Genomic DNA, 47,916 nt, shown 5'->3' on the forward strand with positions numbered 1-47,916 from the left:
AGGCCGTAATCGGAATCGTTGGCCCATTCCAGCGCCTGCTCCTCGGTGTTGAAGCGGGTCACCGACACCACCGGCCCGAACACCTCGTTGCGAACGATCTCGTCATCCTGCAAGGCGTCAGCCAGCACGGTCGGTTCGAAGAAGAAACCATCCCCAGCAATCACCTTGCCGCCCGTCACCAGGCGGATGTGCGGCTGGGCGATGGCGCGCTGGACCAGGCCGGCCACCTTGTCGCGATGCTGGGCGCTGATCAGCGGGCCGAGTTCGGTGTCCTCGGCATCCTGCAGGCCAGCCTTGAGGCTGGAAACGGCCTTGCCCAGGCGCTCGACGAAGCGCTCGTAGATACCCGCCTGCACATACAGGCGACAGGCCGCGGTGCAGTCCTGGCCGGCGTTGTAGAAGCCGAACGTGCGGATGCCGTCGATGGCCGCGTCGATATCGGCGTCGTCGAACACCAGCACCGGCGCCTTGCCGCCCAGTTCCATGTGCATGCGTTTCACACTGCTGGCGGTGGCGCCAATGATGTGTGCGCCAGTGGGAATCGAACCGGTCAGCGAGACCATGCGCACCTTGGGGTGGGTGACCAGCGGGTTGCCGACCGTCTGCCCGCGGCCGAAGAGGATGTTGAGCACGCCGGGCGGCAACAGGTACTTGGCCAGTTCGCCCAGGCGCAGGGCGGTCAGCGGGGTCAGCTCGGAGGGTTTGATGACTACCGTGTTACCCGCCGCCAACGCCGGGGCGACCTTCCACGCCAGCATCATCAACGGGTAGTTCCACGGCGCAATCGAAGCCACCACACCCAGCGGGTCGCGGCGGATCATCGAGGTATGGCCCGGCAGGTATTCACCTGCCGCCGAACCGCCGAGGCAGCGTGCGGCGCCGGCAAAATAGCGGAATACGTCGGCGATGGCCGGGATTTCATCATTCAGGGCCGCGGCAAACGGCTTGCCGCAGTTCTGAGACTCGAGTCGGGCCAGTTCATCGCCATGGGCTTCGAGGGTGTCGGCCAGCGCCAGCAGCACCAGCGAGCGCTCCTTGGGGCTGGTCTGAGACCAGCTGTCGAACGCCTGGTCGGCGGCGCGCACGGCGGTATCGACCTGGGCCTCGGTGGCTTCGTTGATTTGCGCCAGGGCGCTGCCTTCGGCCGGATTGAGTACAGTCCAGGCAGGGCCTTCGCCCGCGACCAGCTTACCGTTGATCAGCATTCGGGTTTGCATTGAGGGACTCCTTGAGGGTCATTTGGCACTGCCCGCGACGCTGTCGCCGCCACGGGTCAGGTAATAGGCGCCGAGGATCGGCAACATGGTCACCAGCATCACCAGCATGGCGACCACGTTGGTCACCGGCACGTCGCGGGGGCGGCTGAGCTGGTTGAGCAGCCAGATCGGCAAGGTCCGCTCGTGGCCGGCGGTGAAGGTGGTGACGATGATCTCGTCGAACGACAGGGCGAACGCCAGCATGCCCCCGGCCAGCAGGGCCGAGCCGAGGTTGGGCAGGATGATGTAGCGGAAGGTCTGCCAGCCGTCGGCACCGAGGTCCATGGACGCCTCGATCAGGCTCTGCGAGGTGCGCCGCAGGCGGGCGATCACGTTGTTGTAGACGATCACCACGCAGAACGTGGCGTGGCCTATCACGATGGTGAACACGCCGGGCTCTATCCCCAGGCTCTTGAATGCCGAGAGCAGGGCGATGCCGGTGATGATGCCGGGCAGGGCGATCGGCAGGATCAGCATCAGCGAGATGCTCTCCTTGCCGAAGAAGTTGCGCCGGTACAGCGCCGCCGAGGCCAGGGTGCCGAGCACCAGCGCGATCAGCGTGGCCAGGCAGGCCACCTGCAATGACAGCTTGATGGCTTCGAGCACGTCGGGGCGGGCGAGGGCCACGCTGAACCAGTTGAGGGTGAAGCCCTTGGGCGGGAAGCTAAACGCCGCATCCTCGGTATTGAAGGCGTACAGGAAGATGATAAAGATCGGGAAGTGCAAGAACAGCAACCCGCCCCAGGCCGCCAGGCGCAAGCCGACAGACGCTTTTTCAGAGTGCATCGAAGGCCCCCAACCGCTTGACGATGGACAGGTACACCGCGATCAGCACGATCGGCACCAGCGTGAACGCCGCCGCCATCGGCATGTTGCCGATCGCCCCTTGTTGGGCATAGACCATACTGCCGATGAAGTAGCCCGGTGGGCCGACCAGTTGCGGCACGATGAAGTCGCCCAGGGTCAGCGAGAAGGTGAAGATCGAGCCGGCGGCAATGCCGGGGATCGACAGCGGCAGGATCACCTGCCAGAAGGTTTGCCCAGGCCTGGCTCCCAGGTCTGCCGAAGCCTGCAGCAGCGACGGCGGCAGGCGCTCCAGTGAGGCCTGGATCGGCAGGATCATGAACGGCAGCCAGATGTACACGAACACCATGAAGCGCCCCAGGTGCGAGGTCGACAACGTGCTGCCGCCTACGCCGGGCACGGCCAGCACGGCCTGCAGCAGGGCATCCAGGTGCAGCTGCTGGACGAACCACTGGGCCACGCCGCCCTTGGCCAGCAGCAGGGTCCAGGCGTAGGTCTTGACGATGTAGCTGGCCCACATCGGCATCATCACCGCGATGTAGAAGAACGCCTTGGTCTTGCCGCTGGTGTAGCGCGCCATGTAGTAGGCGATCGGGAAGGCCAGCACCGCACTGGCCAGCGAGACCGCCACGGCCATGGTCAGGGTGCGCAGGATGATGTCGAAGTTGGACGGGTTGAACAGCGCAGCGAAGTTGCCCAGGGTCAGTTCCGGGGTAACCGCCATGGTGAAGTCGTCGAAAGTGTAGAAGCCTTGCCACAGCAGACTGAGCAGCGAGCCCAGGTAGATGGCGCCGAACCAGGTCAGCGGCGGGATCAGCAAGAGCGCCAGGTAGAGATTGGGGCGCCGGTACAGCAGGTCGGACAGGCGGCGCATGTCAGCGCGCCTCGGCCAGGACGGTTTCCTGCAGCGCGGTCATCGCCTCGCGTGGCCAGCGCACCTGCACCTGCTGGCCGGCCTGCCAGGGCTGCGGTTGTGCCTGCCAGCGGTCATTGGCGTGGCTCACAGCCAGCAGCTGGCCGTTGTCCAGCTCCACCTCATAACGCGTGGCACTGCCCTGGTACTGGATATCGCGCAGCAGGCCACTGAGCTGGACGTCATGCGCCTGGCCGGCCTGCTCCACCAGGCGGATATGCTCCGGACGAATGGAAAACGGCGAGCGACTGCCACTGAGCTGCTCGGCGAGGTCGCCCCGTATGACATTGGAGGTGCCGACGAATTCGGCGACGAAGGTGGTCGCGGGTTTCATGTACAGGTTGCGCGGCGTGTCTACCTGCTCGATGCGCCCGCGGTTGAACACCGCCACCCGGTCCGACATCGACAGTGCTTCGGTCTGGTCGTGGGTGACGAAGATGAAGGTGATGCCCAGCTGACGCTGCAGTTTCTTCAATTCGCCCTGCATCTGTTCGCGCAGCTTCAGGTCGAGCGCGCCCAGCGGCTCGTCGAGCAGCAGCACCCGTGGCCGGTTGACCAGGGCGCGGGCCAGGGCCACGCGCTGGCGCTGGCCGCCGGAGAGTTGCGCCGGCTTGCGTTCGCCGTAGCCGGCCAGGGCGACCATGGCCAGCGCTTCTTCGGCGCGGGCATGGCGTTCGCCCTTGTCCACGCCCTTGACCTTGAGGCCGTAGGCGATGTTGTCGCGCACGTTCATGTGCGGGAACAGGGCGTAGTCCTGGAACACGGTGTTGACGTCGCGCTGGTAGGGTGGCACGCCAGCGGCCTCGACACCATGGATGCGGATCGAGCCGCTGTCGGGTTGCTCGAAGCCGGCGATCAGCCGCAGGCAGGTGGTCTTGCCCGAGCCGGAGGGGCCGAGCATGGAGAAGAATTCGCCGTCATCGATGTCGATGCTGACCTGGTCGACGGCCTTGACCTCGCCGAAGGTGCGGGAAACCTGAGTGAACTGGACGGCTAGGGGCATTGCATTGGCTCCGTTCGATTCCTGTCTCCTGGACTGGCCTCTTCGCGGGCAAGCCCACTCCCACAGGTACGGCACGGTTCCTGTGGGAGCGGGCTTGCCCGCGAAGAGGCCAGAACAGGCTTCAACCGGCTTCAGCGCCCGCCCATGATCGCAATGTAGTCCTGGGTCCAGCGGCTATACGGCACGAACTTGCCGCCCTGGGCCTGAGGGGTTTTCCAGAAGGCGATCTTGTCGAAGTTGTCGAAGCCATTGGTCTTGCACCCTTCTGCCCCCAGCAGTTCACTGCCGGTACAGGCTGCCGGGACGGCCGGCAAGGAGCCGAACCAGGCCGCGACATCGCCCTGCACCTTGGGTTGCAGCGACCAGTCCATCCACTTGTACGCGCAGTTGGGGTGCTTGGCCTCGCTGTGCAGCATGGTGGTGTCGGCCCAGCCGGTGGCGCCTTCCTGCGGAATGGTCGAGGCCACAGGCTGGTTCTCGGCCTTCAGGCCGTTGACCATGTAGCCCCACGAACTGGAGGCGACCACGCCTTCGTTCTTCACGTCGCTCATCTGCACTGTGGCGTCGTGCCAGTAGCGGTGGACCAGCGGTTGCTGTTGGCGCAGCAGTTCGAGCACGGCCTTGTACTGCGCCTCATTGAGCTCGTACGGGTCGTTGATGCCCAGCTCGGGTTTGGCTGATTTCAGGTAAAGCGCCGCGTCGGCGATGTAGATCGGCCCGTCATACGCCTGCACGCGGCCTTTGTTCGGCTTGCCATCGGGCAGGTCTTGCGGCTCGAACACCACGCTCCAGCTGGTGGGTGGCTGCTTGAAGGTGTTGGTGTTGTACAGCAGCACGTTCGGGCCCCATTGATACGGCGTGCCGTACACCTGTTTATCGACCACGTACCAGCCGCCGTTCTGCAGGCGCGGGTCGATGTTCTTCCAGTTGGGGATCAGTGCCGTGTTGATGGGCTGCACGCGCTTGCCGACGATCAGGCGCAGCGAGGCGTCACCGGAAGCCGTGACCAGGTCGTAGCCACCCTTGGTCATCAGGCTGACCATTTCATCGGACGTGGCCGCGGTCTTGACGCTGACCTTGCAGCCGGTTTCCTTTTCGAAACCGGTGACCCAGTCATAGGCCTTGTCGCTTTCGCCGCGCTCGATGTAGCCGGGCCAGGCGACGATATCCAGCCGGCCTTCACCGGCGCCCAGGGCCTTGGGCATCTCGCCGGCCTGCAGGCTGGCGCTGGCCAGCAGCGCGCCGGTCGCGGCGCCGAGCAATGCGGTCTTGTGCACTGACATGGTGTTCCCTCTTTTTGGAGATCTTGGTCGGGGCAGTCGTCAAGAAAGCAGTGAAGCAACGGTTATAAGCGTAGTCGCCTGTGCAAGTGGTTGGCGATGACGAGTCTAGTTGGCTTTTTGCCAGCCAATGCAACATCCGGAAGCAAATCCTTGGGTGGCGTGCCGGGTGGCAAGCCTTACTCTGGGCGCTCCTTCTCATACCGTGGAGACGCGCGCATGAACACCCGGGGCCTGCTCGACCAACTGCTCAAATCCGGTCAGGAACTGCTCAACAAGCCTTCTGCTGCGGGTGAGCCCTCGGCTGGCACGGGTGGGCTGGGCAGCCTGCTCTCCGGTGCTGGAGGCGGTGCCCTGGGGGCAGGGGCGCTGGGCCTGCTGCTGGGCAGCAAGAAGGCCCGCAAGTATGGCGGCAAGGTGCTCACCTATGGCGGCCTGGCCGCACTTGGCGTGCTGGCCTACAAGGCCTATGGCAACTGGCAGGCGCGCCAGGGCGCAGGCCAGGGCGCCGAGCCGCAGACCCTCGACCGCCTGCCGCCGGCCCAGGCCGAGCAGCACAGCCAGGCGGTGCTGCGTGCCCTGGTGGCGGCGGCCAAGTCCGATGGCCATATCGACGAGCGCGAGCGGGCCTTGATCGAAGGCGAGTTCAGCCGCCTGGACAGCGACCGCGACCTGCAGCACTGGCTGCACGATGAGCTGAACAAGCCGCTGGACCCGGCCGAAGTTGCCCGCGCGGCGCAGACACCGGAGATGGCGGCAGAGATGTACCTGGCCAGTGTGATGATGGTCGATCAGGAAAACTTCATGGAGCGCGCCTACCTCGACGAACTGGCCCGCCAGCTGCGCCTCGACCCGGCCCTGCGCCTGGAACTTGAGAGCCAGATACGGCTGGCCGCAGGCCAATGAACGGGCAAATGGCCTTGCCGCCAGGGATAGAGGCCCGGATACCTCGCATTTCAGCCGCAATAGGGTAGGAAGCCTGGGCTATACTTCGGCGATTTTTCCCGCTCGTTGTGAATTCCTGAGGGCTGAATGTGAAGAACTGGACCTTGCGCCAACGGATCCTGGCAAGTTTCGCCGTGATCATCGCCATCATGCTGCTGATGATCGTAGCCGCCTACTCGCGGCTGGTGACGATCGAAAGTGCCGAGGAGGCAGTGGGAACAGACAGCATTCCGGGGCTCTACTACAGCTCGATGATCCGCAGCGCCTGGGTCGACAGCTACGTCACCAGCCAGCAGCTGGTGGGGCTGTCCAGCCACCGCGAAATCACCACGGCCGACATGGAGCTGTTCAAGAGCTTTGAAGATCGCCTCAAGCAATCCATGGCGAACTACCAAGGCACCATTCAGGACACCGATGACCAGGAACGCTTCGATACCTTCATCAAACTTGAAGAAAACTACCTCAAGATCGTCGGCCAAGTGTTGGAGGCTTACCGCCAGCAGCACTACGTCGAAGCCGAGCGGCTGATCAGGGATGTACTCACCCCGGCCTGGGTGGAAGGGCGCAAGCACCTCAACACGGTAATCGAGCACAACCGCGAGTCTGCAGATGCAGCGACCCGCGAAATCGTCACGGCCGTGAGCACCGCCAAGGGCAGCATGATGGTCTCGCTGCTGTTGGCGATCGTGGCCGCCGGTATCTGCGGCCTGCTGTTGATGCGTGCCATCACCGCACCGGTACAACGCATTGTCCATGCCCTCGACAAGCTGCGTTCGGGCGACCTCAGCATGCGCCTGAGCCTGGACCGCAAGGATGAGTTCGGCGCCATCGAAAGCGGCTTCAACGAAATGGCCGAAGCCTTGGCCAACCTGGTGGCCCAGGCGCAGCGCTCGTCGGTGCAGGTGACCACGTCGGTCACCGAGATCGCCGCCACCTCCAAGCAACAGCAGGCTACCGCCACCGAAACGGCCGCCACCACCACCGAAATCGGCGCCACCTCGCGTGAAATCGCTGCCACTTCGCGCGACCTGGTGCGCACCATGACCGAGGTCACCTCTGCCGCCGACCAGGCCTCGAGCCTGGCCGGTTCCGGCCAGCAGGGCCTGGCGCGCATGGAAGAAACCATGCACCAGGTGATGGGCGCCGCCGACCTGGTCAACGCCAAGCTGGGCATCCTCAATGAAAAGGCCAGCAACATCACGCAGATGGTGGTGACCATCGTGAAGGTGGCCGACCAGACCAACCTGCTCTCGCTCAATGCCGCCATCGAGGCGGAAAAGGCCGGTGAATATGGCCGCGGTTTTGCCGTGGTCGCCACCGAGGTGCGACGCCTGGCCGACCAGACTGCCGTGGCCACCTACGACATCGAACAGATGGTGCGCGAAATCCAGTCGGCGGTATCGGCCGGGGTGATGGGCATGGACAAGTTCTCCGAAGAAGTGCGCCGTGGCATGTTCGAAGTGCAGCAGGTGGGCGAGCAACTGAGCCAGATCATCCACCAGGTCCAGGCCTTGGCGCCGCGGGTGCTGATGGTCAACGAGGGCATGCAGGCCCAGGCCACTGGCGCCGAGCAGATCAACCAGGCCCTGGCCCAGCTCAGTGATGCCAGCACTCAGACGGTGGAATCGCTGCGCCAGGCGAGCTTTGCCATCGATGAGTTGAGCCAGGTGGCCGCCGGCCTGCGCGGTGGTGTATCGCGCTTCAAAGTCTGACCACCATGACCGGTTTGCATTCCTCCCCGGCAGCGGCGGCCAGCGCCAAGGGCAGCCTGTATCTGCAGTTTTGCCTCAACCAGCAGCGCTTTGCCCTGGATGTGCGCGATGTGATCGAGGTGCTGCCCCGACGGCCGCTCAAGCCGATTGCCCAGGCGCCGGCCTGGGTGGCTGGCATCCTGGCGCATCGCGGTGTCCTGGTGCCGGTGGTCGACCTCGGCGCGCTGAGCTTTGGCCAGCCGGCAGCCGAGCGCACCAGCACGCGCCTGGTGCTGGTGCGCTACCGTGGCGACCAGGTGCTGGGACTGATCCTTGAACAAGCGACCGAAACCCTGCGCTGCATGCCGGACGAGTTCCAGCCCTATGGCCTGGACAACGGCGAAGCGCGCTATTTGGGCCCGGTCCGCCAGGACGCCCAAGGCTTGCTGCAACGGATAGAAGTCGATGACCTGCTGACAGAGCGCGTGCGCGAACTGTTGTTCCCGCAAGCGCCACAACAGGTGACGCCATGAGCGAGCAACGTTTCTTCCGCTTCCTGCAGGAACGTATCGGCCTGGATGTCGAGTCGGTTGGTGTGCCGATGGTGGAGCGGGCCCTGCGCCAGCGTTGCGTCGCCCTGAATGCCGCCGATCTGGACGACTACTGGGTTCGCCTGCAGCAATCGCCGGATGAGCAGCTGGCGCTGATCGAGGCGGTGATCGTCCCGGAAACCTGGTTCTTCCGTTATCCGGACTCGTTCACCGCGCTGGTCGGGCTGGCCCAGAAGCGCCTGGCCGAGTTGGCCGGCGAGCGTCCCTTGCGCCTGCTCAGCCTGCCTTGCTCCACCGGCGAGGAGCCGTATTCGCTGGCCATGGCCTTGCTCGATGCGGGCATGAGCCCGGCCGATTTCCGCATCGACGGTATCGATATCAGCCCTATCTCGGTGGCCAAAGGCATACATGGCGTCTACGGGCGTAACTCGTTCCGCGGCACTGAACTTGGGTTTCGCGAGCGGCATTTCCGTGAGGATGGTGACGGCCACAAGCTGAATGAGCGAGTACTGCAGCAGGTGAATCTGGAAGTTGGCAACGTGCTCGACCCAGCGCTGGCCGGCCGCTATGGTCAGTATGATTTCGTGTTCTGCCGCAACCTGCTGATCTATTTCGATGTCCCGACCCAGCAGCGGGTGTTCGAAGTGCTCAAGCGCCTGGCGCAGCCGCAGGGCGTGCTGTTCATCGGCCCTGCCGAAGGCAGCTTGCTGGCGCGGTTGGGCATGCGCCCGCTGGGCATCGCCCAGTCGTTTGCCTACGTTCGTCAGCCTGCCGATGTGCCGGCTGCACCCGCCCAGCCACCACGGCCGCTGCCAGCTGCGGCAGCACCGAGCCGCCCGCGGCCGATGACGGTGCCACCGGCGCGGCCCCTGCGCGTGGTGCCACCGGCCGCCCAGGCAGCCGAACCGCGCGAGAGCGAAAGCGAGTTGCTGGCCAATATCGCGCGCCAGGCCAATGCCGGCGACAGCGCCCAGGCCCGCGCCAGTTGCCAGCGCTACCTGCGGCTGTTCGCCCCCAAAGCCCAGGTCTACTACTGGTTGGGGCTGCTGAGCGATACCGAAGGTGATGCGCAGCAGGCGTTGAGCCTTTACCGCAAGGCCCTGTACCTGGAGCCGCAGCATCCCGAGGCATTGTTGCACCTGGCCACGCTGCTGGCTGCCCAAGGGGACGAAGCCGGTGCCCGCCGCTTGCAGGAACGTGCCGCACGTGCTGGCCGGGAGTCTGAACGATGAAAGCCGAACACGCGGTCGAGCTGCTGGCCAAGGACGATGAGCGCATCGACGACTGCTGGAACCGTATCGGTGTCCACGGCAGCAAGGATTGCCCGTTGCTGGAACGGCATATCCATTGTCGCAATTGTGAAGTCTATGCGGCGGCGGCCACGCGCCTGCTCGACCGCTACGCGCTGATCGAAACCGACCTGGCGCACGAGCCGGCCCCGGTCGAAACCTCGGCCGGGCGCTCGCTGCTGCTGTTCCGCCTGGGCGAGGAGTGGCTGGCCCTGGCCACCGCCTGCCTGGCCGAGATCGCTCCCCTGCAACCGGTGCATTCGTTGCCCCATCAACGCTCGCGGGTACTGCAAGGGGTCGCCAATGTGCGCGGCGCGTTGGTGCCGTGCCTGTCACTGGCCGACCTGCTGGGTGTGGAGCGCTTGTCCGAGCAGCCGCGCAGCGGTCGGGCGATGCCGCGCATGCTGATCCTGGCAGCGTCGGGCGGGCCGGTGGTGATGGCGGTGGACGAGATCGACGGCATTCATCGCCTCGATGCCGCTTTGCAGGGGGACACCGGGGATGCCGCACCGTTTACCGCTGCGGTGTTGCAGTGGCGGGGGCGCAGTGTGCGGGTGCTGGACGATCACCATTTACTGTCTGCCGTGCAGCGGAGCCTGTCATGACCCCAGAGCAAATGCGCGACGCATCGCTGCTCGAACTGTTCAGCCTGGAGGCCGAGGCACAGACTCAGGTGCTCAGTACCGGGCTGATGGCACTGGAACACAACCCGACCCAGGCCGACCAGCTGGAAGCCTGCATGCGGGCGGCGCATTCGTTGAAGGGCGCCGCGCGTATCGTCGGCATCGATGCCGGGGTCAGCGTCGCCCATGTCATGGAAGACTGCCTGGTGGCGGCGCAGGAAGGCCGGCTGCTGCTGCGCGCCGAACACATCGATGCACTGCTGCGCGGCACCGACTTGCTGATGCACATCGCCACCCCCGGCGATCCGAATGGCGAGGCATTGGTGCCGGCGTTCCTGGTGCAGATGGCCGGCCTGCTCGACCCCGCTGGCTCGGTACCGGCAGCGGCTGCGCTCGAACCGGCGCTTGCCGTGGCCCCGCCGTTCCCGCCTGAGCCTGAGCCGATGGCGCCGGCCGTCGTGGCCGAAGTCGAACCCGCCGTGCCGCGCAAGGCCGGCAAGCGCGCAGGTGAGGGCGGTGAGCGGGTCTTGCGGGTCACCGCCGACCGCCTGAACAGCCTGCTCGACCTGTCCAGCAAGTCATTGGTCGAGACCCAGCGCCTCAAGCCCTACCTGGCCACCTTGCAGCGCCTCAAACGCATGCATGGCCAGGGCATGCGTGCCCTCGACGGTTTGAAGACGCAGCTTGAAGACAGTGGCCAGAGCCCCGAGGTGCTGGATGCCCTGGCGCAGACCCAGCGCCTGTTGCTGGAAACCCAGCAGATCCTGCAGCAGCAGGCCGCCGACCTCGACGAGTTTGGCTGGCAGGCCGGCCAGCGAGCGCAGTTGCTGTACGACACGGCCTTGGCCTGTCGCATGCGCCCGTTCGCCGACGTACTCACCGGCCAGACCCGCATGGTTCGCGACCTCGGGCGTTCGCTTGGCAAGCAGGTGCATCTGCAGATCGAAGGCGAGAAAACCCAGGTCGATCGTGATGTGCTGGAAAAACTCGAAGCGCCGTTGACCCATTTGCTGCGCAATGCCGTCGACCATGGCATAGAACTGCCCGAGCGGCGCCTGCTGGCGGGCAAGCCGGAGGGAGGTACGATCCGCCTGCGCGCCTCGCACCAAGCCGGGCTGCTGATCCTTGAACTGAGCGATGATGGCGCGGGCATCGACCTTGAGCGCCTCAGGCGCAACATCGTCGAGCGCGGCCTGTCGCCGGCCGACACCGTGGCGCAGATGAGCGAGGCCGAGCTGCTGACCTTCCTGTTCCTGCCGGGCTTCAGTCTGCGCGACAAGGTCACCGAAGTGTCTGGCCGTGGTGTCGGCCTGGATGCGGTGCAGCACATGGTCCGCGACCTGCGTGGTTCGATCGAGCTGACGCAGCTGCCCGGCCAGGGCTGTCGTTTCCACCTGGAGGTGCCGCTGACCCTGTCGGTGGTGCGCAGCCTGGTGGTGGAGGTCGGTGGCGAGGCTTATGCGTTCCCGCTGGCGCATATCGAGCGCACCCTTGAAGTGGCAACCGAAGACATCGTGCAGATCGAGGGCCGCCAGCACTTCTGGCACGAAGGCCGGCATATCGGCCTGGTGGCTGCCAGCCAGTTGCTCAACCGGCCGGCAGGGCAGGGCGAGGCCAGCCGCCTGCGGGTGGTGGTAATCCGTGAGCGCGAGCAGCTTTACGGGGTAGCCGTGGAGCGCCTGGTCGGTGAGCGGGTGCTGGTGGTGATGCCGCTCGATGCGCGCCTGGGCAAGGTCCAGGACATCTCGGCCGGGGCCTTGCTGGACGATGGCTCAGTGGTGCTGATCATCGATGTCGAAGACTTGTTGCGCTCGGTCGAGAAGCTGCTCAGCACCGGCCGGCTGGAGCGCATCGAACGCGGCGCGCAAGGGGCGCGAGGCGCCAGCCGCAAGCGCGTCCTGGTGGTCGACGACTCGCTCACCGTGCGCGAGCTGCAGCGCAAGCTGCTGGGCAACCGTGGCTATGACGTCGCGGTGGCGGTGGACGGCATGGACGGCTGGAATGCGCTGCGCAGCGAAGACTTCGACCTGCTGATCACCGATATCGACATGCCGCGCATGGATGGCATCGAACTGGTCACCTTGGTGCGCCGCGACCAACGGTTGCAGTCACTGCCGGTCATGGTGGTGTCGTACAAGGACCGCGAAGAAGATCGCCGGCGTGGCCTTGATGCGGGGGCCGACTACTATTTGGCAAAAGCCAGCTTCCATGACGATGCGTTGCTGGATGCCGTGGTGGAACTGATCGGAGGTGCTCAGGGATGAAGATCGCCATCGTCAACGATATGCCCATGGCGGTAGAGGCGTTGCGCCGGGCCCTGGCCTTCGAACCGGCGCACCAGGTGATCTGGGTGGCCAGCGATGGCGCTGAAGCCGTGCGCAAATGCGCCGAGGACACTCCCGACCTGATTCTCATGGACCTGATCATGCCGGTGATGGATGGCGTCGAGGCGACCCGGCGGATCATGGCCGAATCGCCTTGCGCCATCGTCATTGTCACGGTCGACCGCAAGCAGAACGTGCACCGGGTGTTCGAGGCCATGGGCCATGGCGCCCTGGATGTGGTCGACACCCCCGCACTGGGAGCCGGTGACGCACGTGAGGCTGCGGCGCCGCTGCTGCGCAAGATCCTCAATATCGGCTGGTTGATTGGCCAGCAGCGGCCCGGCGCGAGCAAGTCGGTCGCCGCCCCCCTGCGTGAGGCTTCCCAGCGCAGTGGCCTGGTTGCGATTGGCTCTTCCGCAGGCGGCCCGGCCGCCCTCGAAGTGCTGCTTAAAGGCCTGCCGCGCGGTTTTGGGGCGTCGATCGTACTGGTCCAGCATGTCGACCAGGTGTTCGCTGCCGGCATGGCCGAATGGCTCGCCAGCGCCTGCGGCTTGCCCGTGCGCCTGGCCCGCGAGGGCGAACCGCCCCAGCCCGGGCAGGTGCTGCTGGCCGGCACCAACCACCATATCCGCCTGCTACAGGGCGGCCAGCTGGCTTACACTGCCGAGCCCGTCAACGAAATCTACCGGCCTTCGATCGACGTGTTCTTCGAGAGCGTGGCGCGCTATTGGAACGGCGATGCGGTGGGGGTTCTGCTTACCGGCATGGGGCGTGACGGCGCCCAGGGCCTGAAATTGATGCGCCAGCAGGGCTTTCTGACGATTGCCCAGGACCAGTCCAGCAGTGCGGTGTACGGCATGCCCAAGGCCGCTGCGGCGATCGATGCCGCGGTGGAAATCCGCCCATTGGAACGCATCGCCGGGCGCTTGATGGAACTCTTCGCAAAATGACGACTTGTATAGAATCGCGCCGCGTGAGCGGACGTGGTCAGGTGAATTCGAATGACTGATCTACCGATCGAAGGGTTCACGACCCCCAATGAAAACATGGCGATGGTCCTGCTGGTCGATGACCAGGCGATGATCGGTGAAGCGGTGCGTCGTGGCCTGGCAGTGGAAGAGAACATCGATTTTCACTTCTGCGCCGACCCGCATCAGGCGGTAGCCCAGGCCGTGCGCATCAAGCCCACGGTGATCCTTCAGGACCTGATCATGCCCGGCCTGGACGGCCTGACCCTGGTGCGCGAGTACCGCAACAACCCGGCCACCCGGGACATCCCGATCATCGTCCTGTCGACCAAGGAAGACCCGCTGGTCAAGAGCGCCGCCTTCGCCGCCGGTGCCAACGATTATCTGGTCAAGCTGCCAGACAACATCGAGCTGGTGGCGCGCATCCGCTACCACTCGCGCTCCTACCTGACCCTGCTGCAACGCGACGAGGCCTACCGCGCCTTGCGGGTCAGCCAGCAGCAGCTGCTCGACACCAACCTGATGCTGCAGCGGTTGATGAATTCCGACGGCCTGACCGGGCTGTCCAACCGCCGCCACTTCGACGAATACCTGGAGCTGGAATGGCGCCGGGCCATGCGCGAGCAGCAGCAATTGTCGTTGCTGATGATCGATGTCGATTACTTCAAGGTGTTCAACGACAGCTTCGGTCACCTGGCCGGCGACGAAGCGCTGCGCCAGGTCGCCGAGGCCATTCGCGGCTCCTGCTCGCGGCCAACCGACCTGCCGGCGCGCTACGGCGGCGAGGAGTTCGTCCTGGTGTTGCCCAACACCTCGCCGGGCGGTGCACGCCTGATCGCCGAAAAGCTGCGCCAGACCGTGCTTGGCCTGAACATTGCGCACAGTGTGCCGACGGCAGACTCGCTGCTGACCGTGAGCATCGGCCTGGCGACCCAGACACCGGCCATTGGCAGCCATTGGCGGCAGCTGATTTCGGCGGCGGACAAGGGGCTGTACCAGGCCAAGAACAACGGGCGCAACCAGGTCGGCATTGCCTGACGCCGATGCGGCTGCCCAACGGGCTGCCGCCGCTCTTTGGATGGGTTATACTAGCGGGCTTTTCACCGAATTCGCACGAGAGCCAGCCGCCCATGGAAATCCAACCGATCCTGAACACCATCAAGGACCTCACCGAGCGTTCCCTGTCCATTCGGGGGTATCTTTGACTACGATCACAAGCATGACCGCCTGATCGAAGTCAACCGCGAGCTGGAAGACGCTGCCGTCTGGAACAAGCCCGAGTACGCCCAGGCGCTGGGCCGCGAGCGCGCCATGCTGGCGCAGGTCGTCGAGACCCTGGACAAGTTGGCCAATGGCCTGGCCGACTGCAAGGACCTGCTCGACATGGCTGTCGAGGAAGGCGATGAAGGCGCCGTCAGCGACGTCGAGACCGAGCTGCAGGCCCTGGAAGAGTCCCTCGCCCAGCTTGAGTTCCGTCGCATGTTCAGCGGCGAGATGGACATGAACAACGCCTACCTGGACATCCAGGCCGGCTCCGGCGGCACCGAGGCGCAGGACTGGGCCAACATCCTGCTGCGCATGTACCTGCGCTGGGCCGACAAGCGTGGCTTCGACGCCACCATCATCGAGCTGTCCGAAGGTGAAGTCGCCGGCATCAAGGGCGCCACCGTGCACATCAAGGGCGAGTACGCCTTCGGCTGGCTGCGCACCGAGATCGGCGTGCACCGCCTGGTGCGCAAGAGCCCGTTCGACTCCGGCGCGCGTCGCCATACCTCGTTCTCGGCGGTGTTCGTGTCCCCCGAGATCGACGACAAGGTCGAGATCGAGATCAACCCGTCCGACCTGCGCATCGACACCTACCGCTCCTCCGGTGCTGGTGGTCAGCACGTCAACACCACTGACTCGGCGGTGCGTATCACCCACGTACCGACCAACACCGTGGTGGCTTGCCAGAACGAACGTTCCCAGCACGCCAACAAGGACACCGCCATGAAAATGCTGCGGGCCAAGTTGTACGAGCTGGAAATGCAAAAGCGCAACGCCGCTTCGCAGGCGCTGGAAGACAGCAAGTCGGACATCGGCTGGGGCCACCAGATCCGCTCCTACGTGCTGGATGACTCGCGCATCAAGGACCTGCGTACCGGCGTCGAGCGCAGCGACTGCCAGAAGGTCCTGGATGGCGACCTCGACCAGTATCTGGAAGCGAGCCTCAAGCAGGGGCTGTAAGCCGTACACCACCGCCGCGCTGCCTGGCCACTTGCCGGTAGCGCGTGCCCTGCCCGGAAAGGGCAACGAATACCTGATGGAAAGAATGACGACATGAGCGACCTGAAGACCGAATCGCAAGACCTGCAACAGGAAGAAAACGCCCTGATCGCCCTGCGCAAGGAAAAACTTGCCGCCGAGCGTGCCAAGGGCAATGCCTTCCCCAACGACTTCCGCCGCGACAGCTACTGCAACGACCTGCAGAAGCAGTACGCGGACAAGACCAAGGAAGAGCTGGAAGCAGCCGCGATCCCGGTCAAGGTTGCCGGTCGCATCATGCTCAACCGTGGCTCGTTCATGGTCATCCAGGACATGACCGGCCGCATCCAGGTCTACGTCAACCGCAAGACCCTGCCGGAAGAAACCCTGGCCGCCGTCAAGACCTGGGACCTGGGCGACATCATCAGCGCCGAAGGCACCCTGGCCCGTTCCGGCAAGGGCGACCTGTACGTCGAGATGACCCAGGTGCGCCTGCTGACCAAGTCGCTGCGCCCGCTGCCGGACAAGCACCACGGCCTGACCGACACCGAGCAGCGCTATCGCCAGCGTTACGTCGACCTGATGGTCAACGAAGAAACCCGCCACACCTTCCGGGTGCGTTCGCAGGTGATCTCGCATATCCGCAAGTTCCTCATCGAGCGCGACTTCCTCGAAGTCGAGACGCCGATGCTGCAGACCATCCCGGGTGGTGCAGCGGCCAAGCCGTTCGAAACCCACCACAACGCCCTGGACATGGCCATGTTCCTGCGTATCGCGCCGGAGCTGTACCTCAAGCGCCTGGTGGTTGGCGGCTTCGAGAAAGTGTTCGAGATCAACCGCAACTTCCGTAACGAAGGCGTTTCGACTCGTCACAACCCTGAATTCACCATGCTCGAGTTCTACCAGGCCTACGCCGACTACCGCGACAACATGGACCTCACCGAGGAACTGTTCCGCGAGCTGGCGCAACTGGTGCTGGGCACCACCGACGTGCCATACGGCGACAAGGTGTTCCACTTCGGCGAGCCGTTTGCTCGCCTGTCGGTATTCGACTCGATCCTCAAGTACAACCCCGAGCTGACCGCTGCCGACCTGCAGGATGTCGACCGTGCCCGCGACATCGCCAAGAAGGCCGGCGCCAAGGTGCTGGGCCACGAAGGCCTGGGCAAGCTGCAGGTGATGATTTTCGAAGAGCTGGTCGAGCACAAGCTGGAGCAGCCGCACTTCATCACCGAGTACCCGTTCGAAGTGTCGCCACTGGCCCGCCGCAATGACGACAACCCGGCCGTGACCGACCGCTTCGAGCTGTTCATCGGCGGCCGCGAAATCGCCAACGCCTACTCCGAGCTCAACGATGCCGAAGACCAGGCCGAGCGCTTCCTGGCCCAGGTGGCAGAAAAGGACGCCGGTGACGATGAAGCCATGCACTACGACGCCGACTTCGTTCGCGCCCTGGAGTACGGCATGCCACCGACTGCCGGTGAAGGCATCGGTATCGACCGCCTGGTGATGCTGCTGACCAACTCGCCGTCGATTCGCGACGTGATCCTGTTCCCGCACATGCGCCCACAGGCTTGAGTGAACTGAACAAGCCGCCTTTCGGGGCGGCTTTTTCATGCCTGAAGCTTTATGTTGTCTGTACCGGCCCTATCGCGGCTGAAGCCGCTCCTGCAGGTATCCGCGGTCCTGCAGGAACGGCTTCAGCCGCGATAGGGCCGGTACAGACAGCAGATGACTCGAACCATGAGGTAACCACTGTGACACCCGCAATGGCCCAACAAGGCGCCGCCGGCATCGCCACCGCCGTCGCCGAAAGCGTGCAGTACCAGGGTCGCAAGACCGCCCGTCAAGGCAGCGAACAGCGCCGCCAGCTGATTCTCGACGCCGCCATGCGCATCGTCGTGCGCGATGGCGTGCGAGGCGTGCGCCACCGTGCGGTGGCCGCCGAGGCGGGAGTGCCGCTATCGGCCACCACGTACTACTTCAAGGACATCGAAGACCTGCTCACCGACACCTTTGCCCAGTATGTCGAGCGCAGCGCCGCCTACATGGCCAAGCTCTGGGCCAACACCGAGGTGGTGCTGCGCCAGTTGCTCGCCCAGGGGGATGGCAGTGTGCAGTCGCGGGCCCGGCTGGCTGATGAAATCGCCCGCATGACCGTCGACTATGTGCAGCGTCAACTGCTCAGCCGCCGCGACTTCATGATGGCCGAGCAGGCCTTCCGCCAGGAGGCCTTGCTGTGCCCGCGCCTGGCGGAACTGGTGTGTGCGCACGAGCAGATCCTGCTGCACGGCGCCCGCCAGCTGCTGCAGGTGGTCGGCTCGCAGCAACCGGAACAGGACGCCCAAATGTTGACGGCGATTATCGAGCAGATGGAATATCAGGGCCTGCTCAAGGATGCCGATGCGCAAGCCGATGGGCAGATGCTCGCTATGCTTACCCGTTACCTGCACCTGGTGTTGGCCTCGGCCTGAGCAGTGACCGAACTTTCAAGGAGAACCTGATGAAAGCCTGGCGTGTGGTGTTGTTGACGTTGTCATTCCTCCTGCTGGGCGGTTGCCTTGTGAGCTTTCATGAGCCGCTGCCAAGCAACCAGGCTGCACCCAAGGCCTTGCTCGGCAAGTGGAGCAGCAAGGATGCCTGGGGCGAGCCGCTGAAGCTGACCATCAGCCGCAGCGGCGGTGATGCGTACAAGGCGGTGGCCACGGCCAAAGGCAAGGCGCCGGAGGAATACACCTTCACCGTCTCGCGCCACGGCAACCGCTGGTACTTGTCGGCTGGCGTGCCCAAGCGCCTGGGCGGCAACTTCCTGATTGGCGGTTTCGACATCATCGATGGCACGGAACTGGTGGTCTATAACCTCGACGTCGAGCAAGTGCAGCAGGCGGTCGAGAAAAAGGAACTGAGCGGGCGCAGCACCCAGGTTGCACAAGACAGCGAGCAGGGCGTGCTGATCGACAGCCCGTCGCAACGCGTGCTGGCGTACCTCGACGACCCGGCCAACTCCGACCTGTTCGTCGAAGTGGCGCGGTTCCAGCGCTCCGGCAAATGACCGTGTCGGCTTCTTCGCGGCTGAAGCCGCTCCCACAGGTACAGCGCCAGGCCCCGGGGCCTGTGGTATCCCAGCGGGGCAGCGGCTTTAGCCGCGAAGAGGCCGGTACCGGTATCTTGTTCTAGAAAGGAGTCCCCAGTGGACGAGTACCAGCAGACCATCCGCGCGCTGTCCGACCGCATCGTCGCGGCGCAGACCCCGATCCGGGTCCTGGACGCCGTGAAATGGGACGACAATATCCGCCAGGGCTTCCTCAAGGCCAAGGGCAAGGAGCCGCCCGCCGTTGACCGCGAGTACTACCTGGCGCGCCCGCTGGCATTCGACTCCAGCGCGGTAAAGGCCGAGTTCCAGGCCATCGAGCGCGACATCATCCGCCAGCTGGGCCAGTTCAACCCGGTCGGGCAGATCATGAAGCGCATGTGCCGCGAATACCGCATGGTCGTGCGCATGCTCGAAGCCCGCGGTACCGAAGACTTCGGGCTGATCTCGCAGGAACTGTATGGCGCGGCCTCCGACGCCTTCCACGCCGGTGACCCGACCCTGGCCGACCTGGGGCTGATGCTTTCGGACTACCTGAACAATATCGACGGGCGTGGCGACCTCAAGGACGAGCCGAAGAACCTGACTGCCAAGGAGGCCGTGGACATCCTCCAGCGCCGCCTGAACAAGGTGTTCGGCGAGGCCGAGGAGACCATCCGCGTGTTCGAGTCGGACGGTATCGTCGCCGATGCCGCAGCCGGTGCCGACTACATCAAGGTGCGCGCCGATGCCATGTTCAACAACCGTGACGTGCGTGCGCTGGAGGTGCATGAGGGCCTGGTGCACGTGGGGACCACCCTCAACGGTTTGAACCAGCCGATCTGCACCTTCCTGGCCAAGGGCCCGCCCTCGTCGACGGTGACCCAGGAAGGCCTGGCCATCCTCATGGAGGTGATTGCCTTCGCTTCCTACCCCAGCCGCCTGCGCAAGCTGACCAACCGCACCCGCGCCATCCACATGGTCGAAGAGGGCGCCGACTTCCTGCAAGTGTTCGGGTTCTTCCGCGAGCAGGGCTTCGAGATGGGACAGAGCTACAGCAACGCCAGCCGGGTGTTCCGGGGTTCGGTGCCCAATGGCCTGCCATTCACCAAGGATTTGTCCTACCTCAAGGGCTTCATCATGGTTTACAACTACATTCAGTTGGCCGTGAAGAAGGGCAAGCTCGAGCAGATACCGCTGCTGTTCTGTGGCAAGACCACCCTGGAAGACATGCGCACCCTGCGCCAGCTGGTCGAGGAAGGGCTGGTCGAGCCGCCCAAGTACTTGCCGGAGCAGTTCCGCGACCTCAACGCGCTGTCGGCTTGGATGTGCTTCTCCAACTTCCTCAATCACTTGAGCCTGGATCGTATTGAAGCCGACTACGCGAACATTCTCTGAGCGCTGCCGCCTGCTGGCACTGGGCATGCTCCTGCTGGGGCTGTGCGGCTGCAGCAGCCTGTTGTTCTACCCGGAACCCGGCGAACCGTTCACGCCGCAGCGGGCCAAGCTGGCGTACCGCGACATCAGCCTGACCACCGCCGATGGCCTGCGCCTTCACGGTTGGTGGCTGCCGGCCAAGGCGGGGGTGGCGGTCAAGGGCACGGTTCTGCATCTGCACGGCAACGGCGGTAATCTGCCCGGGCACCTTGGCGGCAGCTACTGGCTACCGGAGCAGGGCTACCAGGTACTGATGATCGATTACCGGGGTTATGGGCTGTCCGAGGGCTCGCCGAGCTTGCCAGCGGTCTACCAGGACATCGATGCGGCTATGGCGTGGCTGGCCCAGGCTCCCGAGGTCGACGGCAAGCCGCTGGTACTGCTCGGCCAGAGCCTCGGCGGGGCGATGGCGATCCACTACCTGGCACAGCACCCGGAGCAGCGTCAGCGTTTCAGTGCCCTGGTGTTCGATGGTGTGCCGGCCAGTTACCGCGAGGTCGGTCGCTATGCCCTGAGTACCTCGTGGCTGACCTGGCCGCTGCAGGTGCCGCTGTCCTGGCTGGTACCGGACGGCGACAGTGCAATCCGTTCGATCGGGCAGCTAAGCAGCCCGCCAAAGCTGTTCTTCCACAGCATCGACGACACCTTGGTGCCGATGGACAACGGCATCCGCCTGTACCAGCACACGCCAGCGCCGCGGGTGCTGCAACTGACCCGTGGCGGCCACGTGCAGACCTTCGCCGACCCGGTATGGCGCCAGGTGATGCTGCGCTTCCTCGATGACCCCAGCCATTTCAATGGCCTGCGGCGGCTTGCCGAAGTACCCAACTATCCTGACGAGAAGAACACCCAATGAGTGAAGAACGCAACGCCATCCCGCTGATCCTGACCGGTGTCGGCAGCATCATCGTGACGGTGGGAGCCCTCTGGTACTACGGCTACCTGCATTTCGCCAAACCTGAGGATGCACTGCTGTTGCAGGACTTCACCATGCTCAAGACAATCCCTGGCGAGGATTACAAGGTCTCGCTGGACCCGGCACCCCAGGTGGCCCAGTGCGTGGATGGCGTGCTGGTGCTGTTCGATACCGAGCAGAAAGGCCTGACCGGTGTGCTGGTGGACAACCGCAAGCGTGCGGTGCGCTGCATGGGGCAGGAAACGCCGCAGCAGGTGCAGTAAGGGATCGACGTGATTTTTGTGGCGCCTGCGAAATCGAGCACCGCCCGCGCGGCGCTCGGTCTCATGGCCACCTCATCTCTAGAGGCATGAGACAAAACGCCCAAAGAAAAAGCCCCGCATTGATCACGGGGCTTTCTCATTTCTGCCGGCCAGCCTTACTGCTGGATCTGGCTCACCGAACGCGGTGCCACCGGCTGGTTGTCGTTGGAAATGGTCACTTCCACGCGACGGTTCTGCGCACGGCCCGAGTTGCTGCCGTTGTCCGCCACCGGGTATTCCTTGCCATAACCCTGGGCGACGATACGCGCAGGGTCGACACCTGCGCGTACCAGTGCCGCGCGCACGCTGGCGGCGCGGCGTTCGGACAGGCCCTGGTTGTAGCTGGCCGAGCCGACGCTGTCGGTGTAGCCCTCGACGATCACCTTGCGCTCCGGGTTTTCCTGAAGGAACTGAGCCAGCTTGGTGATGTTCGGGTAGGCGTTGCTCTTCAGGGTGGCCTTGTTGAAGTCGAACAGCACATCACCAAAGGTCACCAGAGTGCCGCGGTCGGTCTGCTTGGCGTTGAGGCTTTCCTGCAGCTTGGCGATCTGTGCGTCGCGGGCATCGAGCTTGGCCTGGGCGCGCTGGGCCGAGGCGTTCTTCAGCTCGTTCTCGGCGGTGCGCAGGGCGATGGTCTGCTTGGCCACCTCGATCCGCTGGTTGGTCAGGTAGGCGAGCTGGTCGACCTTCTGGCTGTCTTCACGGTCCATGAAGGCCTTGTCGGACTTGTTCAGCCAGTCCTGGGCATCCTTGGTCTCGAGCGCGGCGACCTTGCTTGCCTGCGGGTCACTCTGCAGTGCAGAGAAGTTGGTGCGAGCCGACTCCAGGTTGGGGTTCGGGTCGTGGGAGCAGGCAGCAAGGCCGACGCTCAGTGCCAGCAGGGCGGGAATCATGACGTGGTTGCGCATAGTGTTCATCCTTTGATCAGTGGCGAAGGCTGGGGTTGGCGTGGCGGCGCTCATTCAGCGCTGCGCAGGCCTTCCTGACGTACGTCCTGAACGCCCTGGCGGGCATCCTGCACGGCCTTCTGGGCCTTGGCTGCCTGGGCCTTGCGCTCGGCGACGCGGGCATCCCATTCGGCCTGCTCGGCCAGGCGCTTGGCCTCATCGTACTTTTTGTCGTGCATGGCGATTTCGGCTTGCTTGAACTTGTCCTGGGCCGATTTCATTTCCACGGCGGCGAACTCGGTGCCACCGGCACTGACGGCCGAATTGACCGCGGACTGGGTGACAGCGTACTGCTCGGTAGGCGGGTTGCCAGCACAGCCGGCCAGGACCAGGCTGCTGCCCAGGGCCAGCGCGGCCAGCTTCAATCCGCGCACGTGAGTAGATGAGAGTTTCGGGGTGCGGGTCTTGATGGTGGTCAGTTCCATTGGATCACTCCTGATTACGACGATGTCCGTAGCAGTCCATCGCTCAATCCCTGACAGTGCCTGCGCTTGCGCTCAACGATGCACATGGCAGGAGTGCAGGGTTTTAGCGTGATGGCTATTGGCTGGGACTTGACCGTTTTTTGAATGGTTCCGAAAAAAATGCGCCGTTTTGCCATTTATTTCTGACTGATCGGTCAGTGAAGTTGGCCCGGAACTTTCGCTCGCTGGAGTGGTTTCCGGGCCTGTTGCAGGCCCGGATCGGGGTACTGCACGCTCAGTTCCCGGTGTCTTCGCCGGTATTGCTGAGGTCGTGCAGGTGGCGCCGTGACAGGGCCAGGAAACGCGGGGTCGGGCCGATGTCTTCGAACAGCGGGTCACCCTCTTCGTCAGTGGCGATGACCTTCTGGCCCTGCACGTAGGGGAAGCTGGCTTCCAGCTCTTCCAGCGCGGCGGCGACCAGTTCGCCGAGCAGTTCCTCGGCGGTGCGCTTGGGGTACATGTCGATCAGGGCAGCCAGGCGTGCCTCGGACTCCAGGTCCAAGTGCAAAGCGTGGCCGGTGGGGCTCAGGGTGCCGGCGGCATTCTGTTCCCAGTGCTGGGCGAGTTCGCGGATTTTCATGATGACCTCTGTGAACGCCAGAAAAGGCTGCATTGCATCGGACTGCGCTGGCTTAACTTTAGTTTGCTTTGCGCGATCGCGGCTTGCCATCGCGCCCCGGCAATGGGCACTCTTGGCCCAGTGCTGTTTCCTGAGCAGAGCGTGGCGAGCCGCGCCGAAGAGAGGGCCAATGACTGATATCGATGTGCGCCTGCGTGAAGATGTCCATGTGTTGGGGGAGTTGCTCGGCGAGACCATCCGCCAGCAGCACGGTGATGCGTTCCTGCAGAAGATCGAGGACATCCGCCACAGTGCCAAGGCCGACCGCCGCGGTGCTGGCGAGCAGTTGAGCTCGACCTTGGCCGACCTGGCCGAAGAAGACCTGCTGCCCGTGGCGCGAGCCTTCAACCAGTTCCTCAACCTGGCCAACATGGCCGAGCAGTATCAGTTGATCCGCCGTCGCGATGCCGGTCAGCCAGAGCCGTTCGAGGCGCGGGTCCTGCCCGAACTGCTGGCTCGCCTGAAGCAGGCCGGGCACAAGGATGAGGCTCTGGCCCGGCAGCTCGCCAAGCTCGATATCCAGCTGGTGCTGACCGCACACCCGACCGAAGTGGCGCGGCGCACGTTGATCCAGAAATACGATGCCATCGCCGGCCAGCTGGCCGTTCAGGACCACCGCGACCTGACCCCCGCCGAGCGTGAGCAGGTGCGCGAGCGCCTGCGCCGGCTGATCGCCGAGGCCTGGCACACCGAAGAGATCCGCCGCACCCGGCCCACCCCGGTAGACGAGGCCAAATGGGGCTTCGCGGTGATCGAACATTCGCTGTGGCAGGCCATCCCCAACCACTTGCGCAAGGTCGACAAGGCATTGTTCGACGCCACCGGCCTGCACCTGCCGCTGGAAGCTGCGCCGATTCGCTTCGCCTCGTGGATGGGCGGTGACCGCGACGGCAACCCCAATGTAACGGCGGCCGTGACCCGTGAGGTATTGCTGCTGGCCCGCTGGATGGCCGCCGACCTGTTCCTGCGCGATATCGATGCGCTGGCGGCCGAACTGTCCATGCAACAAGCCAGTGAGGCCTTGCGTGAACGTGTGGGCGACAGTGCCGAGCCGTACCGGGCAGTGCTCAAGCAGTTGCGCGAACGGCTGCGGGCGACCCGCGCCTGGGCCCAACTCGCATTGACCAGCAACCAGCCGGCCAGCGCCGAGGTGCTGGTGGATAACCGCGACCTGATCGCACCGCTGGAGCTGTGCTACCAGTCGCTGCACGAATGCGGCATGGGGGTGATCGCCGATGGCCCGCTGCTCGACAGCCTGCGCCGGGCGGTGACCTTCGGCCTGTTCCTCGGCCGCCTGGATGTGCGCCAGGATGCCGCCCGGCACCGTGATGCGCTGGCCGAGATTACCGATTACCTTGGCCTGGGCAGCTATGCCGACTGGGACGAAGAACAGCGCATCGCATTCCTCCAGGCGGAACTCAAGAATCGCCGGCCGTTGTTACCCGCGCACTTCAAGCCTCAGGCAGAGACCGCCGAGGTGTTGGCCACCTGCCGCGAGATCGCAGCTGCGCCGGGCGCTTCGCTGGGCTCCTACGTGATCTCGATGGCGGGTGCGGCCTCTGATGTGCTGGCCGTACAACTGCTGCTCAAGGAAGCCGGCCTTACCCGGCCGATGCGGGTGGTGCCGCTGTTCGAAACCCTGGCGGACCTGGACAACGCCGGGCCGGTGATGCAGCGCCTGCTTGGCCTGCCGGGCTACCGCGCCAGCCTGCGCGGGCCGCAGGAAGTGATGATCGGCTATTCCGACTCGGCCAAGGACGCGGGCACCACGGCAGCGGCCTGGGCCCAGTACCGTGCCCAGGAGAACCTGGTGCGCATCTGCCGCGAGCATCAGGTCGAACTGCTGCTGTTCCACGGCCGTGGTGGTACGGTGGGCCGTGGGGGTGGCCCGGCCCATGCGGCGATTCTGTCGCAGCCTCCGGGTTCGGTGGCAGGTCGGTTCCGCACCACCGAACAGGGCGAGATGATTCGCTTCAAGTTCGGCTTGCCGGCCATCGCCGAGCAGAATCTCAACCTGTACCTGGCTGCTGTGCTCGAAGCGACCTTGCTACCGCCTCCGCCTCCAGCACCCGCCTGGCGGGCATTGATGGACCAGCTGGCAGCCGATGGCCTCAAGGCCTACCGCGGTGTGGTGCGGGAAAACCCGGACTTCGTCGAATACTTCCGCCAGTCCACCCCCGAGCAGGAACTGGGACGCCTGCCGCTGGGCAGCCGCCCGGCCAAGCGCCGCGCCGGTGGTATCGAGAGCCTGCGGGCCATCCCGTGGATCTTCGGCTGGACCCAGACACGCCTGATGCTGCCGGCCTGGCTGGGGTGGGAGACCGCCCTGAGCAATGCCCTGGCGCGAGGCCAGGGCGAACTGCTGGCGCAGATGCGCGAGCAGTGGCCATTCTTCCGCACCCGCATCGACATGCTGGAAATGGTCCTGGCCAAGGCCGACGCGCAAATCGCCGAGGCCTACGACCAACGTCTAGTGCAACCAGGCCTGCTTCCATTAGGTGCGCACTTGCGCGACCTATTGTCGCAGTCGTGCCAGGTGGTGCTGGGCCTGACCGGCCAGCCGGTGCTACTGGCGCACAGCCCCGAGACCCTGGAATTCATCAGCTTGCGCAATACCTATCTGGACCCGCTGCACCGCCTGCAGGCCGAGTTGCTGGCCCGTTCACGCAGCCGCGAAGCCGCTCTGGACAGCCCGTTGGAGCAGGCCCTGCTGGTGACCGTGGCAGGTATCGCCGCGGGCCTGCGCAACACCGGGTAAGGCCCGCCGTCGCGGCCCTTGCCGGTTGACCGGCAGGCGGCCACGACAGGGCGAGGAGGGTGGTTGCGCAGGGTGCAACCACCCTCCGTTCTGGTTACAGACGACGCAATGCTGCAACTTTGGGACGCTTGTCTGGCTGCCGGGCGCTGTGTATCTTGAGCAGCCTTTTGACCGATTTATGGTCATACCCGATTTTCCGGACTTGGCCTCGATTGCCGAATCCATTGAATTTCATAAAAAAATTTGAGGAGCACGAGATGCGCGTAATTCTGCTGGGAGCTCCCGGGGCCGGTAAAGGTACTCAGGCAAAGTTCATCACCGAGAAGTTCGGTATTCCACAGATCTCCACCGGTGACATGCTGCGTGCCGCCGTCAAGGCCGGCACCCCACTGGGCCTGGAACTGAAGAAAGTCATGGATGCCGGTCAACTGGTGTCCGACGAGCTGATCATCAGCCTGGTCAAGGAGCGCATCGCCCAGCCGGATTGCGCCAATGGCTGCCTGTTCGACGGCTTCCCGCGCACCATTCCGCAGGCTGAAGCGATGGTTGCAGCCGGCGTGGATATCGACGCCGTGGTCGAGATCGCTGTCGACGACGAAGAAATCGTCGGCCGCATGGCTGGCCGCCGTGTGCACCTGGCCTCTGGCCGCACCTACCACATTCAGTACAACCCGCCGAAAGTGGAAGGCAAGGACGATGTCACCGGCGAAGACCTGATCCAGCGCGACGACGACAAGGAAGAAACCGTGCGTCACCGCCTGTCGGTCTACCACAGCCAGACCAAGCCGCTGGTGGACTTCTACCAGAAGCTGTCGGCAGCCAACGCTGGCAAGCCGAAGTACAGCCACATCGAAGGCGTCGGCTCGGTCGAGTCGATCACCGCCAAGGTGCTGGCAGCCCTGAGCTGATCTACACACCTGACGCAGCGGCCGCTTTTTTGTGGGAGCGGCCTTGTCGGATCGCCGCACCGGTCGGATTGGGCTGCAAAGCAGCCCCTCGATTTTTGCCGTGTCGCTGACATCCTGGGGCCGCTTCGCGGCCCTTTCGCGACACAAGGCCGCTCCCACAGGGGCCGCAGCTGCTCTATACTGCCGCTCTTTTCCCTAGCACCTGGATACCCGTTCGATGACCACCCTGCTGGCCCTGGATACCGCCACCGAAGCCTGTTCCGTTGCGCTGCTGCATGACGGCAAGGTAACCAGCCATTACGAGGTGATCCCGCGCATGCATGCGCAGAAGTTGCTGCCGATGATCAAGCAACTGCTGGCAGACTCCGGTGTGGCGTTGAATGCACTGGATGCAATCGCCTTCGGCCGTGGCCCGGGCGCGTTCACCGGGGTGCGCATCGCCATCGGTGTGGTGCAGGGCCTGGCTTTTGCGCTGGAGCGCCCGGTGCTGCCGGTGTCCAACCTGGCCGCGCTGGCTCAGGGCGCGTTGCGCGAGCATGGCGTGCAGCAGGTGGCTGCGGCCATCGACGCGCGCATGGATGAAGTGTATTGGGGTTGCTACAAGGCCGAAGCCGGCGAGATGCGCCTGCAAGGGCTGGAAGCCGTGCTTCCGCCCGAGCGCGTGGCCCTGCCCGCAGGCAGCAGCGGTGACTGGTTCGGTGCCGGTACCGGCTGGAGCTATGCCGAACGCCTGGCGGTGCAGGCCAGCGCCACGAACGCTTCGGCATTGCCAAGTGCTCTGGATATCCTCAGCCTGGCCAGCTTCGCCTGGGGCCGTGGTGAGGCAATCGCCGCCGAACAGGCGCAACCGGTCTACTTGCGCGATAATGTGGCGACACCCAAGGCGCGCTGAGTGCTGTTCGTCGGTTATCGCGGTTGGCGATAAAACCTTTAGACGCAAACTGTGGTCCAGTTATCACTCGAGCATTAGCGACGCAATCCTGATGCTGCTAGATTGCCATCATTGGTCCTGAGTGCTCACTCCATGCGTATCGACGGTTTTTCCTCGCAGTCCTACCCGATCAAGCGCACGCCGCGCAAAGCAGCGGTGCGCGACGAGAGTGTCGATGATGCCGAGCTGATCGAGGAGAGCGAAGTCGCTCAGGAGGCTGCTGCGCGTCGTCGTCCGGCGGGCTTGCCGGCTCGTCAGCAGGACATGGTGTTCCCCCGCGCCCGTGACCGGCGCACCGCTACCGCGTTGGCCAGCTACCTCAGCACGGCCGGTTTTACCGACTGGGACATGGAAGTACTGGGGCTCGACCTGTACATTTGACGGATGAGTCCGTCACCCTTGCCTTATTTCGTAGGTTGCCCGTCCTGGAGCGAGAACGCCTGGCGCGAGTACCTGTATCCCGCCGACGCCACCACCCATGAAATGCTTGGCTACTACAGCCGGGTATTCAACGCCGTCGAGGGCAACACCACGTTCTATGCCCGGCCAGCACCCGGCACCGTCGCCCGCTGGGCGCAGGTCATGCCCGCGCACTTCCGTTTCACCGCCAAGTTCCCGGGTGATATCAGCCACGCCGGTGACCTGGGGGGGCAGCTGGAGTCTGCCTTCGACTTCACTCGTCTGATGGCACCCTTGGGCCAGCGGGTCTCGCCGTACTGGCTGCAGTTGCCGCGCCTGTTCAGCCCCGCACGGCTGGGCGAGCTGTGCCACTTCCTCGACGAGATCGCAGTGCCGGTGGCGGTGGAAGTGCGTCACCCGGCGTTTTTCGCCAAGGGCGAGGAAGAACGGCTGCTGAACCGCCTGCTCCACGAACGCGGCGTTGAGCGCATCTGCCTTGACCCCCGCGCCCTGTTCAGCTGCACCTCACGCGACCCGGCAGTGCTGCATGCACAGTCGAAGAAGCCCAAGGTGCCCCCGCGTCCCGCAGCCTTCAGCCAGTACCCGCAGGTGCGCTTCATCGGCCATCCACAGCTTGAGGCCAACGACACGTTCCTCACGCCCTGGGTAGACAAGGTCGCCGCCTGGATCGAGGAGGGGCGCAGTCCTTATGTGTTCCTGCATACGTCCGACAACCGTCTGGCTGCCGCGCTGGCCCAGCGTTTTCACCGACAGCTGATGGCGCGTCTGCCAGGCTTGCCCGCATTACCTGAATTGCCGCGCGCCCCTGAGGTCGAACAACTGGGGCTACTCTGACCCTTCCCTGACCCCGGAGGTTGTGATCATGGATGTACAGACCCTGCGAGCCGAAGCCTTCAAGGCGCTGCACGAGCGTGATGGCGCCTTCGTCATGCCCAACCCCTGGGACGCCGGCTCCGCCAGGCTGTTGGCAAGCCTCGGTTTCGAAGCACTGGCCACAACCAGTGCCGGCCTGGCTTTCAGCCTCGGACGACCGGATGCCGAGGGTGCCTTGAGCCTGGATGAGACATTGGCTAACGCCGGGGTGATCGTCGATGCCACGCCCTTGCCGGTGGCCGCCGACTTGGAAAATGGTTTTGGCGACCTGCCGGAGGACTGCGCCCAGACCCTCCTGCGTGCCGCTGGGACGGGACTGGTCGGCGGTTCGATCGAAGATGCCAGCGGCCGTCCAGAGGCGCCGATCTATGACTTCGAGCTGGCTGTAGCGAGAGTTCGAGCTGCGGTGCAGGCCGCGCGCAGCCTGCCATTCCCCTTCACCCTGTGTGCCCGTGCGGAAAACCTGCTGCATGGGCGTATGGACCTTGACGATACCATCCTGCGCCTGCAGGCCTTTGCCGAGGCGGGTGCCGATGTGCTCTACGCGCCGGGATTGCGCAGTGTCGATGAGGTGCGAGCGGTGGTGCAGGCCGTGGCGCCGAAGCCGGTCAACGTGCTGATGGGGCTGGCGGGCGTGCCGTTGAGCGTCAACCAGCTGCAGGACTTGGGCGTGCGCCGTATCAGTGTCGGTTCATCGTTGGCCCGGGCAGCACTCGGCGCGTTGCAGCGTGCGGCCCTGGAGATTCGTGATCAGGGCACATTCAGTTACGGTGAGCAGGCCTTGCCGTTCGCCCAGCTCAACGACCTGTTCCGTCGCTGAGGCGCCATGCGCGCCGTGATGCTGCCATGCGCCCTGCTGTTGGTGATGGCGGGCCTGGCCTGGCAATTCGGCTGGCGCCTTCCGGACAACTGGAACCCGTGGGCGGCGCTGGATGTGCGCCAGCCGCCGAACTGGCTGACGAATTACAAGCTGTCGCGGCTGCGCAACGACCCAGGCTTGTGCCGCAAGGCCCTGGAGACGTCCGGGCTGCGTTACCGGGCGCAGGTCGACAGCCCGCCATCGGCCAGCTGCCCGCTGCAGAACGTGTGGCGTATCGAGCGAGGGGACGTTCGCCTGAGCAGCAGCTTTCTGGCCAGTTGCCCGTTGGCGGTCGCCTATGCGTTGTTCGAGCGGCATGGGCTACAGCCCGCTGCGCAGCGGGTATTTGGCCAGCCTGTGGTGCAAGTGGATCACTTGGGCAGCTTTGCCTGCCGCAATGTCTACAACCGCAAGCAAGGGCGTCTGAGCCAGCACGCTACGGCCAACGCGCTGGATATCAGCGGCTTTCGTCTGCAAGACGGTCAGCGCGTCGTGCTGGCGCGGGACTGGCAGGCGGGCGGGCAGAAGGGTGAATTTCTGAGACAGGTACGACACGCGGCGTGCGACAGTTTCAGCACGGTGCTGGGACCGGACTACAACGCGGCCCACCACAATCACTTTCATCTGGACATGGGGCGTTGGCAGGTCTGTCGCTGATCTCAGGCGTGGACGCGAACGTTGTTCAGCACGACCGGGCGCGCCCAGTGCATGTCGAACTCAAGGTCGTGCTGCTGCTTGGCCAGGGTCGCCTCGTCAAACGGTTCCGGCGCGGGATCGAGCAGATTCCCTTCCAATTCGGCGATCGGCAGGTGCAGTGGGCGCGGTGAAGGGCCCGGGCCTGGTTCGGGGAGCGGGTGGCCCTGGCTCATCACCACCGGGCGCAGCCAGCTGTTGCTGAGGTCGAGCTGGCGCTGTTGCTGGATCATCTCGGCCGCGCTGAACGGTTCGGGCGCCGGCGCCAGCAGGTTGGCCTGCAATTCCGCCTTGGGCAGGAACAGTGGCTCGGGCGGTGCGACGATGGTGTCCTGTACCGGGCAGGCGCGCTGGGTTTCGATCAGGGCCAGGGCCTTGGCCCCGCCGATCGGCTCGCCGCTGGCCTGGTCATACTGGACCATGGCCTGGCTGACGCTGTCCGGTTCTTCCGCTTGCTGCTCGGCCATCGCGCGGGCGAAGAAATCCTGCCACAGGTGGCTGACGCCCCCGAGTGCCTGGGTATTCTGCCGACCGTAGTTGCCGACAGGCGACAAGTAGGTCAAGCCGATGGGAAGAGTATCTGTCATGGCAGTCGTGCGCGCTGTGCTCTGGCAGAATAGCGGAATATTGCCTGTATCGGCCGTGGCGGCCGATACATGAGGGGCAGGGTTCAATTTCTAGGTGTGAATGATGGAAGAGCAGGGCACAGGTATCCGGGTCGAGGCGCTGACGGCGGAGTTCGAGGCGCAAGCCGCGCGATGGGCCGAGCGCCTGGCGCTGCCACTGCAGGATGATACGGCCGCGTTTGCCGTGCAGGTGGGCATGGATGGCTTGCAGATCCAGCAGTTGGGGCCGCAGGCTCCGGGGCCGGTGCGGGTGGACTTCGTCGAAGGCCAGGCCGCGCACCGGCGCCAGTTCGGTGGGGGCAACGGGCAGATGATTGCCAAGGCGGTGGGCATCGCTCCAGGGGTGCGACCGCAGGTGCTGGATGCCACGGCGGGCCTGGGCAAGGATGCGTTCGTGCTGGCCAGCCTGGGCTGCCAGATGACCTTGATCGAACGCCAGCCGCTGATTGCCGCGTTGCTGGAAGACGGCCTGGCGCGGGCCCGCGTGGATGAAGAGGTGGGGCCGATTGTCGGGCGCATGCGCCTGCTGAACGGCAACGCCATCGAGCGCATGCGCAGTTGGGAAGGCGAGGCGCCGCAAGTGATCTACCTCGACCCGATGTTCCCGCACCGTGACAAGAGCGCTTTGGTGAAGAAGGAAATGCGCGTGTTCCGCCCGCTGGTTGGCGATGACCTGGATGCGCCTGCATTGCTGGAGGCGGCACTGGCATTGGCCAGCCACCGTGTAGTGGTGAAGCGGCCGCGCAAGGCGCCGATCATCGATGGGCCGAAGCCGAGTCATAGCCTGGAGGGCAAGTCCAGCCGGTATGACATCTATCCGAAGAAAGCCCTCAAGGCGTGACCGCCTGCCCCGGCCACTACGCGGCTAAAGCCGCTCCCACAGGCTCCGCACAGTTTTCAAAACCTGTGATACTCCTGTAGGAGCGGCTTTAGCCGCGAAAAGGCCGGCACAATCTGACTCAGACCTTGAACGCCCGGATAAACAATTCCACCACCTCACGCACATGGGCTTCGGCCTCATCCCCCTCCAGCGGCCCGGCACACCCCAGCAGCAAGCGGTAGTCCGGTGCGCCCTTGACCAGGCTGAAGAAGTGCTCGGCCGCCTGCAACGGATTGGCAATCCGCAGCAGCCCGCACCCATCGATCCTGCGCAGCAGTGCCTCCATCCCCATCAGCAGCCGCTTCGGCCCGGCTTCGTAGAAGTACGCGCCAAACCCCGGGTCCTGGCTGCCCTGGGCCATGATCAGGCGGCAGAGCTTGACTGCCTCGTCGCTGCTGATCAGCGCCTGAAAGCTGCGACCGATAGCCAGCAACACCTCCTCCACGGCTGCCCCATCTGGGTACTCGAAAAGCAAGTCAGGCAGCTGGTTCTGGCAGGTTGCCATGACTGCGGAGCCGAACAGCGTCTGCTTGTCGGTGAAATGGCTGTAGACCGTGAGTTTTGAAACACCTGCCGCCGCAGCGACCGCATCCATGCTGGTGTTGGCATAGCCAAGGCTGAGGAACAGGGCCTTGGCCGCTTCGAGGATGGCCTCGCGCTTGGCCAGGTCCTTGGGCCGGCCCGGGCCGTTGGGTGCGTCGTTGGACATTGGAATCCGCATTCGTTTGAGGGGGCGCCCATCTTACCGGCTCGGACGGCTCCCGGCTGCAGGTGGCGACCCTGGTTGATGTTGATTTTTCTTTCCGACGGCAGCTTCCCGGCCTCGGTTCCCTGATTTAATATACTCGCCAGTATAAATATTCGATGTGCACTTCGCGAAAGGATTCATCATGCTGCGTCATGCCTTTTCCCTCGTTCTGCCCGCCGCTGCCGCGCTGATGCTGGCCGCCTGCGGTCAGGAAGCCGCTCCACCCGCCGCGCCGCGCCCGGCCCTGGTGGTGCAGCCGCAGCCGGCCGAAGCCGCTGCCGACAGTTACCCCGGCGAAGTGCGCGCGCGCTTCGAGCCGGAGCTGGCCTTCCGCATCGGCGGCAAGGTCAGCAAGCGCCTGGTGGAGGAAGGGCAGCGGGTCAGGGCCGAGCAGCCGCTGGCCGAACTCGACCCACAGGACGTGCGCCTGCAGCTGGAAGCCAACCGTGCCCAGCTGGCGGCGGCCGAGGCCAACCTGTCGCTGGTGCGCGCCGAGCGCGACCGTTACCAGAAGCTGCTCGACCGGCAGATGGTCAGCCGTTCCCAGTACGACAACGCGGAAAATCTCTACCGCGCCGGCCTTGCCCGCCTGAAGCAGGCCAAGGCCGAATTCGACGTGGCCGGCAACCAGGCGGATTACGCCGTGCTGCGTGCGCCGCAGGCCGGTGTCATCGCCAAACGTCAGGTTGAAGTCGGCCAGGTGGTCGCGGCTGGGCAGACCGTGTTCACGCTCGCCGCCGACGGTGAGCGTGAAGTTGCCATCGGCCTGCCGGAACAGCAGTTCTCCCGTTTTGCCGTGGGCCAGGCTGTCAGCGTCGAGTTGTGGTCGCACCCCAACGAACGCTTCCAGGGTCGCATTCGCGAGCTGTCACCTGCCGCCGACCCACGTTCACGGACCTTCGCCGCACGAATTGCCTTCACCTCGGCCAAGGTGCCGGCCGAACTCGGCCAGAGTGCGCGGGTATTCATTGCCCATGACGGGGTGATTCCGCTTGCCGTGCCGCTGTCGGCGGTCACCGCCGAGAACGGCCAGGCGTATGTCTGGCGCGTCAACAAGGAAAGCCGCCTGGAGCGCGCCGTGGTGCGCCTGGGGCCTTATGGCAGTGAAACCGTGCCGGTGCTCGAAGGCCTGGCGCCGGGCGACTGGGTAGTCGCTGCCGGTGGCCACGTGTTGCGCGAAGGGCAGGAGGTGCGGCCGGTGGACCGCACCAACCGTGTGGTGAACCTGACGGCCAAGGAGTAAGTCCCGATGGGTTTCAACCTTTCCGCATGGGCGTTGCGTAACCGCCAGATCGTGCTGTTCCTGATGATTCTGCTGGCTGCCATTGGCGCCATGTCCTACACCAAGCTGGGGCAGAGTGAAGACCCGCCGTTCACCTTCAAGGCCATGGTCATTCGTACCCTGTGGCCGGGGGCCACGGCCGAGGAAGTCTCGCGCCAGGTCACCGAGCGCATCGAGAAGAAGCTGATGGAGACTGGTGAGTACGAGAGGATCGTCTCGTTCTCGCGCCCGGGTGAGTCGCAGGTGACCTTCATGGCCCGCGACTCGCTGCACTCCAAGGACATTCCCGAGCTGTGGTACCAGATCCGCAAGAAGGTGGCTGACATCCGCCATACCTTGCCGCCGGAAATCCAGGGCCCGTTCTTCAACGACGAGTTCGGTACCACCTTCGGCAATATCTACGCGCTGACCGGCGCCGGCTTCGACTATGCGGTGCTCAAGGACTACGCCGACCGTATCCAGATCCAGCTGCAGCGGGTCAAGGACGTGGGCAAGGTCGAGCTGATCGGCCTGCAGGACGAAAAGGTCTGGATCGAGCTGTCCAACCTCAAGCTGGCTACCCTGGGCGTACCTCTGGAGGCCGTGCAGCAGGCGTTGCGCGAGCAGAACGCGGTCAGCACCGCAGGCTTCTTCGAGACTCCCAGTGAACGCCTGCAGCTGCGGGTGAGCGGGCGCTTCGACAGCGTTGATGAGATCCGCCAGTTCCCCATCCGGGTCGGCGACCGCACCTTCCGCATTGGCGACGTGGCCGACGTGCACCGTGGCTTCAACGACCCGCCCGCACCGCGCATGCGCTTCATGGGCGAGGACGCCATCGGCCTGGCGGTGTCGATGAAGGATGGCGGCGACATTCTGGTACTCGGCAAAGCACTCGAAGACGAGTTTGAACGCCTGGCGCGCAACCTGCCGGCGGGCATGGAGCTGCGCAAGGTCTCCGACCAGCCGGCGGCAGTCAAGGCCGGGGTCGGCGAGTTCGTCCAGGTGCTGGTCGAGGCGTTGGTGATCGTGCTGCTGGTGAGCTTCTTCTCCCTCGGCCTGCGCACCGGCCTGGTGGTGGCCTTGGCCATTCCGCTGGTGCTGGCCATGACGTTCGCCAGCATGCACTACTTCGGCATCGGCCTGCACAAGATCTCGCTCGGCGCGCTGGTGCTGGCGCTGGGCCTGCTGGTGGACGACGCGATCATCGCCGTGGAGATGATGGCGATCAAGATGGAGCAGGGTTACGACCGCCTCAAGGCCGCCAGCTACGCCTGGACCAGCACGGCATTCCCGATGCTCACCGGTACGCTGATCACGGCCGCGGGCTTCCTGCCGATCGCCACGGCGGCTTCGAGCACTGGCGAATACACCCGCTCGATTTTCCAGGTGGTGACCATTGCGCTGTTGACCTCGTGGGTGGCGGCGGTGGTCTTCGTGCCTTACCTGGGCGAACGGCTGCTGCCCGACCTGGCCAAGCTGCATGCTGCCCGCCATGGCAAGGACGGGCACGCGCCGGACCCATACGGCACGCCGTTCTACCAGCGCGTCCGGCGTGTGGTGGAGTGGTGCGTGCGGCGGCGCAAGACGGTGATCCTGCTGACCATCGCTGCCTTTGTCGGCAGCATCCTGCTATTCCGCTTCGTGCCGCAGCAGTTCTTCCCGGCCTCGGGGCGCCCGGAGCTGATGGTCGACCTGAAGCTCGCCGAAGGTGCCTCGCTGGCCAACACCGCCGAGCGGGTCAAGCAACTGGAAGCGCTGCTCAAGCAGCAGGACGGCATCGACAACTACGTCGCCTACGTGGGCACCGGTTCGCCACGCTTCTACCTGCCGCTGGACCAGCAGCTGCCTGCCGCCAGCTTCGCCCAGTTCGTGGTGCTGGCCAAGTCGATGGAAGACCGCGAGCGCCTGCGCAGCTGGTTGATCAGCACCGTCGACCAGCAGTTCCCCGACCTTCGTGCTCGCGTCACACGCCTGGAGAACGGCCCGCCCGTGGGCTACCCGGTGCAGTTCCGGGTCACCGGCGAGCACATCGAGAAGGCCCGTGCCCTGGCTCGCGAGGTGGCCGACAAGGTGCGCGAGAACCCGCATGTGGTCAACGTGCACCTGGACTGGGAAGAGCCGAGCAAGGCGGTGTTCCTGGAGATCGATCAGGACCGCGCCCGCGCCCTCGGCGTAAGTACTGCGCAGCTGTCGAGCTTCCTGCAGAGCTCGCTGACCGGCACCACGGTCAGCCAGTACCGGGAGGACAACGAACTGATCGAGATCCTCTTGCGCGGCACCCAGCAGGAGCGTGGCGAACTGGGCAGCCTCGGCAGCCTGGCGCTGCCCACCAGCAATGGCCAGAGCGTGGCGCTGTCGCAGGTGGCGACGCTGGAATATGGCTTCGAGGAAGGCATCATCTGGCACCGCAACCGCCTGCCGACGGTGACCGTGCGCGCCGACATCTATGACAAGGAGCAGCCGGCGACCCTGGTGCAGCAGATCCTGCCGACCTTGCAGGAGATCAAGGCCAAGCTGCCGGATGGCTACCTGCTGGAAGTGGGCGGCACGGTGGAAGACTCGGAGCGCGGGCAGAAGTCGGTGAACGCCGGCATGCCGCTGTTCATCGTGGTGGTGCTGAGCTTGCTGATGATCCAGCTGCGCAGCTTCTCGCGCACGGTGATGGTGTTCCTCACCGCGCCGTTGGGGCTGATTGGCGTGACCCTGTTCCTGCTGGTGTTCCGCCAGCCGTTCGGCTTCGTCGCCATGCTCGGCACCATCGCCCTGGCGGGGATGATCATGCGCAACTCGGTGATCCTGGTGGACCAGATCGAGCAGGATATCGCTTCCGGGCTGGACCGCTGGCAGGCGATCATCGAGGCCACGGTGCGACGCTTCCGGCCGATCGTGCTGACCGCGCTGGCGGCGGTGCTGGCAATGATTCCGTTGTCGCGGAGTGTGTTCTACGGGCCGATGGCGGTGGCGATCATGGGCGGGCTGATCGTGGCAACGGCGTTGACCTTGCTGTTCCTGCCGGCATTGTATGCGGCTTGGTTCAGGGTCAAGAAAGCGTGAGGATTGCAGGGGAGGGCAAAGCCCTCCCCACGCCCCTCAGAGCGCGCCGAAGACTTTCTTGGCCAGGCTGGTTGCCGCCTGTGCCGGGTTCTGGCGAATGCTCTCTTCCTGCTTGGCAATCATCTCGAACAGGCCATCCAGCGCCTTCTCGGTCACGTAGTTCTCGATATTGGCGTCATCCTTGATCAGCCCCAGGCCTTTGGCCTGGCCAGCAAAGGCGTTGTACTGCTGGGCGACGCCGACCTTGTCGGTGGCCTGCTTGACGATCGGCAGGAACTTGGCGCGGATCTGCTCGCGGCTGCTCTTGTTCAGGTATTGGGTGGCCGAATCCTGACCACCGCTAAGGATGCCCTTGGCATCGGTCACGGTCATCTTCTTCACGGCATCCACCAGAATCGCCTGGGCCTGCGGCACGGCAGCTTCGGCAGCCTTGTTCATGCTGGCTTCCAGGGCTTCGACCTGGTCGCCCTTGCCGAACATCTTCATGGCCTTGGCCGCTTTGCCAAGGTTGCCTGGCAGCTCGATGCGCACATCCGGGTTATTGCTGAAGCCGCCTGGGGTGCTCAACTGCTTGACGGCGATCTGCGCACCCTGGGTCAGGGCATCCTTCAGGCCGCCAGTGGCGTCGGACTGGCTCAGGTCGCCAAGCGACAGGGCCAGGGCGCTGGCCGACAGCAGCAGGCCGGCGCACAGGGTAGTGAAGCGCAGTGAGGCGCGAATCATGGGTATTTCCTTGTGGATGAATGGGGGGCGGGCTCAGCGCACCGGGTCGACTTTGACACGTACCGGCTGCGGGTCGCTGCCGTCGAGCGCGACGCCGTGGTGTTCGGTGTTGATGAACAGCAGCTTGCCGTCCAGCTCAATCCGTGCGCTGAGCGCATAGCGGTGGCCGGGTTTGACGTGGGCCGGGTCGTAGCTGAGGTGGAACGGCAGCGGCACGTTGCCTTTGACCGGGCCGGCCTGGCGGGCCAGGGTCACGGCGGGGGCGTCCATCAGCGAGACGTCCTGCAACTCGACGCTCAAGGTGGCGGCCGGCGGCAGGGCGATGCGCTGCAGATAGAAGACTTCGCCATTCAGGCTGGCCTGGCTGGGCGGAGTGTGGCTGGAACAGGCTGCGAGCAGGGATGCGCAACACAGCATAAAGAGCTTTTTCATGGAGTCTCCGGTGTCCTTGGGGCTGGCTTGTGGCCAACCCTTGGGACTTTAGCGGATTTTCCCGGCGCAGTGGTCAGCCCTTGTTGTTGTCGCCGTGAATCCCCTCAGCGGATGCAGGGCTGAGATTGCCACCATGGATGCCCTGGGTGACGGATTCCGGCAGGTTGCCACCGTGGATGCCCTGGGTGACGGATTCCGGCAGGTTGCCACCGTGGATGCCCTGGGTGACGGATTCCGGCAGGTTGCCACCGTGGATGCCTTGGGTGACGGATTCCGGCAGGTTGCCACCGTGGATGCCCTGGGTGACGGATTCCGGCAAGTTGCCACCGTGGATGCCCTGGGTGACCGATTCCGGCAGGTTGCCGCCGTGAATGCCCTGGGTGATGCTGGATTTGCTCGACGTCATTAAGTAGCTCCTTGAGAGTGGATCAATGGGTGCTGCTCATTGATCCTGCGTTCTCTCAAGGCACCCTTACAGACTGAACGCCTACCCTTGGACCATGCTCAGGGTCTCATCACGGTGCAACGCTACCTGGCGGATCGACAGGCGCAGCTCCGCCGACAGCACACGCTTGGCCACGCCTTCGGCCAATTCGCCGAGTTTGTCGTGATAACCCAGCTTGCCGTTGCCATCCGGACGCAGCACACCCTGCACGATCAACGTCTGGATGAAGTGGCGGAACAGGGTCTTGTCGAAAAACTCCGGGGCATTCAGGCCATGCAGGATCGACAGGCGCTGGGCCATCATGACGCACAAGTCTTCCAGCTCTTCTGCGCTCAGGGTGTGCTGCCCGCTGTTGAGCAGCAGCGAAGTGGCCATGTAGAAGCGCTGCAAGGTCTGGGTGATGGTACGTGCGACCAAGGTCAGCAGCACGAACTGGCGTGAGCTTGGCGCCGGGCGCATGTACAGGTCGTTTTCGTGGCGCAGCAGGCCTTGTTCGACCAGCGCTGCCAGCCAGTGGTCGATCACCTCGTCCAGTTGCTCCGGCGCCCAGCGCAGGAACAGTTCGGCCTGCAGGTACGGATACAGCGCATGCACGTACTGGCCCAGCAGTTCGCGGCTCATGCGCGAACTGCTGAGGAAGAAGCTCGCCAGCAGGGCCGGCAGGGCAAAGATGTGCAGGACATTGTTGCGGTAATAAGTCATCAATACCGCATTGGCTTCATCCAGGTAGAGGATGCGACCCAGCGCGTCCTTCTGTTCGGCCAGCAGGTCCATGCCGCGCACGTGCTCGATCAGTGCCTGGCCGTCGCCTTCGGGCAAGGTGGTGTGCTCGGAGTACGGCACTTGGCGCAGCAAGGCCAGGTACAGGTCGAGCACCCGGGTCAGGGCACGCTCGTCCAGCGCCAGGCGGCTGGTGGAGAGCAGTGCCAGGGCCACCAGGTTGACCGGGTTGACCGCTGCCGCCTCGTTGAGATGGCGGGCAACCGTTGCGCCCAGGCGGGTGGTGGCATCGTTCAGCCAGGCTGGGCGGAACTGTGGGCCCAGCTCCTGCTCGCGCCAGCCGGGTTGCTGCTCGTCGAGGAACGCGGCCAGGCGGATCGGCTCGCCGAAGTTGACATAGACCTGGCCGAAGCGCTGCTTCAGCGCACCAAAGACTTTGAAAATGTCGAAGATCGACTCCTTTTTCTTGCTCGCACCCCGCAGTTCGCCGAGGTAGGTGCGGCCTTCCAGCACGCGCTCATAACCGATGTACACCGGCACGAAGACGATCGGCGTGCGTGAGGAGCGCAGGAAGCTGCGCAGGGTGATCGCCAGCATCCCGGTACGCGGCTGCAGCATGCGCCCGGTGCGCGAGCGGCCACCTTCGACGAAGTACTCCACCGGGAAGCCCTTGGTGAACAGCGTGTGCAGGTACTCGTTGAATACCGCCGTGTACAGCGGGTTGCCCTTGAACGTGCGGCGCATGAAGAAGGCACCGCCACGGCGCAGCAGGCTACCGATCACCGGCATGTTGAGGTTGATGCCGGCGGCGATGTGCGGCGGCGTCAGGCCATTGCGGAACAGCAGGTACGACAGCAGCAGATAGTCGATGTGGCTGCGATGGCAGGGCACGTAGATCACTTCGTGGCCTGGGGCGATGCCTTGTACCTGCTCGATGTGGTTGACCTTGATGCCGTCGTAGATCTTGTTCCAGAACCAGCTAAGCACCACCTCCAGGAAGCGGATCGCGGTATAGGTGTAGTCCGAAGCGATCTCGTTGCCGTAGCGCAGCGCCTGGGCTTCGGCCTTGGCCACGGGCATGTTCTCGCGCTGGGCTTCGTCGGTGATGGCCTGGCGAACCAGGGGCGCATGCACCAGGCCCTTGACCAGGTTGCGCCGGTGCGAGAGGTCGGGGCCGATCACGGCGGTCTTGAGGTTGCGAAAGTGCACGCGCATCAGGCGCTGGGCCATGCGCACGGTGCGCTCGTGACCCTTGTTGTGCTGCACCAGTTCGCGCAGGTGGATCGGCGCGGAGAACTGCACGCGGGTCTTGCGCCCCAGGATCAACACGGTCAACAGCCGGCGCAGGCGCCCGGTCACGGCCCAGCTGTCGGCGAACAGCAATTTCCACGGGCTGTTCTCGCTGGCCGGCGTCTGCCCCCAGAACACGCTGACCGGAATGATCTGTGCGTCTTCCTCGGCGTGCTGGCTGATGGCGGCGACCAGGCGCTCCAGGGCCGGCGGTGCGCCGCGCTTGTCGTGGCGGCCGAGCCAGTCCGGGTCCGGCGTCAGGTAGAAGAACGCGGCAGGTTCCTGCAGCGAGCCGACGGCCACCGGCAGCACCGGGCGCGGCAGCCCCGCTTTGGTGCATTCACGGTCGAGCACCACCAGGTCGGTGAGCGATGGTGACGGCAGGGCGTAGAACACCGGGCGGCTGCGGTCGAGCTTGAGGGTCAGGGACGACTGGTTGATGGTCTCGGAGCGCACCCACAGGTACATCAGGCGACGCAGGGCGCCGAAGATCAGGCGGCGCAGGGGGGAACGGGTCATGGGGTGAGTGCCCTGGGAGTGAATTTCAGAGAATAGACAGTCGTTTAGTCTGCCGTATCGGCGCAAGTTCAGCAAAATTCGGTAAATAGCGCGACGGTCATGAAAATTTTTTGTTCTGTGTCATATACTCGGCCTGCCACTTGCAGGATATTTCGGCAAGCGGCGTCGACATAGGGAGGACACCCTGTGTCTACAAGGCGATCTTCACAATAAAAATCCGGAGTAGTTCAGATGTCGTCTCGTGAGACTGGGAATGTTAAGTGGTTCAACGATGCCAAAGGTTATGGCTTCATTCAGCGCGAAGGTGGTGCGGATGTATTCGTCCACTATCGGGCGATCCGCGGTGAGGGGCATCGTACCCTGGTCGAAGGGCAGCGGGTGGAATACGCCTGCGTGCAGGGCCAGAAAGGCCTGCAAGCCGAAGACGTAGTCGGGCTCTGAGCCTCTAGCTGTAGGCTTCAAGCTGCAAGCGACCGTGTGCTTGCAGCCTGATGCAACCTTTCTTGCAGCTCAAGCAGTACGCCAGGTGATTTCCTCTTCACCGTCGGCGCTGATGCGGACCCAGCGATCGGCATCGTCCTCACCGTCTTCCTCGACCCAGCCACCCGGCGCGCAACGCACCTCGACGTTCAGCGCGGCGAACGCGGCGCGGGCGCAGGCAACGTCATCGGCCCATGGGGTCTGGTCGCTTTCCAGGTAGAGGCTGTTCCATTTCCCTACAGCCTTGGGTAACCAGGTGACCGGAATGTTACCGGCCTGGCACTTGAAGGTCTGACCTTTCTGCTTCCATTCGCTGCACGGGCCGATTGCCTGGCTGAGCCACTCGGCAATCTGCTTGTGGTCGACGTCGGCGTCCTTCAGGTAGATCTCGATATCGGGTTGGCGCATAAGGGCTCCGGGTGTGCTCAGTGTTGGCGCACGAAATAGTCATAACGCATGGAAACCGTCACCTCGAACGGCTCGGGCTGGTCGATCACCCGGGCGCGCTTCTCGGCGCTGGCGCGCCAGCCGTGCGGGGTCATCGCCAGCAGGTCGGCACGGGCCTTGGGTTGGACCAGGCTCAGGCGGAACTCGAGGGTTTCGCCGTGGGCGTGGGCCATGCCTTCGGGCACCAGGGCCAGGTGCTTGTCGTCGGCGTAGGGGCGCACTTCATCGTAGAGCACTTCGCGCAGCTCCATCAGGTGGCCGCTGGTCGGGCCCACGCGCATCAGGCCGCCACCGGGGCTGAGCAGGCGCTTGGCCTCGTCCCAGTCCAGCGGGCTGAACACGCTGGCGATGAACTGGCAGCTGGCATCGGCCAACGGCACGCGGGCCATGCTGGCGACCATCCAGGTCACCTCGGGCGCACGGCGGCAGGCACGCTTGACCGCCTCGCGGGAGATGTCCAGGGCATAGCCATCGGCGCCCGGCAGGGCCTGGGCGATCTGCGCGGTGTAGTAACCCTCACCGCAACCGATGTCCAGCCAGGCGCCGGGTTGGCGCTCGGCGGCAAGCTCGGCCAGGCGCTGGGCCACCGGGGCATAGTGGCCGCCGTCGAGGAAGTCGCGGCGGGCTTCGACCATGGCCTGGTTGTCGCCTGGGTCACGGCTGTTCTTGTGCTGCACCGGCAGCAGGTTCAGGTAACCCTGGCGGGCGCGGTCGAAGCGGTGGCCGGCGGGGCACACCACGCCGTTGTCGAGCCGCGACAAGGCTGCCTGGCAGAGGGGGCAGGCGAGCATCAGGCGAGCAACCGGACCAGGGTCTGGTAGTAGATTTCGGTCAGCAGGTCGAGGTCGCTGGCCAGGATCCGCTCGTCGACCTGGTGGATGGTGGCGTTGACCGGGCCGAGTTCGACCACTTGGGTGCCCATGGTGGCAATGAACCGGCCATCGGAGGTGCCGCCGCTGGTCGACGGTTGGGTGTCGCGGCCAGTGACGCCCTTGATGCTGGCCGACACCGCGTCGAGCAGTTCGCCCGGCTCGGTGAGGAACGGCAGGCCCGACAGCGCCCAGTCGATCGACCAGTCCAGCTCGTGCTTGTCGAGGATCGCCGAGACCCGCGCCTGCAGGCCTTCGACGGTCGACTCGGTGGAGAAGCGGAAGTTGAACAGCGCGGTCAGCTCACCCGGGACCACGTTGGTGGCGCCGGTGCCGGCGTTGAGGTTGGAGATCTGGAAGCTGGTCGGCGGGAAGAATGCGTTGCCTTCATCCCAGTGCTCGGCTGCCAGTTCCGCCAATGCCGGGGCGGCCAGGTGGATCGGGTTGCGAGCCAGGTGCGGGTAGGCCACATGGCCTTGCTTGCCGCGCACGGTCAGCTTGGCACCGAGCGAGCCGCGACGGCCGTTCTTGACCACGTCACCGAGCAGGGTGGTGCTCGACGGCTCGCCGACGATGCACCAGTCCAGGCGCTCGTTGCGTGCCTTCAGGCGCTCGACCACGGCCTTGGTGCCGTGGTGCGCCGGGCCTTCCTCGTCGCTGGTGATCAGGAAGGCGACCTTGCCGCGGTGGTTCGGGTAGTCCTGCACGAAGCGCTCGCTGGCGATCACCATCGAGGCCAGGCTGCCTTTCATGTCGGCGGCGCCGCGGCCGCAGAGCATGCCGTCGGCGTCGATCAACGCCTCGAATGGCTCGTGTTGCCACTGCTGCACCGGGCCGGTGGGGACCACGTCGGTATGGCCGGCGAAGCACAGGACCGGGCCATCCTGGGTACCGTGGGTAGCCCAGAAGTTATCGACGTCTTCGAAACGCATCGGCTCCAGCTGGAAGCCCACGGCGCCCAGGCGGTTCATCATCTGCGCCTGGCAGTCGGCGTCGACGGGGGTGACCGAGGGGCGACGGATCAGGTCGCAGGCCAGTTGAAGGGTGGGCGAGAGCTCGGCAGGGGCCGTCATGGGGGACTCCGGGGCAAGGCGAGGCGGGGAAATCTGAGGGGCGTTATCTTATATCAAACAGAGGGGGCTTGGGGGCGCAAAGCGCCCCCGCCCTCTCAAACCTGTTGTGCTTCGGCGGCCTTCTCGACCGGCTTGGGCAGCGACGACAGAAACGCCATCACCAGCGCAGCCACATAGGGCAGCGACTGCACCAGCAACATCGCCACCCAGAAGCGCATGTCCGAACTCGGCAGCCCCTGCACCAGGAATATGCCAAGTGCCGCGCCCCACAGCAGCAACATGATGAACAGCTCTTCCCGTGCTTCGGAAATCGCCACCAGCAAGCCATGGCTGTCGGCGTTCTTCGGTGTGCGGAAGAACGGCATGCTGCTGGTGAAGAAGCCGTAAAGCACCGCCTTGGCAATGGTATGCGACAGCGCCAGCCCCGCCAGTGCCGCAGCAAAGGCATCTTTGAGGTTCACCCCCACCGCGCGGCGGTAGAGGAAGATGATCTTGCCGACCTTGAAGAAGAACAGCGCCAGCGGCGGGATGGCAAAGATCATCAGCGGCGGGTCGACCCGGTGCGGGACAATGATCATCGCCGCCGACCACAGCAGCGCGCCGACCGTGAAGAAGATGTTCATGCCGTCGGCGACCCACGGCAGCCAGCCGGCCAGGAAGTGATAGCGCTGGCCACGGGTCAGCTCGCTGCCCTTGCCGCGCAGCAGGGCGCTGGCGTGGTGCTTGATGATCTGGATGGCGCCATAGGCCCAGCGGAAACGCTGCTTCTTGAAGTCGATGAAGGTGTCGGGCATCAGGCCCTTGCCATAGCTATTGTGCGAATAGGCGGCCGACAGGCCTTTCTCGAATACCCGCAGGCCCAGCTCGGCGTCTTCGCAGATGCACCACTCGGCCCAGCCCAGCTCTTGCAGCACGCTGCGCCGGGTCATGGTCATGGTGCCGTGCTGGATGATCGCGTCACGGTCGTTGCGGGTGACCATGCCAATGTGGAAGAAGCCCTTGTATTCGCTGTAGCAGAGCTTCTTGAAGGTGCTTTCGTGCTGGTCGCGGTAGTCCTGTGGCGACTGCACCACGGCGATCTTCGGGTCGGCGAAGTGCGGCACCATGTGCTTGAGCCAGTTACGGTCGACGCAGTAGTCCGAGTCGATTACCGCGATCACCTCAGCGTCCTTTGCTGTATGCGGGATCAGGTAGTTCAGGGCGCCGCCCTTGAAGCCGGCCAGGGGCGCGACATGGAAGAATTTGAAACGCTCGCCAAGCTTCTCGCAGTGGGCCTTGAGTGGCTCCCACACGGCCGGGTCCTTGGTGTTGTTGTCGATCACCAGCACTTCATAGTCCGGGTAATCCAGCGCGGCGAGGGCGTCGAGGGTCTGCTTGACCATCTCCGGTGGCTCGTTGTAGCACGGCACATGCACTGATACCTTGGGCCGGTAGGCGCTGTCGCCCTGCACCGGCAGGAATTCGCGGCGGCGCTTGTGGATCCATACGGCCTCGGCCAGTTCGTGGGCCTCGGTCATCAACACGATGAACACGCCCAGCGCGCCGAGCGCCAGCAACACGCCGACGGTCAGGCTGAACCAGGTGCTGTATTGCTGGCTGTAGTCATAGGCGATCCACACCAGCACCGACCCGCACAGGAAGGTGATGAAGGTGAGGAAGGTCCGGCCGCGCTGGCGCAAGGCCGAGCCGTCGATCAGCAGCACGGCCAGGGCGATCATCGCCAGGACCACCGAAGCGACCGCCAGGGCCCGCCACTGCGGGATCGCCACCACCGGCCCCTCGAAGTTGAACTTCTGCTGGCGCTCGGCGTTGTACACGCCCCAGTAGGCGCCTACCGAACCTTCGTCGTTGGCCTTCCACGGCTGGTCGTAGGCCTCGATGACGAAGTAGTTGTAGCCCCGTCGGTTCAGGGTGTTGACCAGGGTGCGCAGGTAGATGGCCTGGTCGGCCTGGGTGGCGTCGGCGCCGCCGCGCATGCGGCCGTTGCTCGGCCAGCCGACTTCCGACAGCAGCAGCGGCTTGTGCGAGAACTGGTGGCGTAGCTCGCGGGCGCGGTCGAGGACGAACTGCACCGAGTCTTTCATCGGCACGAACTCCCAGTACGGCAGGATGTGCGCGGCGATCAGGTCGACGTGCCTGGCCAGTTCCGGGTGTTCCTTCCAGATGTGCCATTGCTCGCTGGTGGTGACCGGCACCTTGACAGCGGCGCGCACGCGATCGAGGTACTGAATCAGCTCTTCGGGCGTCACCTCCTCGCGGAACAGCGCTTCGTTGCCGACCACCACCCGCACCACACTGCGCGAGTGGTTGGCCAGTTCGATACCTTTTTCGATCTCGCGTTCGTTGCGTTCCAGGTCCTTGCTGATCCAGATGCCCAGGGTCACCCGCAAGCCGAACTCTTCTGCCAGCCGCGGGATTTCGGCCTGGGTGCCCTCGACGGTATAGATGCGGATGTTGTCGGTGAGCTTGTTCAACTGCTCCAGGTCCTGGCGCATCTCGTCATCGCTGGGGTACTGGCCCTTTTGCGGGCTTTCCCCGAGGCGGAACGGCGAGTACGAGAAGCCGGAGATCTGTTCCGGCCAGGCAGGCGCGGAGACCGGGCGGTTGATGAGTGCCCAGAACCCGGTGAACAGCGCGGCGATGGCCAGGACCACCACCAGGTTGAGGCCGAATTTGCGAGATGACATTGTGGTCCGATTCTGTCCAAGTGATAGGACATTAAAGCAGTAATGGTAGGGTGTTTCCTAACGATGGAGGTGAAAGCGGCCGCTGGCCTATAATGCGCGCCGCATTTTCGGGTACGAGCGTTGAGGTAGGAACATGAGCACTGAAGATCCACGCTTCGCCGGCGTTGCCCGGCTGTATGGCGACCAGGGCCTGCAGCGCCTGGGCAATGCCCATGTGGCCGTCGTCGGCATCGGCGGGGTCGGCTCGTGGGCGGCCGAGGCCCTGGCGCGCAGTGGCGTCGGCGAAATCACCCTGTTCGACCTGGACGATGTCTGCGTGAGTAATACCAACCGCCAGGCCCATGCGCTGGAAGGCCAGGTCGGGCGGCCCAAGGTCGAGGTGATGGCCGAGCGCCTGCGGGCGATCAACCCGAAGATTAGCGTGCACGCGGTGGCGGATTTCGTCACTCGCGAGACCATGGCCGAGTACATCACCGAGGAGATGGATGCAGTGATCGACTGCATCGACAGCGTGATGGCCAAGGCCGCGCTGATTGCCTGGTGTCGGCGCCGCAAGATCGCCATCGTCACCACC

Annotated in this window: 45 protein-coding genes (1 of these 45 cut by a window edge); 27 read left to right on the forward strand and 18 right to left on the reverse strand. The window is 64.7% G+C overall.

Features of this window, described 5'->3' with window-relative positions:
* The 5 genes from L6D64_RS23815 to ydcS all read right to left on the reverse strand — a co-directional run.
* Positions 1 to 1,217, reverse strand: partial view of a gamma-aminobutyraldehyde dehydrogenase gene (locus L6D64_RS23815; RefSeq protein ID WP_176509747.1) — the 5' portion only. It extends 208 nt beyond the left edge of the window; 1,217 of the gene's 1,425 nt are visible here — the first part of the coding sequence; the start codon lies at positions 1,215 to 1,217; its stop codon lies beyond the left edge, outside the window.
* An 18-nt stretch (positions 1,218 to 1,235) separates the two neighbouring features.
* Positions 1,236 to 2,042 (reverse strand): ABC transporter permease, encoded by an 807-nt coding sequence (locus L6D64_RS23820; protein ID WP_176509746.1) that lies wholly within the window; start codon positions 2,040 to 2,042, stop codon positions 1,236 to 1,238.
* Positions 2,032 to 2,934 carry an ABC transporter permease gene (locus L6D64_RS23825; protein WP_060512591.1) on the reverse strand — a complete coding sequence of 301 codons (903 nt, stop codon included), beginning with the start codon at positions 2,932 to 2,934 and terminating at the stop codon, positions 2,032 to 2,034. The genes L6D64_RS23820 and L6D64_RS23825 overlap by 11 nt, the downstream gene beginning before the upstream one ends.
* A gap of 1 nt (position 2,935) precedes the next feature.
* Complete coding sequence (locus tag L6D64_RS23830; protein ID WP_176509745.1) at positions 2,936 to 3,976, reverse strand: ABC transporter ATP-binding protein; 1,041 nt, start codon at positions 3,974 to 3,976, stop codon at positions 2,936 to 2,938.
* Positions 3,977 to 4,107: 131 nt separating this feature from the next.
* The gene (gene ydcS, locus L6D64_RS23835; protein ID WP_176509744.1) at positions 4,108 to 5,259 is read right to left on the reverse strand and encodes a putative ABC transporter substrate-binding protein YdcS; all 1,152 of its coding nucleotides are present in this window, start codon (positions 5,257 to 5,259) and stop codon (positions 4,108 to 4,110) included.
* 216 nt (positions 5,260 to 5,475) lie between these two features.
* Here ydcS and L6D64_RS23840 point away from each other — a divergent pair, with 216 nt between their 5' ends.
* The 15 genes from L6D64_RS23840 to L6D64_RS23910 all read left to right on the forward strand — a co-directional run bounded on the left by L6D64_RS23840 (position 5,476) and on the right by L6D64_RS23910 (position 21,577).
* Positions 5,476 to 6,162, forward strand: a complete 687-nt coding sequence (locus L6D64_RS23840) for a tellurite resistance TerB family protein (protein WP_176509743.1) — start codon at positions 5,476 to 5,478, stop codon at positions 6,160 to 6,162.
* A gap of 128 nt (positions 6,163 to 6,290) precedes the next feature.
* Positions 6,291 to 7,913, forward strand: a complete 1,623-nt coding sequence (locus L6D64_RS23845; protein WP_176509742.1) for a methyl-accepting chemotaxis protein — start codon at positions 6,291 to 6,293, stop codon at positions 7,911 to 7,913.
* Positions 7,914 to 7,918: 5 nt separating this feature from the next.
* Positions 7,919 to 8,425: a chemotaxis protein CheW gene (locus tag L6D64_RS23850; RefSeq protein WP_176509741.1), complete on the forward strand. Its 507-nt coding sequence runs from the start codon at positions 7,919 to 7,921 to the stop codon at positions 8,423 to 8,425.
* Positions 8,422 to 9,675 (forward strand): CheR family methyltransferase, encoded by a 1,254-nt coding sequence (locus L6D64_RS23855; RefSeq protein WP_176509740.1) that lies wholly within the window; start codon positions 8,422 to 8,424, stop codon positions 9,673 to 9,675. The genes L6D64_RS23850 and L6D64_RS23855 overlap by 4 nt, the downstream gene beginning before the upstream one ends.
* Positions 9,672 to 10,337, forward strand: coding sequence for a chemotaxis protein CheW (locus L6D64_RS23860; RefSeq protein WP_176509739.1), 666 nt, complete (start codon positions 9,672 to 9,674; stop codon positions 10,335 to 10,337). Before L6D64_RS23855 ends, L6D64_RS23860 begins: the two co-directional genes overlap by 4 nt.
* Positions 10,334 to 12,619, forward strand: a complete 2,286-nt coding sequence (locus L6D64_RS23865; RefSeq protein WP_176509738.1) for a hybrid sensor histidine kinase/response regulator — start codon at positions 10,334 to 10,336, stop codon at positions 12,617 to 12,619. Before L6D64_RS23860 ends, L6D64_RS23865 begins: the two co-directional genes overlap by 4 nt.
* Positions 12,616 to 13,629: a chemotaxis response regulator protein-glutamate methylesterase gene (cheB, locus tag L6D64_RS23870; protein WP_176509737.1), complete on the forward strand. Its 1,014-nt coding sequence runs from the start codon at positions 12,616 to 12,618 to the stop codon at positions 13,627 to 13,629. The genes L6D64_RS23865 and cheB overlap by 4 nt, the downstream gene beginning before the upstream one ends.
* Before the next feature lie 51 nt (positions 13,630 to 13,680).
* Positions 13,681 to 14,685, forward strand: coding sequence for a response regulator (locus L6D64_RS23875; RefSeq protein ID WP_176509736.1), 1,005 nt, complete (start codon positions 13,681 to 13,683; stop codon positions 14,683 to 14,685).
* 92 nt (positions 14,686 to 14,777) lie between these two features.
* Positions 14,778 to 15,873 (forward strand): peptide chain release factor 2 gene (gene prfB / locus L6D64_RS23880; protein WP_099815345.1). Its coding sequence is split into 2 segments (ribosomal slippage): positions 14,778 to 14,849 and positions 14,851 to 15,873, totalling 1,095 coding nucleotides; the frame shifts between segments, so codons are not numbered across the junction.
* Positions 15,874 to 15,966: 93 nt separating this feature from the next.
* Entirely contained in the window at positions 15,967 to 17,469 is a 1,503-nt protein-coding gene (lysS, locus tag L6D64_RS23885; protein WP_176509735.1) for a lysine--tRNA ligase, read from the forward strand.
* 191 nt (positions 17,470 to 17,660) lie between these two features.
* Entirely contained in the window at positions 17,661 to 18,365 is a 705-nt protein-coding gene (locus tag L6D64_RS23890) for a TetR/AcrR family transcriptional regulator (RefSeq protein WP_176509734.1), read from the forward strand.
* A 29-nt stretch (positions 18,366 to 18,394) separates the two neighbouring features.
* Positions 18,395 to 18,943 carry a hypothetical protein gene (locus tag L6D64_RS23895; RefSeq protein WP_176509733.1) on the forward strand — a complete coding sequence of 183 codons (549 nt, stop codon included), beginning with the start codon at positions 18,395 to 18,397 and terminating at the stop codon, positions 18,941 to 18,943.
* Between the two features lie 138 nt (positions 18,944 to 19,081).
* Positions 19,082 to 20,359 carry a flavohemoglobin expression-modulating QEGLA motif protein gene (locus tag L6D64_RS23900; protein ID WP_176509732.1) on the forward strand — a complete coding sequence of 426 codons (1,278 nt, stop codon included), beginning with the start codon at positions 19,082 to 19,084 and terminating at the stop codon, positions 20,357 to 20,359.
* On the forward strand, positions 20,331 to 21,254 hold the full coding sequence (locus tag L6D64_RS23905; RefSeq protein WP_176509731.1) for an alpha/beta hydrolase: 924 nt from the start codon (positions 20,331 to 20,333) through the stop codon (positions 21,252 to 21,254). Before L6D64_RS23900 ends, L6D64_RS23905 begins: the two co-directional genes overlap by 29 nt.
* Positions 21,251 to 21,577 (forward strand): PA3694 family proteiin, encoded by a 327-nt coding sequence (locus L6D64_RS23910; RefSeq protein WP_110639385.1) that lies wholly within the window; start codon positions 21,251 to 21,253, stop codon positions 21,575 to 21,577. Before L6D64_RS23905 ends, L6D64_RS23910 begins: the two co-directional genes overlap by 4 nt.
* Before the next feature lie 155 nt (positions 21,578 to 21,732).
* Here L6D64_RS23910 and lptF read toward each other — a convergent pair whose 3' ends face one another.
* The 3 genes from lptF to L6D64_RS23925 form a co-directional block, all read right to left on the reverse strand.
* Positions 21,733 to 22,524 (reverse strand): lipotoxin F family OmpA-related lipoprotein LptF, encoded by a 792-nt coding sequence (lptF, locus tag L6D64_RS23915; RefSeq protein WP_176509730.1) that lies wholly within the window; start codon positions 22,522 to 22,524, stop codon positions 21,733 to 21,735.
* Positions 22,525 to 22,574: 50 nt separating this feature from the next.
* The gene (locus tag L6D64_RS23920; RefSeq protein WP_176509729.1) at positions 22,575 to 22,988 is read right to left on the reverse strand and encodes a DUF4398 domain-containing protein; all 414 of its coding nucleotides are present in this window, start codon (positions 22,986 to 22,988) and stop codon (positions 22,575 to 22,577) included.
* 274 nt (positions 22,989 to 23,262) lie between these two features.
* Entirely contained in the window at positions 23,263 to 23,607 is a 345-nt protein-coding gene (locus L6D64_RS23925) for a pilin assembly protein (protein ID WP_176509728.1), read from the reverse strand.
* 169 nt (positions 23,608 to 23,776) lie between these two features.
* Between L6D64_RS23925 and ppc the strand changes: the two genes are divergently transcribed.
* The 7 genes from ppc to L6D64_RS23960 all read left to right on the forward strand — a co-directional run bounded on the left by ppc (position 23,777) and on the right by L6D64_RS23960 (position 31,052).
* Positions 23,777 to 26,404, forward strand: coding sequence for a phosphoenolpyruvate carboxylase (ppc, locus tag L6D64_RS23930; RefSeq protein ID WP_176509727.1), 2,628 nt, complete (start codon positions 23,777 to 23,779; stop codon positions 26,402 to 26,404).
* 257 nt (positions 26,405 to 26,661) lie between these two features.
* Positions 26,662 to 27,312 carry an adenylate kinase gene (adk, locus tag L6D64_RS23935; protein ID WP_028691565.1) on the forward strand — a complete coding sequence of 217 codons (651 nt, stop codon included), beginning with the start codon at positions 26,662 to 26,664 and terminating at the stop codon, positions 27,310 to 27,312.
* Positions 27,313 to 27,529: 217 nt separating this feature from the next.
* A complete protein-coding gene (gene tsaB / locus L6D64_RS23940; RefSeq protein WP_176509726.1) occupies positions 27,530 to 28,204 on the forward strand; it encodes a tRNA (adenosine(37)-N6)-threonylcarbamoyltransferase complex dimerization subunit type 1 TsaB in 675 nt (224 codons plus the stop codon).
* A 132-nt stretch (positions 28,205 to 28,336) separates the two neighbouring features.
* On the forward strand, positions 28,337 to 28,624 hold the full coding sequence (locus tag L6D64_RS23945) for a hypothetical protein (protein WP_176509725.1): 288 nt from the start codon (positions 28,337 to 28,339) through the stop codon (positions 28,622 to 28,624).
* A gap of 3 nt (positions 28,625 to 28,627) precedes the next feature.
* Entirely contained in the window at positions 28,628 to 29,497 is an 870-nt protein-coding gene (locus L6D64_RS23950; protein ID WP_176509724.1) for a DUF72 domain-containing protein, read from the forward strand.
* Between the two features lie 28 nt (positions 29,498 to 29,525).
* Positions 29,526 to 30,356: an isocitrate lyase/PEP mutase family protein gene (locus L6D64_RS23955; protein ID WP_176509723.1), complete on the forward strand. Its 831-nt coding sequence runs from the start codon at positions 29,526 to 29,528 to the stop codon at positions 30,354 to 30,356.
* 6 nt (positions 30,357 to 30,362) lie between these two features.
* A complete protein-coding gene (locus tag L6D64_RS23960; protein ID WP_176509722.1) occupies positions 30,363 to 31,052 on the forward strand; it encodes an extensin-like domain-containing protein in 690 nt (229 codons plus the stop codon).
* A 2-nt stretch (positions 31,053 to 31,054) separates the two neighbouring features.
* Here the strand turns inward: L6D64_RS23960 and L6D64_RS23965 are convergent, their stop codons facing one another.
* Positions 31,055 to 31,675, reverse strand: a complete 621-nt coding sequence (locus L6D64_RS23965; protein ID WP_176509721.1) for an energy transducer TonB — start codon at positions 31,673 to 31,675, stop codon at positions 31,055 to 31,057.
* A gap of 103 nt (positions 31,676 to 31,778) precedes the next feature.
* On the opposite strand from L6D64_RS23965, the gene L6D64_RS23970 reads away from it, so the two are divergent.
* Entirely contained in the window at positions 31,779 to 32,555 is a 777-nt protein-coding gene (locus tag L6D64_RS23970) for a class I SAM-dependent methyltransferase (protein WP_176509720.1), read from the forward strand.
* 118 nt (positions 32,556 to 32,673) lie between these two features.
* Here L6D64_RS23970 and L6D64_RS23975 read toward each other — a convergent pair whose 3' ends face one another.
* Complete coding sequence (locus L6D64_RS23975; protein ID WP_176509719.1) at positions 32,674 to 33,315, reverse strand: TetR/AcrR family transcriptional regulator; 642 nt, start codon at positions 33,313 to 33,315, stop codon at positions 32,674 to 32,676.
* Between the two features lie 169 nt (positions 33,316 to 33,484).
* Here L6D64_RS23975 and L6D64_RS23980 point away from each other — a divergent pair, with 169 nt between their 5' ends.
* Positions 33,485 to 34,585, forward strand: a complete 1,101-nt coding sequence (locus L6D64_RS23980) for an efflux RND transporter periplasmic adaptor subunit (protein ID WP_176509718.1) — start codon at positions 33,485 to 33,487, stop codon at positions 34,583 to 34,585.
* A 6-nt stretch (positions 34,586 to 34,591) separates the two neighbouring features.
* Positions 34,592 to 37,657, forward strand: coding sequence for an efflux RND transporter permease subunit (locus L6D64_RS23985; RefSeq protein ID WP_176509717.1), 3,066 nt, complete (start codon positions 34,592 to 34,594; stop codon positions 37,655 to 37,657).
* 36 nt (positions 37,658 to 37,693) lie between these two features.
* On the opposite strand, the gene L6D64_RS23990 is transcribed toward L6D64_RS23985, so the two are convergent.
* From L6D64_RS23990 to plsB, 4 genes are all read right to left on the reverse strand, one after another.
* The gene (locus tag L6D64_RS23990) at positions 37,694 to 38,380 is read right to left on the reverse strand and encodes a DUF4197 domain-containing protein (protein WP_176509716.1); all 687 of its coding nucleotides are present in this window, start codon (positions 38,378 to 38,380) and stop codon (positions 37,694 to 37,696) included.
* Positions 38,381 to 38,413: 33 nt separating this feature from the next.
* Positions 38,414 to 38,812, reverse strand: coding sequence for a YbaY family lipoprotein (locus L6D64_RS23995; protein ID WP_176509715.1), 399 nt, complete (start codon positions 38,810 to 38,812; stop codon positions 38,414 to 38,416).
* A 73-nt stretch (positions 38,813 to 38,885) separates the two neighbouring features.
* Positions 38,886 to 39,218, reverse strand: a complete 333-nt coding sequence (locus L6D64_RS24000) for a hypothetical protein (protein WP_236192595.1) — start codon at positions 39,216 to 39,218, stop codon at positions 38,886 to 38,888.
* A gap of 81 nt (positions 39,219 to 39,299) precedes the next feature.
* Positions 39,300 to 41,786, reverse strand: a complete 2,487-nt coding sequence (gene plsB / locus L6D64_RS24005; protein ID WP_176510099.1) for a glycerol-3-phosphate 1-O-acyltransferase PlsB — start codon at positions 41,784 to 41,786, stop codon at positions 39,300 to 39,302.
* A gap of 231 nt (positions 41,787 to 42,017) precedes the next feature.
* Between plsB and L6D64_RS24010 the strand changes: the two genes are divergently transcribed.
* Positions 42,018 to 42,227, forward strand: a complete 210-nt coding sequence (locus tag L6D64_RS24010) for a cold-shock protein (protein ID WP_003252255.1) — start codon at positions 42,018 to 42,020, stop codon at positions 42,225 to 42,227.
* A gap of 69 nt (positions 42,228 to 42,296) precedes the next feature.
* Here the strand turns inward: L6D64_RS24010 and L6D64_RS24015 are convergent, their stop codons facing one another.
* The 4 genes from L6D64_RS24015 to L6D64_RS24030 form a co-directional block, all read right to left on the reverse strand.
* Positions 42,297 to 42,674 carry a hypothetical protein gene (locus tag L6D64_RS24015; RefSeq protein WP_176510100.1) on the reverse strand — a complete coding sequence of 126 codons (378 nt, stop codon included), beginning with the start codon at positions 42,672 to 42,674 and terminating at the stop codon, positions 42,297 to 42,299.
* Between the two features lie 17 nt (positions 42,675 to 42,691).
* On the reverse strand, positions 42,692 to 43,504 hold the full coding sequence (locus L6D64_RS24020) for a putative RNA methyltransferase (protein ID WP_176510101.1): 813 nt from the start codon (positions 43,502 to 43,504) through the stop codon (positions 42,692 to 42,694).
* A complete protein-coding gene (gene dapE / locus L6D64_RS24025; protein WP_176510102.1) occupies positions 43,504 to 44,655 on the reverse strand; it encodes a succinyl-diaminopimelate desuccinylase in 1,152 nt (383 codons plus the stop codon). Before dapE ends, L6D64_RS24020 begins: the two co-directional genes overlap by 1 nt.
* Before the next feature lie 95 nt (positions 44,656 to 44,750).
* Positions 44,751 to 47,342 (reverse strand): glycosyltransferase, encoded by a 2,592-nt coding sequence (locus L6D64_RS24030; RefSeq protein WP_176510375.1) that lies wholly within the window; start codon positions 47,340 to 47,342, stop codon positions 44,751 to 44,753.
* A 133-nt stretch (positions 47,343 to 47,475) separates the two neighbouring features.
* Between L6D64_RS24030 and L6D64_RS24035 the strand changes: the two genes are divergently transcribed.
* Positions 47,476 to 47,916: tRNA threonylcarbamoyladenosine dehydratase (locus L6D64_RS24035; protein ID WP_176510376.1), on the forward strand; the 441-nt coding region annotated here is incomplete at its 3' end.

It is taken from the genome of Pseudomonas urethralis (assembly GCF_021602465.1).
Taxonomy (GTDB): Bacteria; Pseudomonadota; Gammaproteobacteria; order Pseudomonadales; family Pseudomonadaceae; genus Aquipseudomonas; species Aquipseudomonas vlassakiae.

What these genes read in the sequence shown, in the direction of transcription:
- L6D64_RS23820 (WP_176509746.1), bottom strand. Translation starts at nt 2,042, where the DNA reads ATGCACTCTGAAAAAGCGTCTGTCGGCTTGCGCCTGGCGGCCTGGGGC.
- L6D64_RS23825 (WP_060512591.1), bottom strand. Translation starts at nt 2,934, where the DNA reads ATGCGCCGCCTGTCCGACCTGCTGTACCGGCGCCCCAATCTCTACCTG.
- L6D64_RS23830 (WP_176509745.1), bottom strand. Translation starts at nt 3,976, where the DNA reads ATGCCCCTAGCCGTCCAGTTCACTCAGGTTTCCCGCACCTTCGGCGAG.
- ydcS (WP_176509744.1), bottom strand. Translation starts at nt 5,259, where the DNA reads ATGTCAGTGCACAAGACCGCATTGCTCGGCGCCGCGACCGGCGCGCTG.
- L6D64_RS23840 (WP_176509743.1), top strand. Translation starts at nt 5,476, where the DNA reads ATGAACACCCGGGGCCTGCTCGACCAACTGCTCAAATCCGGTCAGGAA.
- L6D64_RS23850 (WP_176509741.1), top strand. Translation starts at nt 7,919, where the DNA reads ATGACCGGTTTGCATTCCTCCCCGGCAGCGGCGGCCAGCGCCAAGGGC.
- L6D64_RS23855 (WP_176509740.1), top strand. Translation starts at nt 8,422, where the DNA reads ATGAGCGAGCAACGTTTCTTCCGCTTCCTGCAGGAACGTATCGGCCTG.
- L6D64_RS23860 (WP_176509739.1), top strand. Translation starts at nt 9,672, where the DNA reads ATGAAAGCCGAACACGCGGTCGAGCTGCTGGCCAAGGACGATGAGCGC.
- L6D64_RS23865 (WP_176509738.1), top strand. Translation starts at nt 10,334, where the DNA reads ATGACCCCAGAGCAAATGCGCGACGCATCGCTGCTCGAACTGTTCAGC.
- cheB (WP_176509737.1), top strand. Translation starts at nt 12,616, where the DNA reads ATGAAGATCGCCATCGTCAACGATATGCCCATGGCGGTAGAGGCGTTG.
- L6D64_RS23875 (WP_176509736.1), top strand. Translation starts at nt 13,681, where the DNA reads ATGACTGATCTACCGATCGAAGGGTTCACGACCCCCAATGAAAACATG.
- lysS (WP_176509735.1), top strand. Translation starts at nt 15,967, where the DNA reads ATGAGCGACCTGAAGACCGAATCGCAAGACCTGCAACAGGAAGAAAAC.
- L6D64_RS23890 (WP_176509734.1), top strand. Translation starts at nt 17,661, where the DNA reads ATGGCCCAACAAGGCGCCGCCGGCATCGCCACCGCCGTCGCCGAAAGC.
- L6D64_RS23895 (WP_176509733.1), top strand. Translation starts at nt 18,395, where the DNA reads ATGAAAGCCTGGCGTGTGGTGTTGTTGACGTTGTCATTCCTCCTGCTG.
- L6D64_RS23910 (WP_110639385.1), top strand. Translation starts at nt 21,251, where the DNA reads ATGAGTGAAGAACGCAACGCCATCCCGCTGATCCTGACCGGTGTCGGC.
- lptF (WP_176509730.1), bottom strand. Translation starts at nt 22,524, where the DNA reads ATGCGCAACCACGTCATGATTCCCGCCCTGCTGGCACTGAGCGTCGGC.
- L6D64_RS23920 (WP_176509729.1), bottom strand. Translation starts at nt 22,988, where the DNA reads ATGGAACTGACCACCATCAAGACCCGCACCCCGAAACTCTCATCTACT.
- L6D64_RS23925 (WP_176509728.1), bottom strand. Translation starts at nt 23,607, where the DNA reads ATGAAAATCCGCGAACTCGCCCAGCACTGGGAACAGAATGCCGCCGGC.
- ppc (WP_176509727.1), top strand. Translation starts at nt 23,777, where the DNA reads ATGACTGATATCGATGTGCGCCTGCGTGAAGATGTCCATGTGTTGGGG.
- adk (WP_028691565.1), top strand. Translation starts at nt 26,662, where the DNA reads ATGCGCGTAATTCTGCTGGGAGCTCCCGGGGCCGGTAAAGGTACTCAG.
- tsaB (WP_176509726.1), top strand. Translation starts at nt 27,530, where the DNA reads ATGACCACCCTGCTGGCCCTGGATACCGCCACCGAAGCCTGTTCCGTT.
- L6D64_RS23945 (WP_176509725.1), top strand. Translation starts at nt 28,337, where the DNA reads ATGCGTATCGACGGTTTTTCCTCGCAGTCCTACCCGATCAAGCGCACG.
- L6D64_RS23950 (WP_176509724.1), top strand. Translation starts at nt 28,628, where the DNA reads ATGAGTCCGTCACCCTTGCCTTATTTCGTAGGTTGCCCGTCCTGGAGC.
- L6D64_RS23955 (WP_176509723.1), top strand. Translation starts at nt 29,526, where the DNA reads ATGGATGTACAGACCCTGCGAGCCGAAGCCTTCAAGGCGCTGCACGAG.
- L6D64_RS23960 (WP_176509722.1), top strand. Translation starts at nt 30,363, where the DNA reads ATGCGCGCCGTGATGCTGCCATGCGCCCTGCTGTTGGTGATGGCGGGC.
- L6D64_RS23965 (WP_176509721.1), bottom strand. Translation starts at nt 31,675, where the DNA reads ATGACAGATACTCTTCCCATCGGCTTGACCTACTTGTCGCCTGTCGGC.
- L6D64_RS23970 (WP_176509720.1), top strand. Translation starts at nt 31,779, where the DNA reads ATGGAAGAGCAGGGCACAGGTATCCGGGTCGAGGCGCTGACGGCGGAG.
- L6D64_RS23975 (WP_176509719.1), bottom strand. Translation starts at nt 33,315, where the DNA reads ATGCGGATTCCAATGTCCAACGACGCACCCAACGGCCCGGGCCGGCCC.
- L6D64_RS23980 (WP_176509718.1), top strand. Translation starts at nt 33,485, where the DNA reads ATGCTGCGTCATGCCTTTTCCCTCGTTCTGCCCGCCGCTGCCGCGCTG.
- L6D64_RS23985 (WP_176509717.1), top strand. Translation starts at nt 34,592, where the DNA reads ATGGGTTTCAACCTTTCCGCATGGGCGTTGCGTAACCGCCAGATCGTG.
- L6D64_RS23990 (WP_176509716.1), bottom strand. Translation starts at nt 38,380, where the DNA reads ATGATTCGCGCCTCACTGCGCTTCACTACCCTGTGCGCCGGCCTGCTG.
- L6D64_RS23995 (WP_176509715.1), bottom strand. Translation starts at nt 38,812, where the DNA reads ATGAAAAAGCTCTTTATGCTGTGTTGCGCATCCCTGCTCGCAGCCTGT.
- L6D64_RS24000 (WP_236192595.1), bottom strand. Translation starts at nt 39,218, where the DNA reads ATGACGTCGAGCAAATCCAGCATCACCCAGGGCATTCACGGCGGCAAC.
- plsB (WP_176510099.1), bottom strand. Translation starts at nt 41,786, where the DNA reads ATGACCCGTTCCCCCCTGCGCCGCCTGATCTTCGGCGCCCTGCGTCGC.
- L6D64_RS24010 (WP_003252255.1), top strand. Translation starts at nt 42,018, where the DNA reads ATGTCGTCTCGTGAGACTGGGAATGTTAAGTGGTTCAACGATGCCAAA.
- L6D64_RS24015 (WP_176510100.1), bottom strand. Translation starts at nt 42,674, where the DNA reads ATGCGCCAACCCGATATCGAGATCTACCTGAAGGACGCCGACGTCGAC.
- L6D64_RS24020 (WP_176510101.1), bottom strand. Translation starts at nt 43,504, where the DNA reads ATGCTCGCCTGCCCCCTCTGCCAGGCAGCCTTGTCGCGGCTCGACAAC.
- dapE (WP_176510102.1), bottom strand. Translation starts at nt 44,655, where the DNA reads ATGACGGCCCCTGCCGAGCTCTCGCCCACCCTTCAACTGGCCTGCGAC.
- L6D64_RS24030 (WP_176510375.1), bottom strand. Translation starts at nt 47,342, where the DNA reads ATGTCATCTCGCAAATTCGGCCTCAACCTGGTGGTGGTCCTGGCCATC.